The sequence below is a fragment of the Pontibacter sp. T17 genome, from assembly GCF_057219875.1.
Map to the genome: position 1 here is coordinate 977,933 of NZ_JBXVVW010000002.1, position 56,915 is coordinate 1,034,847.

The 56,915-nt window shown below is 59.8% G+C and carries 52 protein-coding genes (2 of these 52 running past the window's edge); 17 read left to right on the forward strand and 35 right to left on the reverse strand.

Annotated elements, in window-relative coordinates:
* Nucleotides 1-105 carry the 5' portion of a PP2C family protein-serine/threonine phosphatase gene (locus tag AC2D8O_RS12230; protein WP_484679112.1) on the reverse strand. Its footprint begins 1,809 nt before the window's first position, so the window shows 105 of its 1,914 coding nt (coding positions 1-105); it begins with the start codon at nt 103-105; its stop codon lies beyond the left edge, outside the window.
* 197 nt (nt 106-302) lie between these two features.
* Between AC2D8O_RS12230 and AC2D8O_RS12235 the strand changes: the two genes are divergently transcribed.
* The 3 genes from AC2D8O_RS12235 (at nt 303) to AC2D8O_RS12245 (ending at nt 2,211) form a co-directional block, all read left to right on the forward strand.
* Nucleotides 303-731, forward strand: coding sequence for an ABA4-like family protein (locus AC2D8O_RS12235; RefSeq protein ID WP_484679113.1), 429 nt, complete (start codon nt 303-305; stop codon nt 729-731).
* A gap of 20 nt (nt 732-751) precedes the next feature.
* The gene (locus AC2D8O_RS12240) at nt 752-1,435 is read left to right on the forward strand and encodes a hypothetical protein (RefSeq protein ID WP_484679114.1); all 684 of its coding nucleotides are present in this window, start codon (nt 752-754) and stop codon (nt 1,433-1,435) included.
* 104 nt (nt 1,436-1,539) lie between these two features.
* Entirely contained in the window at nt 1,540-2,211 is a 672-nt protein-coding gene (locus tag AC2D8O_RS12245; protein ID WP_484679115.1) for a sterol desaturase family protein, read from the forward strand.
* A 61-nt stretch (nt 2,212-2,272) separates the two neighbouring features.
* Here AC2D8O_RS12245 and AC2D8O_RS12250 read toward each other — a convergent pair whose 3' ends face one another.
* From AC2D8O_RS12250 to AC2D8O_RS12290, 9 genes are all read right to left on the reverse strand, one after another.
* Nucleotides 2,273-3,073 carry a hypothetical protein gene (locus tag AC2D8O_RS12250; protein WP_484679116.1) on the reverse strand — a complete coding sequence of 267 codons (801 nt, stop codon included), beginning with the start codon at nt 3,071-3,073 and terminating at the stop codon, nt 2,273-2,275.
* Between the two features lie 8 nt (nt 3,074-3,081).
* Nucleotides 3,082-3,858 carry a hypothetical protein gene (locus tag AC2D8O_RS12255; RefSeq protein WP_484679117.1) on the reverse strand — a complete coding sequence of 259 codons (777 nt, stop codon included), beginning with the start codon at nt 3,856-3,858 and terminating at the stop codon, nt 3,082-3,084.
* A 69-nt stretch (nt 3,859-3,927) separates the two neighbouring features.
* Nucleotides 3,928-4,821, reverse strand: a complete 894-nt coding sequence (locus AC2D8O_RS12260) for a phage capsid protein (RefSeq protein WP_484679118.1) — start codon at nt 4,819-4,821, stop codon at nt 3,928-3,930.
* A 41-nt stretch (nt 4,822-4,862) separates the two neighbouring features.
* Nucleotides 4,863-5,240 (reverse strand): hypothetical protein, encoded by a 378-nt coding sequence (locus AC2D8O_RS12265; RefSeq protein WP_484679119.1) that lies wholly within the window; start codon nt 5,238-5,240, stop codon nt 4,863-4,865.
* Nucleotides 5,210-5,659, reverse strand: coding sequence for an N-acetylmuramoyl-L-alanine amidase (locus AC2D8O_RS12270; protein ID WP_484679120.1), 450 nt, complete (start codon nt 5,657-5,659; stop codon nt 5,210-5,212). The genes AC2D8O_RS12265 and AC2D8O_RS12270 overlap by 31 nt, the downstream gene beginning before the upstream one ends.
* Nucleotides 5,652-6,146 carry a phage holin family protein gene (locus AC2D8O_RS12275; protein WP_484679121.1) on the reverse strand — a complete coding sequence of 165 codons (495 nt, stop codon included), beginning with the start codon at nt 6,144-6,146 and terminating at the stop codon, nt 5,652-5,654. Before AC2D8O_RS12275 ends, AC2D8O_RS12270 begins: the two co-directional genes overlap by 8 nt.
* Before the next feature lie 29 nt (nt 6,147-6,175).
* The gene (locus AC2D8O_RS12280) at nt 6,176-7,129 is read right to left on the reverse strand and encodes a head maturation protease, ClpP-related (RefSeq protein ID WP_484679122.1); all 954 of its coding nucleotides are present in this window, start codon (nt 7,127-7,129) and stop codon (nt 6,176-6,178) included.
* A 171-nt stretch (nt 7,130-7,300) separates the two neighbouring features.
* Nucleotides 7,301-8,545: a phage portal protein family protein gene (locus AC2D8O_RS12285; RefSeq protein WP_484679123.1), complete on the reverse strand. Its 1,245-nt coding sequence runs from the start codon at nt 8,543-8,545 to the stop codon at nt 7,301-7,303.
* Between the two features lie 3 nt (nt 8,546-8,548).
* Nucleotides 8,549-8,968 (reverse strand): hypothetical protein, encoded by a 420-nt coding sequence (locus tag AC2D8O_RS12290; RefSeq protein ID WP_484679124.1) that lies wholly within the window; start codon nt 8,966-8,968, stop codon nt 8,549-8,551.
* A 97-nt stretch (nt 8,969-9,065) separates the two neighbouring features.
* Here AC2D8O_RS12290 and AC2D8O_RS12295 point away from each other — a divergent pair, with 97 nt between their 5' ends.
* A complete protein-coding gene (locus AC2D8O_RS12295; RefSeq protein WP_484679125.1) occupies nt 9,066-9,737 on the forward strand; it encodes a lysoplasmalogenase in 672 nt (223 codons plus the stop codon).
* Between the two features lie 86 nt (nt 9,738-9,823).
* On the opposite strand, the gene AC2D8O_RS12300 is transcribed toward AC2D8O_RS12295, so the two are convergent.
* The 5 genes from AC2D8O_RS12300 to AC2D8O_RS12320 all read right to left on the reverse strand — a co-directional run bounded on the left by AC2D8O_RS12300 (nt 9,824) and on the right by AC2D8O_RS12320 (nt 12,841).
* Entirely contained in the window at nt 9,824-10,780 is a 957-nt protein-coding gene (locus tag AC2D8O_RS12300) for a DUF3137 domain-containing protein (protein WP_484679126.1), read from the reverse strand.
* Between the two features lie 222 nt (nt 10,781-11,002).
* Nucleotides 11,003-11,647 carry a peroxiredoxin gene (locus AC2D8O_RS12305; RefSeq protein ID WP_484679127.1) on the reverse strand — a complete coding sequence of 215 codons (645 nt, stop codon included), beginning with the start codon at nt 11,645-11,647 and terminating at the stop codon, nt 11,003-11,005.
* A 40-nt stretch (nt 11,648-11,687) separates the two neighbouring features.
* Nucleotides 11,688-12,167, reverse strand: a complete 480-nt coding sequence (locus AC2D8O_RS12310) for a Fur family transcriptional regulator (protein ID WP_484679128.1) — start codon at nt 12,165-12,167, stop codon at nt 11,688-11,690.
* A gap of 15 nt (nt 12,168-12,182) precedes the next feature.
* Nucleotides 12,183-12,422, reverse strand: a complete 240-nt coding sequence (locus AC2D8O_RS12315; RefSeq protein WP_484679129.1) for a DUF6952 family protein — start codon at nt 12,420-12,422, stop codon at nt 12,183-12,185.
* Nucleotides 12,423-12,460: 38 nt separating this feature from the next.
* Nucleotides 12,461-12,841 (reverse strand): thioredoxin family protein, encoded by a 381-nt coding sequence (locus AC2D8O_RS12320; RefSeq protein WP_484679130.1) that lies wholly within the window; start codon nt 12,839-12,841, stop codon nt 12,461-12,463.
* 141 nt (nt 12,842-12,982) lie between these two features.
* On the opposite strand from AC2D8O_RS12320, the gene hxpB reads away from it, so the two are divergent.
* Both hxpB and uvrC read left to right on the forward strand, forming a co-directional pair.
* Nucleotides 12,983-13,639, forward strand: a complete 657-nt coding sequence (gene hxpB, locus AC2D8O_RS12325; RefSeq protein WP_484679131.1) for a hexitol phosphatase HxpB — start codon at nt 12,983-12,985, stop codon at nt 13,637-13,639.
* Between the two features lie 60 nt (nt 13,640-13,699).
* Nucleotides 13,700-15,679, forward strand: a complete 1,980-nt coding sequence (gene uvrC / locus AC2D8O_RS12330) for an excinuclease ABC subunit UvrC (protein ID WP_484679132.1) — start codon at nt 13,700-13,702, stop codon at nt 15,677-15,679.
* A 452-nt stretch (nt 15,680-16,131) separates the two neighbouring features.
* Here uvrC and AC2D8O_RS12335 read toward each other — a convergent pair whose 3' ends face one another.
* From AC2D8O_RS12335 to AC2D8O_RS12365, 7 genes are all read right to left on the reverse strand, one after another.
* Nucleotides 16,132-18,315 (reverse strand): DUF349 domain-containing protein, encoded by a 2,184-nt coding sequence (locus tag AC2D8O_RS12335; RefSeq protein WP_484679133.1) that lies wholly within the window; start codon nt 18,313-18,315, stop codon nt 16,132-16,134.
* 112 nt (nt 18,316-18,427) lie between these two features.
* Nucleotides 18,428-19,942, reverse strand: a complete 1,515-nt coding sequence (gene lysS / locus AC2D8O_RS12340) for a lysine--tRNA ligase (RefSeq protein WP_484679134.1) — start codon at nt 19,940-19,942, stop codon at nt 18,428-18,430.
* 114 nt (nt 19,943-20,056) lie between these two features.
* A complete protein-coding gene (locus AC2D8O_RS12345) occupies nt 20,057-21,418 on the reverse strand; it encodes an SGNH/GDSL hydrolase family protein (protein ID WP_484679135.1) in 1,362 nt (453 codons plus the stop codon).
* A gap of 18 nt (nt 21,419-21,436) precedes the next feature.
* Entirely contained in the window at nt 21,437-22,693 is a 1,257-nt protein-coding gene (locus AC2D8O_RS12350; protein WP_484679136.1) for an OmpP1/FadL family transporter, read from the reverse strand.
* A 354-nt stretch (nt 22,694-23,047) separates the two neighbouring features.
* Entirely contained in the window at nt 23,048-25,453 is a 2,406-nt protein-coding gene (locus tag AC2D8O_RS12355) for an ABC transporter permease (protein WP_484679137.1), read from the reverse strand.
* Nucleotides 25,454-25,606: 153 nt separating this feature from the next.
* Complete coding sequence (locus tag AC2D8O_RS12360) at nt 25,607-26,743, reverse strand: CofH family radical SAM protein (RefSeq protein ID WP_484679138.1); 1,137 nt, start codon at nt 26,741-26,743, stop codon at nt 25,607-25,609.
* An 83-nt stretch (nt 26,744-26,826) separates the two neighbouring features.
* Nucleotides 26,827-28,272, reverse strand: a complete 1,446-nt coding sequence (locus tag AC2D8O_RS12365) for a hypothetical protein (RefSeq protein ID WP_484679139.1) — start codon at nt 28,270-28,272, stop codon at nt 26,827-26,829.
* A 336-nt stretch (nt 28,273-28,608) separates the two neighbouring features.
* On the opposite strand from AC2D8O_RS12365, the gene AC2D8O_RS12370 reads away from it, so the two are divergent.
* Nucleotides 28,609-29,337, forward strand: coding sequence for a hypothetical protein (locus AC2D8O_RS12370; RefSeq protein WP_484679140.1), 729 nt, complete (start codon nt 28,609-28,611; stop codon nt 29,335-29,337).
* Between the two features lie 15 nt (nt 29,338-29,352).
* Here the strand turns inward: AC2D8O_RS12370 and AC2D8O_RS12375 are convergent, their stop codons facing one another.
* From AC2D8O_RS12375 to AC2D8O_RS12405, 7 genes are all read right to left on the reverse strand, one after another.
* Nucleotides 29,353-30,309 carry an NAD(P)H-dependent flavin oxidoreductase gene (locus tag AC2D8O_RS12375; protein ID WP_484679141.1) on the reverse strand — a complete coding sequence of 319 codons (957 nt, stop codon included), beginning with the start codon at nt 30,307-30,309 and terminating at the stop codon, nt 29,353-29,355.
* A 37-nt stretch (nt 30,310-30,346) separates the two neighbouring features.
* Nucleotides 30,347-31,423, reverse strand: a complete 1,077-nt coding sequence (locus AC2D8O_RS12380; RefSeq protein WP_484679142.1) for an alkane 1-monooxygenase — start codon at nt 31,421-31,423, stop codon at nt 30,347-30,349.
* 64 nt (nt 31,424-31,487) lie between these two features.
* Entirely contained in the window at nt 31,488-32,105 is a 618-nt protein-coding gene (locus AC2D8O_RS12385) for a hypothetical protein (RefSeq protein WP_484679143.1), read from the reverse strand.
* A 42-nt stretch (nt 32,106-32,147) separates the two neighbouring features.
* Nucleotides 32,148-33,236, reverse strand: a complete 1,089-nt coding sequence (locus tag AC2D8O_RS12390; RefSeq protein WP_484679144.1) for a cyanophycinase — start codon at nt 33,234-33,236, stop codon at nt 32,148-32,150.
* A 74-nt stretch (nt 33,237-33,310) separates the two neighbouring features.
* Nucleotides 33,311-33,859, reverse strand: coding sequence for a dTDP-4-dehydrorhamnose 3,5-epimerase (gene rfbC, locus AC2D8O_RS12395; RefSeq protein ID WP_484679145.1), 549 nt, complete (start codon nt 33,857-33,859; stop codon nt 33,311-33,313).
* Entirely contained in the window at nt 33,849-34,796 is a 948-nt protein-coding gene (locus AC2D8O_RS12400) for a UDP-glucuronic acid decarboxylase family protein (RefSeq protein ID WP_484679146.1), read from the reverse strand. Before AC2D8O_RS12400 ends, rfbC begins: the two co-directional genes overlap by 11 nt.
* Before the next feature lie 48 nt (nt 34,797-34,844).
* Nucleotides 34,845-41,582 (reverse strand): PAS domain S-box protein, encoded by a 6,738-nt coding sequence (locus tag AC2D8O_RS12405; protein ID WP_484679147.1) that lies wholly within the window; start codon nt 41,580-41,582, stop codon nt 34,845-34,847.
* A gap of 174 nt (nt 41,583-41,756) precedes the next feature.
* Between AC2D8O_RS12405 and AC2D8O_RS12410 the strand changes: the two genes are divergently transcribed.
* Complete coding sequence (locus AC2D8O_RS12410) at nt 41,757-42,548, forward strand: XRE family transcriptional regulator (RefSeq protein WP_484679148.1); 792 nt, start codon at nt 41,757-41,759, stop codon at nt 42,546-42,548.
* Between the two features lie 16 nt (nt 42,549-42,564).
* Here AC2D8O_RS12410 and AC2D8O_RS12415 read toward each other — a convergent pair whose 3' ends face one another.
* Nucleotides 42,565-43,017, reverse strand: coding sequence for a MerC domain-containing protein (locus AC2D8O_RS12415; RefSeq protein WP_484679149.1), 453 nt, complete (start codon nt 43,015-43,017; stop codon nt 42,565-42,567).
* A 121-nt stretch (nt 43,018-43,138) separates the two neighbouring features.
* Here AC2D8O_RS12415 and thiD point away from each other — a divergent pair, with 121 nt between their 5' ends.
* Both thiD and AC2D8O_RS12425 read left to right on the forward strand, forming a co-directional pair.
* Nucleotides 43,139-43,972, forward strand: coding sequence for a bifunctional hydroxymethylpyrimidine kinase/phosphomethylpyrimidine kinase (gene thiD / locus AC2D8O_RS12420; RefSeq protein WP_484679150.1), 834 nt, complete (start codon nt 43,139-43,141; stop codon nt 43,970-43,972).
* Nucleotides 43,969-44,547 carry a hypothetical protein gene (locus tag AC2D8O_RS12425; RefSeq protein ID WP_484679151.1) on the forward strand — a complete coding sequence of 193 codons (579 nt, stop codon included), beginning with the start codon at nt 43,969-43,971 and terminating at the stop codon, nt 44,545-44,547. The genes thiD and AC2D8O_RS12425 overlap by 4 nt, the downstream gene beginning before the upstream one ends.
* Nucleotides 44,548-44,565: 18 nt before the next feature.
* Here AC2D8O_RS12425 and AC2D8O_RS12430 read toward each other — a convergent pair whose 3' ends face one another.
* Nucleotides 44,566-46,320, reverse strand: coding sequence for a M14 family metallopeptidase (locus AC2D8O_RS12430; RefSeq protein WP_484679152.1), 1,755 nt, complete (start codon nt 46,318-46,320; stop codon nt 44,566-44,568).
* Between the two features lie 318 nt (nt 46,321-46,638).
* Between AC2D8O_RS12430 and AC2D8O_RS12435 the strand changes: the two genes are divergently transcribed.
* The 3 genes from AC2D8O_RS12435 (at nt 46,639) to AC2D8O_RS12445 (ending at nt 50,512) form a co-directional block, all read left to right on the forward strand.
* On the forward strand, nt 46,639-47,757 hold the full coding sequence (locus AC2D8O_RS12435) for a tetratricopeptide repeat protein (RefSeq protein WP_484679153.1): 1,119 nt from the start codon (nt 46,639-46,641) through the stop codon (nt 47,755-47,757).
* Between the two features lie 109 nt (nt 47,758-47,866).
* Nucleotides 47,867-48,643 carry a Bax inhibitor-1/YccA family protein gene (locus AC2D8O_RS12440; protein WP_484679154.1) on the forward strand — a complete coding sequence of 259 codons (777 nt, stop codon included), beginning with the start codon at nt 47,867-47,869 and terminating at the stop codon, nt 48,641-48,643.
* A 111-nt stretch (nt 48,644-48,754) separates the two neighbouring features.
* The gene (locus AC2D8O_RS12445) at nt 48,755-50,512 is read left to right on the forward strand and encodes an amino acid permease (RefSeq protein WP_484679155.1); all 1,758 of its coding nucleotides are present in this window, start codon (nt 48,755-48,757) and stop codon (nt 50,510-50,512) included.
* A gap of 9 nt (nt 50,513-50,521) precedes the next feature.
* Here the strand turns inward: AC2D8O_RS12445 and AC2D8O_RS12450 are convergent, their stop codons facing one another.
* The 3 genes from AC2D8O_RS12450 to AC2D8O_RS12460 all read right to left on the reverse strand — a co-directional run bounded on the left by AC2D8O_RS12450 (nt 50,522) and on the right by AC2D8O_RS12460 (nt 53,252).
* A complete protein-coding gene (locus tag AC2D8O_RS12450; protein ID WP_484679156.1) occupies nt 50,522-51,334 on the reverse strand; it encodes a TIGR02757 family protein in 813 nt (270 codons plus the stop codon).
* Nucleotides 51,331-52,485 carry a trans-sulfuration enzyme family protein gene (locus AC2D8O_RS12455; RefSeq protein ID WP_484679157.1) on the reverse strand — a complete coding sequence of 385 codons (1,155 nt, stop codon included), beginning with the start codon at nt 52,483-52,485 and terminating at the stop codon, nt 51,331-51,333. Before AC2D8O_RS12455 ends, AC2D8O_RS12450 begins: the two co-directional genes overlap by 4 nt.
* Nucleotides 52,486-52,685: 200 nt before the next feature.
* Nucleotides 52,686-53,252, reverse strand: a complete 567-nt coding sequence (locus tag AC2D8O_RS12460) for a hypothetical protein (RefSeq protein WP_484679158.1) — start codon at nt 53,250-53,252, stop codon at nt 52,686-52,688.
* A 127-nt stretch (nt 53,253-53,379) separates the two neighbouring features.
* On the opposite strand from AC2D8O_RS12460, the gene AC2D8O_RS12465 reads away from it, so the two are divergent.
* The 4 genes from AC2D8O_RS12465 to AC2D8O_RS12480 are packed head-to-tail and all read left to right on the forward strand — an operon-like array spanning nt 53,380 to nt 56,482.
* A complete protein-coding gene (locus AC2D8O_RS12465) occupies nt 53,380-54,333 on the forward strand; it encodes a TM2 domain-containing protein (protein WP_484679159.1) in 954 nt (317 codons plus the stop codon).
* Nucleotides 54,334-54,350: 17 nt separating this feature from the next.
* Nucleotides 54,351-55,013 carry a thiaminase II gene (gene tenA / locus AC2D8O_RS12470; RefSeq protein WP_484679160.1) on the forward strand — a complete coding sequence of 221 codons (663 nt, stop codon included), beginning with the start codon at nt 54,351-54,353 and terminating at the stop codon, nt 55,011-55,013.
* 23 nt (nt 55,014-55,036) lie between these two features.
* On the forward strand, nt 55,037-55,507 hold the full coding sequence (locus AC2D8O_RS12475; RefSeq protein WP_484679161.1) for a nucleoside deaminase: 471 nt from the start codon (nt 55,037-55,039) through the stop codon (nt 55,505-55,507).
* 24 nt (nt 55,508-55,531) lie between these two features.
* The gene (locus AC2D8O_RS12480) at nt 55,532-56,482 is read left to right on the forward strand and encodes a DMT family transporter (RefSeq protein ID WP_484679162.1); all 951 of its coding nucleotides are present in this window, start codon (nt 55,532-55,534) and stop codon (nt 56,480-56,482) included.
* A 120-nt stretch (nt 56,483-56,602) separates the two neighbouring features.
* Here AC2D8O_RS12480 and rplQ read toward each other — a convergent pair whose 3' ends face one another.
* Nucleotides 56,603-56,915, reverse strand: the 3' portion of a protein-coding gene (gene rplQ / locus AC2D8O_RS12485; RefSeq protein ID WP_484679163.1) for a 50S ribosomal protein L17. 170 nt of this gene lie beyond the right edge of the window; only the last 313 of its 483 coding nucleotides appear in the window; the start codon falls outside the window, past its right edge — the gene reads right to left on this strand; it ends in the stop codon at nt 56,603-56,605.

The following is a 56,915-nucleotide window of genomic DNA, read 5'->3' on the forward strand; positions in this document are numbered from 1 at the left end:
GCGCAAGTCCCAAGCCTGCTTCAGCAGTGCGCGTATCTGCTCGTGGCTCATGGCTTTGCCATTACCAGAGCCGCTGTTGGCCGTGCGGGTAGCAGAGGGTTCCATGCGGTAGTCAGAAGGTCGTGCAGGTGCAGAAAATCAGCAGGCAGGAACGAACCGAACACTGTCGTTTATTCATTACAAGGATACTATTAAATCTGCGTATTTGGAGCCGGAAACTGTAATTTCCCTGTTACAGCGGAGGCATTTACCCGTGTCTAATTGATTAATTACAAGCGTTTTCACCTACCCCATCCTGCCCTATGTCGCCTGTCCAACTCTTCGATCTGGCCAACCTTCTGGCCCTGGTGTTCTGGCTGCCGCTGCTGGCGCTGCCCCGCTGGCGTGGCACGCAATGGCTGGCCACACGCCATGCAGGGGTGCTGGTAGTGGCGGTTTTGTACGCGTGGCAGGTGGTGCCCTTGCTGGTACAGACCTTGCCGCTGGTAGCCAATCCCAAGTTCGAGGTGCTGCAACCGCTGCTTTCCAGTCCCGAAGCCTTTGCTGTGGTGTGGCTGCACATTGTGGCCTTTGACCTTCTGGCTGGCACCTGGATGTACAACGACAGCCGCACCCGGAAGCTGAACCCATGGGCAATGGTGCCATTTCTGCTACTGACACTGATGGCCGGGCCGCTGGGCTGGGGGCTATACCGCAGCCTGCGCCAATGGCTGCCTGCTGACAGGGCCTGAGTTTCGCTATTTTTGCAGCAATGGCCACCCCCAAATCCGTCTCTACCCCTGAAACCAGCCGGCGCCGTGGGCTGCTGCCCGCCGCCGACAGCGAGCTGCGCGACGTGGCCATGCGTGTAGCTGCCGCTTGGAAAAACTCTAAGTTGAGCCTGCGCTGGATCAACCCCGAGCAGTTTGAGCAGGCGGTGGTGGAACTGGCCGTGCTCATCGACACGCGGCAAAGCCTGGGCGAGGAGCGTCGCCCCCTTACCGAAGCCCTGCACCGGCTCGACCGCGAGATCAATCGCCACCTCATCCACGTAAAGCACTATCTGGCCGAAGCATATAGCACCGAGGCGGCCCCCAGCTACTACGAGGAGTTTGGCATACAGCGGCAGGGCAAAACCTGGGCGCTGCCAATTGACCGCACCGAGCGCCTCCAGAGCCTCGACCGCCTGATTGCCGCCCTTGGCCGCCACAAACTGGGCCAGCACCGCTATGGCACAGACTTCTGGCGTGGCCTGCAACAGCAGTATCTGGAAACACTGGCCGAAGCCGAAAACACCGACCAGAACCTGGCCGCGCGCGTAGCCGACAAAAACAGCCTGCGTGGTGAAATCAGAAAAGTGCTGCATGCGCTCTATCTGCTCATCCAGGCCAACTACCCCGACACCTGGGAACAGGAGTTGAAAAACTGGGGATTTGGGGTAACGAAAAATTCCTGACGTGCGTTAGGCAACAGGCTGAGTGCCATATCATCCATATGGGTGAGAATGGTCATTTCTGCGTAACAGCATTTGTGTACTTTTGCCGCCGCAAACGCTTTTCCATGAAACCTGTAACACACGTTAAAGCTTCAACCGCCACCGCCAAGGGCGATGCACCCAAAGGAGGCGCCAGGGGCCGTCTGTTCCAGAACCCTGTACTGGAACTGCTGTCGAAGTCGTCGCCGACGATGATTTTGGGCCTTCACATACCCATTCTGCTGAGCCTGTTGGCCTACAACATACTGGGCCGTGGCGAAGGGGTATTACTGACCATGGGCCTCTATGCTGCTGGCGTGTTCACGTGGTCGCTGGCCGAGTATTTCCTCCATCGTTATGTGTTCCACTGGGTAGGCGAGAGCAAAGCCGCCCAGCGTTTTCACTATATCGCCCACGGTTTTCACCACGACTACCCCCGCGACACCGAACACCTCTTCATGCCACCGTTGGCCAGTATCATTCTTGCCAGCATGTTCTTTGGCATCTTCTTCGTAGTGATGGGCTGGAACGCCTTGGCCTTCTACCCTGGCTTCATCAGTGGCTATCTGGCCTATGCCTACATGCACTACAGCATGCACACCGTGCCCAACCCACCAAAATTCCTTCGCCCACTTTGGAAACACCACCAGCTGCACCATCACAAAACACCCGACGCCGCGTTCGGTGTCAGCAGCATGATGTGGGACCGCGTGTTTGGCACCATGCCTGAACAGAAGAAGCCTGCCGAAAGGAGTTAAACTTCTCTCAAAAACGAAAAACCCCGCCTGTAAGCGGGGTTTTCTACTTTGCGCAGTCACATCAGCCCGCATAAGGGGCCGGAATTGAGAACACGCCAGTGGCGGTATTAAAGTCCAGGTGATCCAGAAGACCAGTGGCCGTAGCCAACCACAGGTGCTGATGCAGAGTCCACTCCAAACGCAGTGCCCCACGCAGGCGGTAGGGCTCGAACACCTTTGTGATGGGGTCCTGCACGGTGAGGTTGCCATGCACGAGCAGAAACTGCAGGGCCTCGGCCTGATGGGGAGCCAACGACCGTGACTCGAAGCGCACAGAACGGTCGAGGCGAGCAATCTGTGGACGCTCGGTAGTGCTGACGGGCAGAATGGGTGTCAACTCATACTGCGGCTGTGCCAGAGCGATGGGCAGCCGCAACAGCTGCCAGTCGGTTTCGGCAGGATACTCGAAGAAAAGGTTGGGCAGCGGGTTGCGCACCCGCAGGAGGGCCGTATCGGCGGGTGCCTCAGACAGCACCTCAATGGGGTCGGAGATGGCCCGGAGTACCGCGCCTTCATACAGCACCAGTTGATAGAGGCCCAGCGGCAGGTCGGCCCAGCGGTCCAACGCTGCCGTGCCGATGCTGAGCCTCTGCACCGAGGGATTGGCCGCACACACCAGCACAGGCGCTGCCAGCACCTGTCGCTCGCCAGTGGCCAACACCCGGCTAGCCTGCAGTTTGAGTGCCCCAGCACCCAGCATCACCTCTGGCATCAGCTGAGCCAGATGGCGCAGGCCCTCATGGCCCACAACGGGTAAAGGGGGCGGCAAATCGGCGGGCAATTTGGCAGGCGCATGAAAGCGCAGAAAGGCATAGTGTACCATCAGGAAAATCAGAATTGATCGACTGCCAGAATTGCGTAGGTCCGTTGAGCTATCAGGGGCGCTTCGGCATACACATCGAGGTAGGTCCGCCCACTAAAGGTGGTGTTGAGCTTAACACCGAACTCCAGTACCTGCGGACTGAGCACGCGCATCCACATCAAGGGCCAAGGGTTGGGCATCAGGTTAATCATGAAATTGGGCATGTTTACACCGGGTGGGGTCAAAAACTGTAGGAGCCAGGAGACCTCGGAGCCGGGGGCCACGCGTTGCACTGGCTGCGGACATACCAGCCTAAGGTGGGTGTCGGTTGAAGTCCAGCAGGTGGCGGGGGGTGGCACCAAGGTTGTCTGCGGCAGCCGTTGCGTGCCAGCAAAGCGGAGGCGCAGGCCGGGCACATCATCGGGGCGGCAAGGAGGAATCAGCGCCGACGTCCAACTACATACAGCCCCAGTGCCCCACCACCCCTGCGCACTGCCTACCACCACTACCCACTGCCGATATGGCGGCAGTATGGGCATGGCATCGGCGGTGAGGTCCAGCACCAATGGCGCATTACCGGCAGCGTACTGGGCGTGCACATCCATTGCCCTGACACCGGGCACCTGCACCACTTGACCACGCCAGCGGGCCTGTTCCCAAATGTCTTTCCGGCGACTTGGCAGTTGGTTCGAGAAGCTGCTGCCATAGGCTGTCTCTATCATCGCCAGATCGTCAATCAGTCGGGAGTAGTAGGCGGCATCTACCAGCACAAGTGTATCCAGCGGACCTGTCCAAAGTGGGGGCATGGGAAGGAGAATAAAGTAAATGCCCGGGGCTCTGGGGCCGAAGCCCCTGAAAGCCCGGCGGGAACAGGATCAGGCATTGGCTGGCAAAAGGGCAAACACGCCGTTGTTGCGCATACGGATGCCTCCAGCGCGGACAAGGGCGCTGTAGACATCGCCGTAGTAGAGGGGGTCCTGACTGTTCTCGAAGAACTGGACCTCACCCAGCGCACGGCAGACAGCGAAACGGCTCCAGGCGATGGCCGCAGGGCGGTCGGTACTGCCGACAGTGGCGCCACGGGGCTTCAGGGCTTTGGAGGCATCGAACACCGGCATGGTACTGCGCATGAGTACGTTAAAGCCCAGTACACGGGCAATCACGCCTTCCGGCAGCGACTGGCGGTTCATTGCCTCGGCCTGCAGCAGCTCAGGGATGGCGAAGAGGTCGCTGTAAAGCTCGGGCGGCAGCAGCAGGTAACGTTCTTCCTGCAGCACATTGGCGCGGTCCATTGCCAGCTTCACCTTGAGCAGGTCGGCCAGGGTGAGGGCGCGCTTGCCTTCCGAAATGGCTCCCGTCGTTTCCACAATCTGAGCGGAAGGGAACGCCCCTGCGCCACCGGCAGAACCCAGCCAGTTGTAGAGCAGGTCTTCCTGCACGGCCTCGCGCAGTGCTGCCAAATGCTCCCCCAGCACCGACATCCGCTTGTCGTACGACAGCTCGAAGCGGTCGGCGTGGCGCAGATGTACGGGGTCGGTGGTGTACTCGGTCAGGGTGTAGGTCAGCTCGGTGTCGAGGCGCTGGCCCACCGAAGCCGGCAGCACTGTGCGGTTGCGGCTCACCGTAGGCGAACTGCCCGCGCGGGGCACATGCACCGTCACGCCCTCCGACACATGGCTGTCGTGGTTGACGGCAAACTGGGCAAACGAGCCCGCAGGAAAGACATTCTCAATGATGTCCTGAACCCAGATTTCGCGTTGAATCGGCATAAAAAGTGTGACAGAAAAGGAATGAAGTGAGAAGAAAAATGTCAGTGGACAAGGCGGCGCAGCAACGCCCAGGCAGCCAATACCAGCACAGCGCCCAGCACTACCCAGCGCAGCGGCGACACTGGCGTGGCTGGCGTGGGCTGCCACCGCACCACCTCGTGCACCCTTTGCACCCGAAGGGTTTCCGGGGCGCAGGCCGCCTGAATGCGGAAAGTGTCTCTGTGGCGCAGGATCTGCACCGCCAGGCGCTCGCGTGTCAGGCGGAGGGTGTCGTGCAGGCGCAGCACCCGCAGGCTGTCGAGGCGGGCACCGGTGGTCACAAGAGTCGTGTCGCGGCGCACTACCTCGCGGGTCAGCAGCACAGGGCTGCGACACCCGGCCAGCAGCATCAGCGCCGCGCAGAGACAGGTACGTAGCATACGTCAGAGGGAAACCCGTTGGCCAACAGCCAGGCAGGCACATCGAAACTGGGGCAGGCTTTGGCCGCAAGCTGGTTGTGGCCCGCCACGCGGGCCGTGGGATAACGGGTCAGCAGGTCGCGGAGCAGGGCCAACTGTGCTTTCCGCTGGGCTTCGGTACGAGTATCGGTGGGCTTGCCCTGGGCATCCACCCCACCGATGTACGACACATGGATGCTTACCTCATTGTGCCCGCGCACACCGTTGGCAATGGCCGTTTCCGGGGCCAGCAGGTGCACCCGGCCGTTGGCCGCAATCAGGTAATGATAACCGGGATTCTGCCAGCCCAGTGTGTGCTTCCAGTAGTGGCGGATGCTTTCTACCGTGGCCATAGACTGCGTGGCGGTGCAGTGCAGAACAATAAGCCGGATGTCACGCATGGGGCGTCTCCTTCCGGATGGGCTGGCCGTCGTCGTCGAACTGTTGCAGGCGGCGCAGCAGCTGCACTGGTGGTCGCCAGATGCCCAGTGCCGCGCTGTGTTCCAGTATGGACAGGAACTCGCGCACCAGCACCGCGCCATAGACCACACCATCTATCCAGGTGAGCAGTACATTGGGTTCGCCACGCACTTTGTGGGTGGCCAGGGCATGTGTGGCGATCAGCAGCAGAGCATAAAAAGCCACTTTGCGCAGCGCCTGACCGATGCCTCTGCTCGAAAGGCGTTTGTCGTGCCAGGCATGCCAGGCCCCCAGCAGGCTGTCTACTGCAATGACGATGCAGAGCGTGAGCAGAAACTGCCAGTCGTCGAACACATACTGCCGCAGCAGGGCTACCACCGGGGCCAGTGTCCAGCCAAGCAGCGCCAGCAGCCGCAGGCGGTCAAAGCCGTCGCCAGCCTGGTATAAGGAACAAAGTGAATACAGCATAGAGAAAGTGGGGGAAGAAGGTGGGGGAATCAGGCCTGGCGGTAAGTGGCCTCGAAAAGGGCGCGATAGGCATCGGGAGTGTCGTTGCGCAGGCGCGCCAGGCCTTTGGGGTCGCGCTTTTCCCAGTCGCGGAGGGTCCAGTGGGCACGGGCGTCCAGAGCAGCTGTACCGCGAGCCTTCTGAAGGTCGGCCACCAGCGACCCCACGGGCCGCACCGGCTCCAGTGTCGCCAGCCACGCTTTCAGCAGGTCAGGAGCCAGGGCACCTACTTTGCGCAGCACGTCTTCCTGTCCGGCCTGTACCCGGCCTTCGGCCTGGGCACGCACCAGCCAGGCTTCCACCAAAAGGGCCTGCGCTTCGGCTGCCAGTTGACGTGCCTGTTCGGGGGCAGTTGTTGCCTGCCACTCCTCGCAGCGGCGGCGTGGCACATGGGCGGGCACAGCGGCCATTGCCCGCACCAGCGTGGCGGGCATCAGCGTGTCCACAAAACCCTGGGCCTTGGCTTCGGTGGCGGTCAGGTACTGCTCCACGTCCATCTGGCTGGCGATGTCGGCTGCCGGACGGCCAGTGCGGCTGGCGTAGATGTCCACTAGTTGGGCTTTCAGCTGGTCCAGGTGTTCGGCATGGATACGCAGCGCCTGACTGTCGCCCTGCACCATTGTCCAGGGGTTGTGAATCATCAGTTCGGCGTTCTCCGCCATCCGGATTTCCTCACCCGCCATCGCAATGACCGAGGCCATGCTGGCGGCAAGTCCGTCAATCACCGTTACCACACGGCTGCCTTTCTGGCGCAGGCCCATCAGCAGGTTGTAGATAGCCAGGCCACTGTGTACCTCGCCGCCGGGCGAATGCAGGTGCACGTGCAGCGGCGCTCCCGCTGGATGGCTTTGCAGCTGGGCGGCTACGGCCCGCGCCTCATAGCCGTCGATATACTGATACAGCAGCAGGGTACGGGGCTGTTGGGGGGTTACGTCGTGTTCCATGCTGCAAACGTTCACCCCGGCGCCGGGAGGGACAAGGCCATTGCGGCAGGCGGGTCGGCGCGCTGGGCAACCTGCCTGCCTGGGCAGGCAACCTGCCATTCTCCCTCCTGCCCTATATGCGAACAGGCCCCGAAGGGCCTGTTGCGGTGCTTGAATACGCGGCGCAGGGGGTCATTCCTGCTCCAGAATCGGCACGCCATACTTGGCGCGGAAGTAGGCAGGGTCTATGCGGAAATGCGCCAGCAGGCCGCGGTCTATCTCCCACTGCTCGCGCAGACTCAGCACGGTGTTGTCCAGGTCGAACGCCAGCCGCCGGCCTGCTATCAGCCCGGCATACTGCGGAAAGCGCTGCCGCAGAAGGGGCAGTATCTGGTGGTTCACCACGCGCTCTACCAAACGGCAGTCGCTGCGGGTCAGGTCGTCAAACAGGTTGTCGTGAATCTCGCCCAGACTGCGGGCGCCCTTGTCGCCCTGCTCGGTGGTCAGCGTCTGCGCGTTGATGAGCTTGCTCAGTTCGGCGTTGGCGCGCTCCACTAGTCGGTCGTACACCCGGAAGGCGTCGCTCTGGCTGCTGGCCTGAAAGTCAATGCGCTCGTCGTCGTTCAGCACGGCCCAGGCGGCACTGCCCATCTGCTCCAGCACACGGGCCATCTCCTGACGGCGCTGGTCGTCGCGGGCGGGTGTTCGGCCCACGCGCAGCGGCATGCCAAACACTTCGGCAAACTCGCCCCAGCAGGCCAGGGCATTGCGCTTCAGCAACACCAGCGGCACAGCCTGCGTCAGCAGCCCCAGCTGGCGCCCCTCGCCTATCTGCACCAGCGCATGGGGCCAGTCGGCCAGCGGCTTCCAGGGGCTTTGTGGGGGCAGGGGCTCGCCCACCGGCGGCACAGGGGCAGTAGCGTCCAGCGTCAGACGCTGGGCCTCCGGGCTGCAATGTCCCCGCGGCACCAGCGATGCCCGCAGCTCGCCATCGGCCACGTGCAGTTCCACCACACTGAAGCCGTAGTACAGGCTGTCAATGATGTGGCCTACGAGGTCCGAGAACCACTGCTGGCGCAGCAGATCTTCGCTGACGGGGTCTGGCACGCCATTGGCGTCCAGCAGGTGGCAGGTAGCCCCCAGCAGACGCATGCGCCGCGTGTTCAGTATGCTGGTCAGGTGGGCATCCAGCAGAGCGTCGTGCAAGGTGTCCAGCAGCAGGCGGCGGTTGGGCCGCAGGGGGTGTTCGGCCTGGCTCACGGCATCGCGCCACTGGCGCAGGTCGCCCTGCACGCGCTGACGGGTGCGCTCTGTCAGCTGGCTCACAAACGCCGCTCGTTCGTCCAGCAGCCTGCGGGCGGCGTTCAGCAGCAGCGGGTGCGGAGCCTGGGGCGGTGTCGGGGCCGTCCGGCGAAAACGGGAAAAGAAGGTTGGCATGGGTCAGGAGAGGAAATAACGGGTACGTGGATTGGAGCCGGACAGCAGTGTCGGCACAGGGGTGTCGTCCGCCGCCTTGCGCAGCGGAAAGTCGGTGGGCAGGTCGCCCGTGGCGCAGCCCTTCAGCCAGTTGAGCGCCTCGCGGTGCCGTTCTACGCGCAGCAGCGGCATGGCTACCGTGCCTCGGCTGTAGAGGTGATACAGCACCAGGTCGGCCAGCATGGCGCACAGCTGCGGGCGGGCAGCCAACCCCTCCGCCGTAAGCAGGGCGCTGGTGTCAAAGCGGTCCTGCAGCTCCTGGGCTGCCTGTGCCAGCACGGTGGCCTCGGTAACTTCCATCAGGTCTGGTGCGCCTGCCGTCAGCAGGGCCAGCACCTCGGGCCGCACCTGCACATGGTAGTACGTAAGTGGTATGCGTAACATGCTGCAAACCTTGCCCCCAGCCCGCAGAGGGACGCCAGTAGTCGCCACCCCACTACACGCCACCCCCGCCACTTTCTCCTTTTCTCTATCTTCCTGTATGCAACTGCGAACTTTCCTCTACTTCTTCCTGCCACTGGCCGCCCTGGAACTGCTGGCCCACCTCGTGCCCGACCTTAACGGCATCCGCTTTCTCACCAAGCCACTGCTGGTGCCAGCTCTCCTGCTCCTTTACATCACCAACGCCGCACTCACCGAACGGGGCGTCTATCGCCTCTTTGTAGCGGGCCTGGTACTGGGCTGGTTTGGCGACGTTCTGTTGCTTTTCGAAGGGCCCTTGTTCTTCATGGGCGGCCTGGGCAGCTTTCTGCTGGGCCACCTCTGCTACATAGCGGCGTTTGTGCGCATGGGCCGTCAGGCCGACCCCAGCAGCCGAGGACTGCTCTCCACGGGCTTGTCGGCAGTGGCACTGGGCCTCTATGCCTTCAGTTTCTTCCAGGTGGTAGGCGCCGGCCTTGGCGAAATGAAGATACCCGTGCTGGCCTACATGGTGGTCATTCTCGGCATGGTGGTATCGGTCGTGCACTTGAGGGGCCGTATTCCCGTCAATGCCTACCGCTGGCTGCTGGCGGGGGCATTGCTCTTCGTCGTCTCCGACTCGCTCCTCGCCTGGGACCGCTTCTACCAACCTCTGCCCATGGCAGGCTTCTTCATCATGCTCACCTACATCGCGGCACAGTTCAGCCTGGTCCGCGGCATGCAGGAAGCCTGAATCATCCCCCTCACCACACTTTCTCCGAAAACGACAACGGCTCCCAGAAATGGGAGCCGTTGCTGTATCTGTTGCGAGAGCGAGCCTTACGCAGCTTTCTTGCTGCCTTGGTCAATGCGCTCTACAATGCTGATGGCCTGGTACAGGTCATCGTAGTATTCTTCAATGATGCCGAAGTCGAGAAGGGTCTTGAATACCTCAGGCTCGAAGAGGTCTTTGTCGTGCCATACGGCTACGTTGATCTTGTTGCCGATGAACGAGAAACGGACAGGGTTGGCGCGGTGGCTGCGGAACTCTACCAGGCGCTGGCGCACTTCGTCGCTCAGCAGGGTCTTGGCTTCAGCAGCGTTGGTGGTGAACACCGAGAAGAGGTTATCGAAGTTGCCGTCGCCAGTGGTCATCTGAGTAGGAGCCTGCTGCTTGGTCTGCATCAGGGTGTCAATGCCATCGCCAGCGGGCACCACGAAGGTCTGGCCACCAAATGACTTTTCTACCTGTGCTACGAAGAAGAGGCCCTTGAAGGTCTGCTCCCATTCGTTGGTGGCATGGCCTTCGGCATCGTGCTTCTTGTTACGGGCTACAACTTCGGAGAATTCGATTTTGCTGCCTCCGCCAATAGTACCGGATACGTAGTCATCACCCTTGTACTTCTTGGGCAGGTGGCGGAACAGACGACTTTCAACCAACTGAGCTGGCTGAATATGCTTGTGGCTGATGTATACAAAGCTCGGGTCAACGAACTTCACGATACGCTCGATAACCTGAAACTTGAAGTCGTTGTAGAAATCCTTGTTGTCCTTGATTTCCTTGAAGGCAATCCAACCCAGTACGCCCATCACAAAAATCCATACGGCTGCAAACACCGGTTGGTAAAAGGGCATGAGACGATAGAGGGCATAGGCCCCACCAATGGCGGCCAGCAGAATCAGCACACCGGCCAGAATAATGCGGGTTACGATGCCCTTGCGCTTATTCTCTACGGCGAGAATCTCGCTACGCAGCTCGTTGTTGAAGAAGTCCCTCAGTTGGTCTATGGTTTTCATACCGGGGTAGAACTTAGGTAAATAGGCAGTAGCAGGAATTTTCGGAGGACGCAACGGAATTCAGCGAAAATACGCAGGTATTCCGTGCACCAAAACTACACACTTTGCCCGCAACGACAAGCAATCGGAACTTTTTTTGGCCTCCTTGCACCCTGAAACACAATTAAAAACGGCCGGGTCGCCCCGGCCGTCTCATGTTGTTTCGTCTAGTTGTACCTACTATTAGTGAGCAGACAGGTACGAAGCAACGCCGTCGTGCGTGGCCTTCATCGTGTCCTTGCCTTCACTCCAGTTGGCGGGGCAGACTTCGCCTTTTTCTTCCACCAGCTGCAGGGCAGCTACGGTACGCAGGGTGTCGTCAATGTTGCGGCCCAGCGGCAGGTCGTTCACCACCTGATGACGTACGATGCCCTCCTTGTCAATCAGGAATGTGCCACGGTAAGCAACGGGCGAGCCCTTGAAGGTCGAACGCTCCATGCCGTTGTCGTCCAGCTCATAGTCGTATTCGCCGGCCAGCACGTCGTAGTTACGAGCAATGGTCTTCGCGAAGTCGGCTACCAGCGGGTAGGTTACGCCTTCGATACCACCCTTGTTCTTGGGGGTGTTCAGCCAGGCCCAGTGGCTCTGTTCGCTGTCTACGCTCACGCCAATCACTTGAACGTTGCGGGCTTCGAACTCCTTCAGCTTCTCCTGGAAGGCGAGGATTTCGGTGGGGCACACAAACGTGAAGTCCATCGGCCAGAAGAACAGTACTACGTACTTCTTGCCTTTGAACTGCGACAGCGTGAAATTCTCTACGATGTCGCCGCCGTCGATTACAGCGGTTGCGCTGAAATCAGGAGCGGGTTTGCCTACAAGTACAGCCATTGGTTGTATGAAAAAAGAAAGATGATGAAAAGTAGAAGCTTCAGTCTTGAGGAGCGACGGAGCCATCTGGCCGGCTCCGCACGTGCAGGTGTAGCTGGAACGACTCAACCGTGTAGCCTGGTATCGGGTGCTGTGCCAGATGCTGCCGGATGAGCGCTGTCAGGCGATCGTCGTCGTGGTCCAGTATCGCGCCCGAATCGCGGTCCACCAGGTGATGATGCTCGTCCAGAGTGGCATCAAACCGAAGGCCGCCCTGGCCAGTCTGGTCTTTGGCCACTGGCCGCACCAGCCCTGCCTCCGTCAGCGATTCCAGCACGCGATACACTGTTCCCAGCGATAGGCTGGCCAGTTCGGGTTTCAGTCGCTGAAACAGCTCGTCGGCCGACAGGTGCTGACGCTGGGCCAGCATGGCCGTCAGAACAGCCATACGTTGCCGCGTCACTTTCAGCCCGGCACGGTTCAGCCGTTCCAGCGCTTCTTCGCGCGGGTCGGCTGCTATGACATGGGCGGAATGGGGCATGGCAAGGGCAATAGGTTAGCCGATACTGGCGCGCACGCGCTGTGCAAATGCACGCAGCGCCGTATTGAACTCCTCACCTTCTGCCACCCGTTGCAGCACGTCCATGGCTCCCAGCAGGTGGGTAAGTTGCTCGCCTTCGTCGGCACCCTCTACCGTGAAAGGCAGTGGCTGACCATCCATCAGTGCGGTTTCGGCGGCTTTCAGCTGCTCCAGCGTATGGTCGGTAGCCAGCTGTTTGATCACAGGGAGTTTCATGGGTGTAAGTGTGGAGTTGGGGGCAGCGGGGGATACGCTTACTTGATACGGTCAATCATGGCCTGTACGGCTTCCGGCTTCGCCGTGTAGTCGCCGGCTACCAACTGACCATCTTTGAACACGGCAAAGAAAGGCAGATTGGTTACGCCAGCCAGCTTGCGGGCTTCTGGGCTTTCTTCGGCGTTCACTTCCAGAAACGCGACGCCAGAGTTGGCAGCGTCATCGCTCAGGCGGGTATACTTTGGCGCCATCAGGCGGCACGAGCCACACCAGTCGGCATAGTATTTCACAGCCACTTTGGCATTGGCCTTAAGTGCATCGGCGAAAGTGGCGTCGGTTACGTGGAGTACAGACATGGTTTGTTGGATTGCTGTGTCAGTTATGGAAGCAAAACATCCTCTCCAGGCCGAATGGTTCACCAATTGCGAATATTTTCTATTTACATGACTAAAATCAACTTATTCAATGATTTAAATAAATCATTACTCTAGCGAAATACTGCGGGTGCGGTCCGCAGGATCCCTCATCTCCGTACGCCCCTCACCCCTACCTTTGCCGCCATGATTCAGGCGGTACTCTACGACATGGACGGGCTCATCATCGACTCGGAGCCCCTGTGGCAGCAGGCCGAGATCGAGGTGTTCGCTACCGTCGGCATCCAGCTCACTCCCGACCTCTGCCGCCAGACAATGGGCAAGCGCGTGGACGAGGTAGTCCGCTACTGGCACGAACGCCAGCCCTGGCCCGCCCCGCCCGACCTCCCCACCCTCACCGAAACCATCGTGCTGCGGGTAGAAGAACTCGTGCGCACCGTCGGCAAGCCCATGCCCGGCCTGGACCACAGCATCGCCCTCTGCCAGCAGAACGGCCTGCGCTGCGCTGTGGCCAGCAGTTCTTTCATGCGGCTCATCAAAGCCGTAGTCAGCCACCTGGGGCTTACGCCCCACTTTGAGGTGCTGCACAGCGCCGAGTACGAGGCCCAGGGCAAACCTCACCCTGCCGTTTTTCTCACCGCCGCGCGTCTGCTGGGCTTTGCCCCCGAGCAGTGCGTAGTGCTGGAAGACTCGCCCAACGGCGTACGCGCCGCACTGGCCGCCGGCATGCGCTGCATCGCCGTGCCCGACCACGCCCTCATCGGCCACCCCGTCTTCGCCGAGGCACATGCCACCGTGCCCTCGCTCCAGCACCTGACCCCCGAGCTGCTGCTGGGGCAATAATCGCACAGGCATACGGCCTATCCCCTTTCCGGCGTTAGATTTGGCGCTGTTGCTCTCTCCATGTCCGACGACCTGCTCGACGCCTCCGGCCGCCCCCTCCTCGACGACCTCCGCCGGGCCCTCCCCGATGCTCCCGGCGTCTACAAGTACTTCGACGCCGACGGCCGCATCCTCTACGTAGGCAAAGCCAAGAGCCTTAAGAAGCGCGTCAACAGCTACTTCACCCGTGGCGGCAGTCTCGACTTCAAGACCCGCGTGCTCGTCCGCCAGATTGCCGACATCCAGACCGTCCGCACCAACGACGACCTGGAAGCCCTGCTACTGGAAAACAACCTCATCAAGCAGTATCAGCCCAAGTACAACATGATGCTGAAGGATGGGAAAACCTACCCCTACATCTGCATCAAGAAAGAGCCCTTCCCGCGCGTCTTTTCCACCCGAAACAAAATCAAGGACGGTTCCGAATACTTCGGCCCCTACCCCAGCGGCGCAACGATGAATGCCATTCTGCATTTCATCCGCGAGAACTACCAGCTGCGCAACTGCAACCTCGCCCTCACCGACCGCAACATCCGCGAAGGCAAGTTCCGTGTCTGCCTGGAGTACCACATGAAGAACTGCGCCGGCCCCTGTGTCGGCTACCAGAAGCAGGCCGACTACGACAACGACATCAGCCAGATTCGCCACCTACTGCGCGGCCACTACCGCGAAGTACTCAGCCAGCTGAAGGCCCAGATGGACGAGGCCGCCGCCAACCTGGAGTTCGAGCGTGCCCACTTCCTCAAAAACCGTATAGAGCATGTGCAGAAGCACAAGCGCCGCAGCACCGTAGTACCCGAAACCGTGAAGGACTGCGAGGTGCTGACCGTGCAGCAGGCAGAGGGCCTCGCCGCTGTCAACCATTTCCAAATCCGCTCGGGCACTGTCGTCGGCACACACGCTTACGTCATGCGGCCCAAGGCCGAGGAAACCGATATCGAAGTGCTGGAAGCAGCCCTGGGCCAACTCCTCACCGACGAGGAAGACCTCCACGACCGCATCCTCACCAACGTCGAGACCGAGGGCGCCGACCTCGCCACCCGCTTCGACTTCCGTATACCCCAGCGCGGCGACGAAGCCAAGCTCATCGAACTGTCACTGAAAAACTGTGCTGGCCTCATCGAGGAAAAAGCCAGCCTCACCCGCCTGCGCAACGCCGAAAGCCCCACCCTGCGCGCCCTCAAGCAGGTGCAGAAAGACCTTCGACTGACCAAGCTGCCCAACCACATCGAGTGCTTCGACAACTCCAACATCCAGGGCTATGCGCCAGTGTCGTCGTGCGTGGTGTTCAAGGAAGGCAAGCCTGCCCGCCGCGATTACCGCGTCTTCAACGTCAAGACCGTCGTCGGTATAGACGACTTCGCCAGCATGAAGGAGGCTGTCTTCCGCCGCTACCGCCGCTTTCTGGAAGAAGGCACACCCCTGCCCGACCTCATCGTCATTGACGGCGGTAAGGGCCAACTGAGCCACGCCATCGAAGCCCTCGACGAACTGGGCATCACCCACAAGGTACCCATCGTATCCATCGCCAAGCGGCTGGAAGAAATCTACTACAAAGACGACCCCGTCCCGCTCTACATCGACAAGAAGAGCGCCACCCTGCGCCTGCTCCAGCGCATCCGCAACGAGGCCCACAACACCGCCATCACGTTCCACCGCAAGAAGCGCGGCGAGAAAACCCTGCGCACCGAACTCAAGGACATCAAGGGCGTGGGGGCTGTTACAGCCAAAAAACTGCTCACCGAACTGCGCTCTGTGCGCCGCATTCAGGAAGCCACCCTCGACGAACTGGCCCAGGTAGTAGGTGCCAGCAAAGCCCAGATCGTGTACGACTTCTACCACGAAGGCGGCGCACTGGCGGCTGCCACTCCTGCCCCTGAGCCAGAGGCCCAGCTGCCCCCGCAGGAGGAACGCATACCCCGTAACCCCCGTTTGCCCCGCCTCAACAAGACATCCAAACTGGCCAAAGGCCCCAGGCATACCCCAAGTGAGGGGCCATAAAGAGTCATTTAGATACAACTTGACGCATAATGTCTAGATTGATTTTCAACAATTAATCTAGCCCATGAAAAGTCTTTTATTCTCACTGGTGCTGTGCTGTATTTCAGCAGCAGCTTTTGCCCAAGCCACTTATCAGAACGGCTATTATCGCCGAAACGGGACCTACGTTCAGCCACACTATCGAACAAAGTCCAATCGGACAAATCATGACAACTACTCTACTTATGGAAATACCAATCCATACACAGGTAGTAGAGGGTCAAGGGCAAGGGATTACTCACCCGAAGCCTCAAATTACGGGAGAGGACGAACCAGAAATACAGGACCAAGGGGTGGGCAGTATTATTATAACAGTAAGCCCTCCCGAAAAACCTACACTCCAAAGTCTTACTGAAAACAGAAAACGGGCACCCTCATCAGGTGCCCGTTGCTATTTGTAGCCCTTGCTGGCCTTATGCCTCTGTGTCAGGGGCGTCGGCTGCGGGTGCTTCTACGGCGGGTGCTTCGGCGGCAGGTGCCTCGTGCTTGGCGGCTTCGGCTTTGCGCAGCGCCTTCAGTTCGGCTTTCAGCTTGCTGATTTCGTCGCGGGCAGCAGTAATCTTGCTCTCAATGTCGTTGCGAAGGGCGTCGCCACTCTTGCCACGGCTGATGAACAGGATGTTGTTCTCGTATTGCTGGATGGTTTCGTCCAACTGGCGTACGCGACCCATGATGCGGCGCTGCTCCTTCTCCAGGTGCGTTTCGCCAGCATGGCCTCCACCGTGCTGCTGACCACCGCGGTTGCCACCGTTGCTGTGGCCTTGGCCACCAGCATGGTAGCCTTGGCGGCGCGGCCCCCGGCGATACAGTTCGCGGTAGCGGTCCTGAGCCTTGCGCATGCGGGCCAGTACCTTGTCTTTCTGCTTGATGGGCACGTGGCCTACGCTGTCTATTTCCTGAAGCAGCAGTTCGGCCTCGCCTTCACGTTCAGCAGCGTCAGCGCCTTCGTACAGGGCCTCCAGCTGATCCAGAAGCGAGTTCTTGCGCTCCAGATTCGCCTGTTCGGCCTGATGCTGATCCGCACGCTGGGCTTTGAGGCCATTGAAGAAGGTGTCGCAGATCTTGCGGAACTTCTTCTGCAGCTTACGGGCCTCTTTGTAATCGTCACTGCCAGTGGCTTTCCACTCGCGTTGCAGGTTCTTGAACTGCTCGGTCTTGTTGGGTCCTTCGGCTTCAGCGGCCAGCGCCTCGGCTTTGGCCAGCAACTCCTCTTTCTGCTTCACCAGGCCTTCGCGGGCCGAGTTCAAGCCTTGGAAAAACTGCGCGCGCTTCTTGTAAAAGGCGTTCTGGGCATCGCGGAACTGCTTGAACAGCGACTTGCCTTCAGCCGTAGCCGGGCCTATCTGCTTCCAGTTCTCCATCAGCGCCTGCAGCTCCTGGCTGGCTTTCATCCAGGCGTCCTTGCTGTCAGAGGCAAAGGCGGTGTAGCTCTGGGCTTTCTCCACCAGTGCACGCTTGGCATCGGTGTTGGCACCACGCTCCTGGTCGCGCTCGCCGAAGAAACCACGGCGCTGCTCGTAGAAGAAGTCGGTAGCCGCCTTGAATCGCGCCCACAGGGCTTCGGTCTGCTCGCGGGGCACTGGCCCCACGTGCTTCCAGGCTTCGTGCAGGGCCTTCACCTTGTCGGCAGTTTCCTGCCAGTAGCGGGCACTGTGCTCGGTAACAGGTGCAGCTTCGGCCTCGGGGGTGTCTGCGACAGGTGCTTCTGCTGCATTGGCTACATCAATGTCGGGCTGCTGGTCGGTGGTCTCGGCAGCATTGGCTACAGCAGTGCTGTGCGGCATGCCCACCAGCTCTTCCAGCTCGTGTATCAGCTTTTCCTTCTCTTCCAGGTTCACCTTGCGGTCCTGTTCCAGCAGGTCGTTGTACTTCTCACGCAGGCCATAAAACTGGTCCAGATAGGTCCGGTAGGTCTGCATGATATTGTCCACGTCGGCCTGGGGCACCTGGCCGATGTCGCGCCATTTCTTCTGCACGGCGCGCACCTTGTCTATAGCAGTCACCTCTTCGGCCATTACAATGGCTTTGAGATCTTCCAGGAGGGCTTTCTTGGTGATAAGGTTCTGTTCGCGCTCGGCGTTCTGCTGGGCTTCGTACTCAGCACGGCGCTTGTTGAACTTCACCAGTGCGCGGCTCAGGCGTGCCGAAAAGTGCGTCAGGCGCTCTTTTTCGGCTTTGGCCTCGTCCTGCAGTTCGGGGTGGGCATCGTCTTCCACCTGGGTGTTCACTTCCTTCAGGCGCGCAGCAAACAGTTCGTCCCACTGCTTCTTGATCTGGCCAACGCGGCGAATGGCGTTGCGGTCCAGCTCCCGGATGGCCAGTTCTTCCATCAGCAGCACCAACTCCTGTGGGGAGTATTGGGGCAGCACTTCGGCAAAATCGGTGGCCTCGTCGTTGAGTACTGCTGACAACACCTGCTTCAGCCGCGCTTCGTTTTCACGCTGGGCGGCATCCATTTCAGGCTCGGGGTGTTCTACCTCGGCGGTGTGCGCAGTCTCCACACTCGGGTGGGTTTCAAGCGCGTCGGCAGGCTCGGCATGCCCCTGGGTCTCGGTGGGGTTCAGCGCGTCCTGCTGGGCTTGGTTCTCGGGCAGCATTGGGCTACAGTACGGAAAGAAATGTGTAATCAGGCGTAAGCGTGTCTAAGGTACGGATTATCTGTACCGATGGGCCAGCCGCACCTCAAACACGCTGAAAAGTAAGCGAAAACTAGGGGTTCTGCTCGGGCCGCATCTGCGGGAAAAGCAGTACTTCCTGTATGCTGGGGGCGCCGGTCATGATCATGGCCAGGCGGTCGATACCGATACCCAGACCTGCCGTAGGCGGCATCCCATACTCCAGCGCACGAAGGAAGTCTTCGTCCAGCACCATGGCTTCCTCATCGCCACGGTCGCGCAGGGCCAGCTGGGCCTCGAAGCGCTCGCGCTGGTCCAGAGGGTCGTTCAGTTCGGTGAAGGCGTTGCACAATTCCTTGCCGTTGCAAATGGCCTCGAAACGCTCCACCAGCCCCGGCTTGTCGCGGTGCTTCTTCGCAAGCGGCGACATTTCCAGCGGGTAGTCGGTAATGAACGTCGGCTGTATCAGCTGCTTCTCAGCCAGCGAGAACAGTTCGTCTATCAGCTTGCCACGCGCCATGGTGGGGTCTACCGGTATCTGCTTCTCCACGCACACGCGCCGAATACCGTCTTCGTCCAGGTGCGCTACGTCCACGCCTACAAACTTCTCGATGGCCTCGTACATGGTGTAGCGGGGCCACGGGCGCTGGAAGTCAATCACGTTGTCGCCAACCTGCACCTGCGTAGTACCATTCACCTTCAGAGCGGTGTACTCCAGCATCTCCTCGATGAAGTCCATCATCCACTGGTAGTCTTTGTAGGCTACGTAGAGTTCCAGCATCGTGAACTCCGGGTTGTGAAAGCGGCTCATGCCCTCGTTGCGGAAGTCCTTCGCAAACTCGTACACGCCGTCAAAGCCGCCCACGATCAGGCGCTTCAGGTACAGTTCGTTGGCAATCCGCAAATACAGCTTCATGTCCAGCGTGTTGTGGTGCGTGGTGAAGGGGCGTGCCGAGGCACCACCATAGATCGGTTGCAGAATGGGCGTTTCCACCTCCAGCAGGCCACGGTCGTTCAGGAAGCTGCGCATGGCCGTCACCATCTTCGACCGCTTGACGAACGTCTCTTTCACATGCGGGTTTACCACCAGGTCTACGTAGCGCATGCGGTGGCGCAGTTCGGCATCGGAAAACGCATCGTGCACCACGCCGTCTTTTTCTTTCGGCACAGGCAGCGGCCGCACCGTCTTGCCCAGTATCTGGTAGTCGGTCACGTGCACGGTCGTCTCGCCGGTCTTGGTAGTGAAGACATACCCTTTGATGCCGACGTGGTCGCCCAGCGAGGTCAGCCGCTTGAACAGCTCATATTTTTCTTCGCCCAGTTCGTCTTTGGCCAGGTACATCTGTATACGGCCCGTGCTGTCCTGCAACACCGCGAAGCTGGCTTTACCCATCAGGCGCTTGGTCATTACCCGGCCTGCCAGTGCCACGTCTTTATAGTCCAGCTTCTGAAGGGGATAATGCTTCAGAATGTCTGCCGCGTGGGCGTTGACGGTGAAGGTGGCGCTGGGGAAAGGATCAATCCCCATGGTGCGCAGCTCGGCAATCTCGTCCAGACGCACCTGCATCTGGTCGTTCAGCTCGTGGGCAGCAGCCTGTTGCTCGCTCATGTGTCAGATAGGGTAAACAGGGTGCAAAGGTAAGGTTTCCAGCACACTGGCTGCGCGCAAAAACGGAAAAACCCCGGCACAGGGCCGGGGTCTTCTCGCTCAGGGGGCTGAGGGTCAGTTGGGCAGAATAACGCCGGGGTACGTAAAGGCGTCTATCAGCGGGATGCTGGTGCCAAAACCCTCGTTCATTGTCTTGATAATCTCATTGGCTACCAGTGCATAGCCACGCGGGGTCAGGTGCACTCCATCGAGAGCATGCACGCCACCCGTGATGTAGCGCAGATTGATGTCAACCGAGTATTCCCGGCTGCCGGCATTCCAGCGGTTAAACATGCTCACGGCATCCAGAATCACCAGACGCTTGCCTGCGGGGCGGGCATTTACGGCGGCAACGTAGGCGTTGATGCTCGCATTGTAGGCGTCAATAGCCGTTTTGAGGTCTGCACGCTCCAGCGAATCCAGCACGAAGCTCGAAGGCAACGGATCCAGCGGACTCAGGCCATCCGGAATACCATTGGGAGCACCGCCCGCGCCACCATCAACCCCTACACGGCCCGTCGCGGTCAGCAACAGCAGGGGGTTCAGAATGTTGTTCGGGTCAGCCAGGCGGGCTTTCGCTACGAAGAGCGTGTCGCCATCTTTGCTGCGGTAATAAATACCAGGCACAGGAAGCGTGGCGGCAGCCTGCGGGCCCACCGTACGGAAGTACGCCGCCTGCGTCAGGTCGGGAATGTTCGATACAACACCCTTGGTTACAGGCGTAGCATTCAGCAGCGAATCCACAGCCAGCTGGTACACAAAGGCAAACGTAGCAGGGTTGGAAATACTGCTGCTGGCGCCACCGGCCAGTGCATAACCCAGCACGTCGTTGAAACCCAGCGCAAACGTGAAGAACGTCGGCCGCTTGTCATAGGCATCCTTCAGCACCGATGACGTAGCGGGGTTGCCCGCAATTCGGGTGTAGTAAGGGTTGAAGTTGCCGGCACCATTGGCTGGGTTGCCAAAGCCCGGAACTGCTACTTCTATCAGTCGCATGCCGGGCACGCCCATGTTGCCGTTGGCGGCAATGGCCTGTGCGTCAGAGGGGCGCCAGCCTGGCGTTACCGGCGTAATGCTCGGCGGATTGTTCTGTACTACTACTGGCGAAGGGAACAGCGCCGTCAGGGTGAAGCGGCCATTGCCAGCCCCTCCAAAGCCTGCGCCTTCGGGCAGCAGCAACTGGGTGAAGCTGCCACCCCCTACACGGGCAAAGCGGCTGGCAAGGAAGTACGGAAAGCTGTTTTCCTGGCCCGAGCGGTACAGGGCGCCATCGCCATAACCAGCGGTCAGCGAGTTGCCCAGTGCTACATAGCGGGTCAGGTCCACCTGGCCATTGGTGGTTGGGGTCGGAGCGTCCAGCTCAGGACGGCAGCTGGACAGCGCTACCGAGAGGCCTGCAAGTGCCAGAAACTTGGCAGCAATACGGGTATATGTCATGGGAGTGTCCTCCGTTTGTTAGAATTTGTAGTTGAAACCAATGCCCGGAACAACGGCGCTGGTGGCCCAGGTGCCATTCAGACCCGTTTCGAGGTTGTTGTCCTCGCGGTCAAACACGCGGAGATACTCAAACGACGCGTCGAGCGAAAACTTCTCGCTGAACTGATAGCCGAAACCGGAGGTCAGTGCATAACGGTCGCCATCGGGGCTTTCGGGCGTAACAAAGCCATCACGAACAGGGGCAATTCCGTAATAACCACCCAAACGTACAGCAAGCTTCTCTGTCAGCTGGTATTGCCCACCCAGACGGAAGGTCATACTGTTTTTGTAATTGCGCGGCTGCTCCGAGTCGGCCACTGCTGAACTGTTCTGCTCAATGTCGATATCCAGGCTCTTATACACCTCCCAGAAGATATAGTTGTAGTCAAAGGCCAGCGTCAGTTTCTCCGTTGGCTTGAAGCCCACACCCACGCTCAGCTGTGCGGGCAGAGGCAGTTCGGCATTGAAACTTCTGCTGTTGGCAAACAGTGGAGCCACACCCCCAGGCACCGTGAACACGGCATCGCCGTTGGTTACCTTGGCACGCACCAGCGAACGGTAAGCAACACCAAACGAGAGTTTCTCTGAAGGTTTATAGTATACACCCACGTTGAAGCCCACACCCGTGGCACTGTTCGACTTCAATTGCACCAGACCATCCTGCAGGCCCTGGCTCGTGAAAGGCAGCGCCCGTTGCAGGTCCACCGCGCCCAGCGCGTAAATGAAGCCTACGCCAACCCCCAGTTTCTCCGACAGCTTGTAACTCACCGTCGGCTGGAAGTAGATCGCCTGAAGCGACAGACTCTTCAAGGCATAGCGCCCTACCCAGTTGGCACCCCAGTTGTAGGCCCCACCAAAGGGCGCGTACACCCCAAGCCCAAACTTGAACTTGCTGGCGTTGGGCCCCCATACGGCATACAGCGTTGGTGGTGGCTTAATCGGGTTCTGTGTCTCATACTTTGGAGCACTCACTGCTTTGTCCACGTAAGCCGACTGCACATCTACCAAGCTGACACCCGCTTGGATGATGTTGCCCTCCAGATGCGAAACCGCACCGGGGTTGAAGTACAATGCGGCGCCGTCCTGCAGTAAGCCGGTGCCGGTATGGCCCATGGCTGTCTGCTTTTGGCCCATCAGGTTCACCTGGTAGCCCTGTCCAAAGGCTGTTCCAGTTCCCAGCAGGCACAGCGTCGCTACCAATGCGGCCGCTGTCGAGCGTAAGGGTTTCAATTGCATACTGAACTGTAAGGGTAATTGCGATTGGTTTGCTCGCTTGAACGCGTCAGCGGCATCCCGCATTTGCGGTGCCACGCCAACGCTTTCTTGCGGGGCCATTTTAGCCATAAATAGGGCATAAAAACACGCTGTCACCCCCGTATTAAGATTTTTAATGTCTAACCGCTTAATGCATTGCCATTAACACGGCATACAAACGTTTGGCAGTAACGGAAATTCTGTAAATAGGGCCGCTTTTTTGAGGCATGGCCTGTCACAGTGCCTGAAACCAGGCAGAGCCAGGCGCTTCCCCGTCTCCCCAAAACAGCACAGCCCCTTGAAAGGGGCTGCAACAGGGTCGGCTGAAAGCCGCACTTACTCTGACCGCAGAATGTCTACTGGCTTGGCACTGATGTAGCGAAGCGCCTGCGAACCTACCGCCAATAGGCCACAGGCTACCAGAATTCCCACGGCCTCCAGATACAGGCCTACCGTCAGGTCTATGCGTTTGGCAAAGAGTTCCAGAAACCGTCCGGCCAGGAACATGGCCAGTGGCAGGGCCAGGGCTACCGCTACCGCCAGTAACACCAAAAAGCGGCTAGAAAAGCTGCGAAACAGACTCAAATGCCCAGCGCCCAGCACTTTACGCACCCCGGCTTCGCGGCGACGGGTCTGGGCCTCGTAGGCCGCCATGCCCAGCAGCCCTAACGACGCGATCGTAATGGCAAGCAGCGCTACAAAACCCAGCACTTTCTTCATGTCGATTGCCACCGCAAAGCTCTCGGCCATCTGGTGCTCATAGAGTTTCAGATCCATCGCTTCGCGTGGGTTGTGCCGTGCCCAGATGGCTTTCAATGCGGCAAGCGTCTGTGGGTCCTGTGGGTCGCGCACGGCTATCACTGCATGCCGCAGCCGTTGGCCATTGGCCCGGAACAGCACGGGCGGCATCTCCTGCATCATGCTGCCATATACAATGTCGGCCACCACGCCTATTACCTCTACTACCGAAGTGTCTTTGGCGTTGTAAATCTCAAAAGTGCGGCCCACAGCCTCTCCAGGGGTCGAAGCCCCCATACGGCGGGCAGCTGTCTCGTTCAGCAGCACATACCGGTCGCCGCCAGTGGGTACCTCCGCCGGAAAGTCTCGGCCGGCCAGCAATTCCAGCTCCATCATGCGCCGGGTATTCGGGCTCATGAACGTCTGCGACATATCCACTGGCTCGGGTTCCCCGGCCCACTTCACCCGTGTTTGATAAAAGTTGCCCCCACCCCAGGCCGGAGCCATGCCTGTTACCTCCTCTACACCTGGAGCATTGCGCAACTCTGCCTCCAGCGTGGCATAGGCTGCATTTCCAACATCCAGTATATACAGGTTCTGGGTTCTGAATCCTGGGTTCACCTGATACAGATGGTTCACCTGACGACTCAGTACCAGCGTAAACACGATGAACAGCAGCGATATCGCGAATTGCCCCACCACCAGCGCCCGACGCAGATTCAGGCGCTTCATCAGCCGGAAATTGCCGTCGCCTCTCAACACGCGCATGGGGTTAAGTCGGGCCAATGCCCAGGCGGGCAACACCCCACCCAACACGCCCACCAGCAGCGTAAAAAGCAGAAACACCAACAGCACCACAGGTGTTACTGCCAGCTCCACTTTCAGATACTGGTTCAGTTGCAGTGCTTTGAAACCTGGTATCAATTGCCGCAGCAGTATCAGCCCCAGCCCCAGCGACAGCAACGCCATCAGCGTACTTTCAGCCAGAAACTGCCAGAAGATGTCGGCGCTTCGGGCGCCAGAGGTTTTGCGGATACCGACCTCGCGGCTGCGTACCAGCATGCGGCTCAGCGACAGATTCGTGTAGTTGAAGGCTGCTGTCAGCATCACCACCATTGCCAGCACCGACAGAAACAGCAGCACCGACCCCGGCAGAAAGAAACCCAGGTCGTTGCCAAGGCCGTTGAAATCCGTCGCTACCGAGGTCAGCGGCTGCGCACGGAATGCCAGAGTCACATTCTCGCGGCGCGAGTCTTGCCGCACGCCACTGTAGCGGCCCAGCACTGCTTCCAGCTGCCCCAGTTGAGCAGTGTTGTCCAGCACCACGTACAGATAGTCGTTGTAATGGTTCACCCAGGGATCCTCTTTCAGCACGGGATCGGCAGCGAGGGCCTCCAACGTCGGCATGAGTTCATACGACAGCAGGGCCTGAGGCGTCAGATGGGTACGGCCTTCGGGTTGTTGCATTACCCCCGTCACGGTAAATGCACCCAGCTCGCCCAGTATCACGGTTTTACCTAAGGCGCTCTCACGGCCAAACAGCGCCTCGGCCTGCGGAGCAGCCAGCACCAGGCCCCGAGCTGAGGCCAGCGCCGTCCGCCGATCGCCCTCCAACAGCGGGTGGGCAAAAACCTCGAAGAAACTGGCATCAGCTACCAGCAGTTCCAGCGGAATGCTCTTGTCACCTATGCTGGCCGGGCGCCGCAACCCCCGATGCAGCCGAACCATGCCTTTCAGGCCCGGAACTTCTGACTTGAGGTGATCGGCCAAGGGCCGAGGTGAAGTCGCCAGGTCTACACCCTCCCCATTCCGGCCTTCGGTTATGATCCGGTAGGTGGTTGCCGCATAGGGGTGCTGGCGGTCAACAGTGAAAGCCTCGTTTATCAGTGTCAGCACCAGCAGACAGACTGATAAACCCATAGCAAGGCCCACAACGTTGATGAAGGAGAACAGGGGTTGGCGCTTGATGCTGCGCCAGGCCACCCAGAAATAGCTTTTCAGCATGATACAGTCGTTTTGAGTAGAGCTGTAAAGCCCTTAACAAAACGCCTGCCACTTCACATAATAGGCCCCTGCTTGTGCACAGGGGCCTATTAGCCATACCACGACTGTCCGGCAGCGCACAGTTGCTGTTCGCCTCCGCCCACTCCAGACGGGTCAGTTGCTGGCAAGCACAGGCACCATGCGCGCTACTTCCGGCACTTCCCGGAACTGATAGATCTGGTTGCGAAGACGCGGCTCAAAGCCTGCCTCGATGATACATTTCTGAATCTCCTGCGCGGTGAAGCGGTACGGCGCACCCGCTGCCGACACCACGTTTTCCTCAATCATGATGCTGCCCATGTCGTTGGCGCCGGCATGCAGGCACAGCTGCGCAACTTTGGGGCCTACTGTCAGCCACGAAGCCTGAATGTTCTCGATGTTCGGCAGCATGATGCGGCTCAGCGCTATCATCCGCACGTATTCATCCGCACCAACACTGTTCCGCACGCCTTTCTTGCGCTGCAACAGCGTGCCGTCGTCCTGGAACGGCCACGGAATAAACGCCTTGAAGCCCATGCTGCCCGCCGGCTTTTCGGCCTGCACCGCACGGATGCGCACCAGGTGGTCGAACCGCTCCTCCAGCGTCTCGATATGCCCAAACATCATCGTCGCGCTCGACGGAATATCCAGCTTGTGGGCCTGGCGCATTACCTCCAGCCACTCTTCGCCCAGACACTTTCCATTGCTGATGAGGCGACGCACACGGTCGGCCAGTATCTCGGCGCCGGCGCCGGGAAGGCTGTCAAGGCCCGCTGCCTTCAGGCGGCGCAGGGTCTCATGGTAGCTGATGCCGCTTACCTCGCTGATGTGCACTATTTCTGGCGGACCCAGCGCGTGCAGGCGCAGGTTCGGGTACCAGCTCTTCAGCTTCGAAAAGGTCGTCTCGTAAAATTCGATGCCAAGCTCGGGGTGGTGTCCCCCCTGTAACAGCAACTGGTCGCCGCCCAGGGCAAACATCTCCTCGATCTTGCGCTTGTACGTGTCGTCATCGGTGATGTACGACTCGGGGTGACCCGGCACACGGAAGAAGTTGCAGAACTTGCAGTTGGCCACGCACACGTTCGTCGTGTTCACGTTCCGGTCGATCTGCCAGGTCACGATGCCCAGCGTGTCGGCTTTCTTCACCTTCCGGATCTCATTGGCCACGTACATGAGGTCCGTCAGCGTTGCCTGCTGAAACAGGTGAATACCCTCTTCGAGCGTCAAAAACTCTAACGCAAGGGCTTTATCGAGCAGTGCCTGTGTGTTCATCGTGCTGGGATAACGCGGCAAAGATAGCCGTCGTTGCACCTGCCCCAAAAAATTTTCAATTCATATTGAAAATTGCACAGGTGCTAGAAAACCTTCTTCCGGGCTTTCCAGTCTTCCAGCATCAGGTTGTAGTAGAAGCTGGTACTTTGTTTGGCGCGCACGTACAGATCCACCCGCAGGATGTTTTCCCAGTCGGGCGGAAACACCCGGATGGGTCGCTCTTTCACACGCTTCTTCTCCACATAGCCTGCCAGCATCCCCAGCGCCTCAATAACCGCCTTAGAGTCTTTCCGCTTCTTCAGGTGGTTTTTGTGCCGCTCTATCATGAAGAGGGTTTCGTCGGGATCCTGCTTGGCGTCTATCGCTGCCATCACTTCCATCAGTGCCATCAGCGGATTTTCGGCCAGTTCGGGGGCCTGCTGGCTGTAGTAGGTAATTTCCTCACGCGCCTGCGAGGGCAGGTGGGCCGCTATCAACATGGCCAGGCGGTAGAAGATGCAGCGGGTCTGCTGGTCGTCGGTGGGCTCGCCGGTGCGAATCACCGTGTCTACCTGCTTCAGGCCCTGCGGCAGGTCGTTCTCGTAGAAGTTGAACAGCGCGCAGGTCTCCAGATACGCTGGCAGGAAAGCCTGTCGGATCTCCGGCTTCAGCATGTCCACTTCTTTGTTCAGCTTGTAGATCATGCCCGTCAGCAGCAGGAAGTCGCCGCTGCGCAACCCACTCCGCAGGTACATGTTCACCAGCTCGAAGTATCGGTCTTCGGGCAGAATGGCGCCATTGCTGGTCAGCCGCTTGTGGTATTGTGCCAGCCGCCGGTGGTATTCGTCCGGCTGGTCCATGATCTGGTAATACAGCTGCTCGGTAGCCAGCTTTTCGAGTGTCAGGGGCAGGTTGTGTTCGTCGATGGCCAGGTCTTTCAGCTGGCTCATGAACTCGGCCGCCCGCTGTTGCACGGTGTCTTCGGGCAGGTCATCGTAATTCAACCGCAGCAGCCCCAACGATTCGCGAACACGCTTCAGCCTCGACTCCGGGTCGCTCGACTGACGCACTTCGTCTATCCGCGCCTGCAGGTCTTCATATTGCTTCAGGCTGGGCTCTTTCGTCAGCAGCAGGGCCTCCTGCTGGGTCTTCAGCGCCAGTTGCAGCTGCTCGGTGTTGCCCGAAGCCTGTGCGCTCTCCAGTGCCTCCTGCGACAGCATGGCCGCCGCATCTCCCATCCGTCGTTGCAGCAGTACCTGTGCACGGCCATACAGGCGAACAAACTGGTAACCTGGGTTCTGGCTGTTTGAATATTCCAGCAGCACTACCAGAATATCGTCCAGCAGCGCCCGCTTCTGCATCGAGTAGAAGGCCCGCGATACATCCTGGAAGTGCTCGGCGTACAGATTCTGGTCCAGCGTCTTCGAGTACACCTGGGTTTTGGCATACCCTTCGTAAATGCGCTGGAAACGATTTTCCCTCTTATGCAGCTGATACAGCCGCTTTTCTTCTTTGGCCAGCGAATGAATAAGGTCGAAGAGGATCTGCATGACGATGGGGAGGCTGCACGCGTGGTGATTCTTCGGTTCGCTGGTTCAGGTCAGGTCTGAATCGGGTGAAAAAGAGAGCGTTGGTCGGGATGTCTCTGCTTTTGCACCGTTAAATTACTGCTTTCACAGTTCTTAAGAAAAAAAGCCGCTACAATCCATCACCCATTTTGGGTAAGTATGGGAATGACAAGGCCATGTGTACAATAAGCAAAATGCATGCCGCAGTGCCGTTTGTCTCATTTTACCCAATTCTGGCGATTGCTTACCGCACAAGGAAACGCCTGCAATTGTGGAAAAATTCTTAGCTTAAGGCTAAGCATCTTAACTGTTCAGTGCATGAAAACCCTCAGCACTTCCTGGTTTGTAGAGGGCTCGCTCGACTTCGAGTACAAGCAGTATGTCCTCCTGGCTTACCTGCAGGAGGTTGACCTGTCCTACCGCCAGAACTGCCTGTATCCGCCATTGGCCGATCTCATCGCTCATTACCGTGCGCTGTCCTCTTTTCTGGAGGAAAAACAGCGACTGGCCGATACCTTCCCTCATCGTATCGTCGGCATGGATGCCGAGGCACTCCGCTGGATATTTGAGCGCACCGAAGACGACGATACCATCCTGGCCGAACTGGAAGCCATCGTCAGCTTTGCCTTGCCACGCATCTCGGCCCGCATGGAGCAGGGGCGCGAACTCTACGAAACTGTAGATGGCCGCCTGGGGCTGCTGCCCGTTGGTGTCATGCCACTGTACCGCAACGAAGGCTACATCCTCCTGCGCCGTGCCACCCTGCCCGATGTCCCTGCCTATCGCTTCACCATCAGCACCTTTGTGCCGCCACCTGGCGATGCCCGCGAGCGCATGATCGGCATTCATCTGGCGCCCGTTACCGTGTTCACCTACAGTCTCACCATGCCCTACGAGCAGATGAAGCGCGAGCTCATCCACGCCCAACCCGATCTGCCAAACCCAGCCACCTACGCCGTCGAATCCGAGCTCGCCGTACCCCTCGACGCCACCCTGCTGCCCATTGCCAAGCGCCGCCTCCTCCGCGAGGTCGTCCGCGCAGCCTGAGCGCAGCCAGCCGCTTCACCACTTTCCGCCGGCCGCAATTGCAGCCTTCAGAAGGGCATACTCGGCCAGCATTTCCCGCACCACTTCGGCGGCGGGCGTCAGTTGGTCTATGAGGCCAGCCACCTGACCTATTTCCAGTTCGCCCTCGGTCATATCGCCTTCAAACATGCCCTGTCTGGCGCGGCCCTTGCCCAGCAATGCCATCAACTCTTCCCGACTGGCGCCACGGGCTTCGGCGGCCGCCACTGCATCGGCAAAGGCATTGCGCAGCAGCCGCACCGGCACCAGTTGTTTCATTTGCAGCCGGGTAGCGTCTTCGCCAGCGGCTACCACCGCCTCCTTGAAGTTCGGGTGACTGCTGGCCTCGGGCGTTGCCACAAACCGCGTACCCACCTGCACCCCATCGGCCCCCAGCGCCATCGCTGCCAGCATGCCAGCCCCAGTAGCTATGCCGCCCGCCGCTATGATGGGCAGGTCGATGGCTTTGCGCACCATCGGTATCAGCACCATCGTCGTCAGCTCGGCGGCACCATTGTGCCCACCTGCCTCAAAGCCCTCGGCCACTACGGCATCGCAGCCCGCAGCCTGGGCTTTCTCGGCAAACTTCACTCCCGGCACCACATGCACCACCGTGCAGCCGGCGGCTTTCAGCCGCGGCACCACCAGTTTGGGATTGCCCGCGCTGGTGAAGAATATGCGCACGCCACCGGCCAGCGCCACCTGTATCTGCTCTTCCACCCGATGATACAGCAGCGGCAGGTTCACGCCAAAAGGCCAGTCAGTGGCGGCTTTGCATTTGGCTATGTGCTCGGCCAGCAGTTCGGGGCTCATGCTGCCTGCACCCAGCAGGCCCAGCCCGCCCGCATTGCTCACGGCGCTGGCCAGCCGCCAGCCGCTGGCCCACACCATTCCCGCCTGCACGATGGGCACAGATACACCCAGCAGGTTACATACCCGGTTTGCTTCAAACATCCTTCAAGTTGCGCAGGCGCTGCGCCAACTGCAAGCGTCAGGCTTTTGCCTGGGCGGCACGCCGGGCCAGGTGCTCCTCCAGCCGCTTGTCCACAACATGGAAGAACAGCGGCGGCACCATCGCCAGCAGCAGCATACCCGAATAACCCGTAGGCAGCACGGGGCTGCTCTCGTGGTGTTTCAACTCGTGGAAATGGCGGGCACCGTGGGCATGGTGGTCGCTGTGGCGGGTCAGGTCTACCATGAAGAAGCGCGTGCCGTGCTCACTGATCCACGCATGACCCGGGTCTACCCGCGTGATTTTGTCGCGGCGCAGGCCGTAATGCTGTATGTAGTTCACAAACTCCAGCAGGAAGTTGGCCAGCACGGCCTGTCCCAGCCAGGCTATCACGCCCGCCCAGCCCAGCCAGTAGTACAATGCGGCGCATAGCAGCACCGCCAGCACCACCGATACCACACCGTAGTTGGTGGGCCCCCAGGCCCATTTGCCTTCTTTGCGCAGCCGCTCGGCCTCCAGAACAAACGTGTCTTTTACCTGCCCATAGATAGACCGCAGCAGAAAGCCGTACAGGGTCTCGCCTTTGCGGGCGCTGGTGCTGTCGTCGTCGGTGCCAACCAGCTTGTGGTGTACCCGCACGTGGGCTACATAGAAATAGATGTTGCCTGCCGAGAACAGCAGAAACTTGCTGCCCCAGATCCAGAAAGCCTCTTTGCGGTGGCACAGTTCGTGCCCCACTACAATGGCGCCCGAACCCGAATACGCGCCCGTGCTCAGTATGGCGGCAAACAGGCCCCAGCCCGTCAGCACACCCGTATGTATCCCCCAGAACAGCGAGCCCAAACACGCGGCCTGTGCCAGTAGATGCAGAAACAGTACGATGTTGGGCACCGTCTCGTCGTCACCGGTATGGGCATTGTCATCTACCTGTGGCGCCAGGCGTTCCAGCAGCGCCAGCCCTATGAACGAGAAAGCGTAGTTGGTGAAGGCCCACCAGCCGCCTGTCAGGTTGCCGAACACCACCAGCACGGCAGGGGTCAGGCCCAGAAAGTACAGGGCATTGCGCAGCGCAGGCCGCAGCAAAACACGGGGTGAAGGCGAGACAACGGTTTGCATGGCAGGGAAAATGAGTCTCTACAAGATAACATGCAGAGACCCAATTGTGCCAGCGCCATTGTAGTTATTCGCCTTCGCCTGCGTAGGGCGCCGTTGTATCCAGCTGCTCTGGCTCGGGGGCACGCTGCGTCCGGAAACCCACAATGGTACGGTCGCTCGGCAGAGTGTCGCGCGAGTACAGGGCGCTGGAGTGCACACCCATGTCAAACGCCTTGATCAGCAGTTGATCTATTGCCGGGCGGTCCATCAGACTGGGATGGCTGAACACGCGCAGTTCCTGAGTAGGGGGCTCATTACCCTGCACGGCATGGCCTACGATGCTCACCACAATCTCCCCATTCAGGGCAGGGGCAAAGTACAGCTGAAAGCCCGCTTCTATCAGCCCACAGTATTGCTTGCTTTCAGGATGATGAAACGTTGCCACGGGGCGCGGCTGGCTGTACAACAGCACCGTCATCAGCTGATGGTTCTCGTAAACCACCCCTTCGCTCTCCATGCGCGCATACATCGTCTCCACCGTCAGGTTGTCACGGAAATAAGGTACCCGTTCCTGTACGGCCTTCACCACCTCGGTCAGGTAGGCCAGGAGCTCCTGGCTCTTGTCGCGCCAGGCCAGAAAACGGTTTTCCACTTCGGATATCTCGCGCGTATACAGCGCGGCAGCTTCCAATACGGCTTTCATACTGGCAAGATAGAAAAAGCCGATGGCCTGCTGGTGCTGGGGCTACCAGTCGCTGGGCTCCACTTCCTGCTGCCGTGTACTTGACACCAGCGTCAGTTTGCCTTCGGTCACCGTCAGATCGTACCACCTGAAGGTTTTACCCCTGTTTCCGCCATACCAGTGTGCTACGTCAAACCACTGTTCCATCTTCCGGTCGGCCTTCACCTCCAGCACACGGATAGGCCGTGCGGCCGTACCCCATGTCAGGGGCTTGCCAGCTGACAGTTGAACGGGGGCACCTGCGATGTCCGGCTGAATGAACCAGGCGCTCCTCTTGCCCAACACCCGCGCTTCTCCAACGCCGTTCACAATCACGGCTGTCTCCTCGTCCACCCCGATACCATACACCGGGCCGTTGTGCATTTCCCGGGCCCGGGCAATAAAAGCCAGATGCCGCCCCATACGGTTGCGGGCCATGTAATGCTGGTCTACTACTACCCTGCCCAGAAAAGGCAGACCCAGAAAATCCTGCCGCCCGATGGTCACCCGATGCCCATAGGGGTCGGCCAGCACTTCTTCTGTCGCAAGGTTCTCTTCATCAGGCCGCAGGGCCGTTGCGTCAAAATAATAGCCCGACAGAATTGCAGCCCCGGCGCTTGTCCCGCTCACGATTCCCTGCTTCTCAGCGTGTACAAACCGAATGGCGTCGGCCAGTGGCGTCCCCTTCCAGTAGCGGGCATACAGCGCCTGATCCCCACCAGCGATAAACACCACCTCAGCCAGCTGCACGCGGCGGGCTACCGCCGAGTCCATCGCATCTTCCCGGCTGTCTATCAGCAACGTCTCTACCGAGTTCAGCTTGCCTTTGGCCAGCTTCCAGAGGTAAGACGTGTAAGCGTTGCCGCCCGCTGCACGCAACACCACCATATCGCCACCATCGGCCTGCTCTATCATCCAGCGGAAGGCCGGGTCAAAGTCGCGCCCACCACCCATAATGACAATCGCCTGTGTTGGGGAGGATTCCACGTCCGTGCTGCTGCCCAGCCGACCAAAGCTTTGAGGCAGCCGCGACAATTCAGCGGCCTGGTTGTCGTCCTGCCCAAAAACGGGGACATTCAGCAGCAGAGCCGCCAGCAGCAGTAGATAATGCATACGGTAAGATAGCGCACCCAACCCTATTGTCCATCGCTGGGGGTAGGGTGTAAGAGTAGGCCTGCGCAATTCTCTCAAAACTCCGACACCAGCTCGGCCAGCGTGGGGTTCTCGAGGTCTTTGTCAGAGAGAATGGGGTCGGTCACGCGCCAGTCAATACCCAACGCGGGGTCGTTCCACAGCAGGCCGCCTTCGCTGGGGCGGTTGTAGGGCGCTGTGCATTTGTAGAAGAACAGCGCAGTGTCGCTCAGCACCGAGAAGCCGTGCGCAAAGCCTGGGGGCACATACAGCATCGTCCGGTTGGCCTCCGTCAGTTCTATCGTGAAGGCTTTGCCATACGTGGGGCTGCCCCGGCGGATGTCCACCACTACGTCCAGCACCACTCCCTGTAGGGCGCACACCAATTTGCCCTGCGCATGCGGTGGCCGCTGAAAATGCAGCCCGCGCAGTGTGCCTTTGGTGCTGAATGAAAGATTGTCCTGCTCAAAGCGCGCCGTCAGCCCCTGTTCGGCAAGGGCGGCTTCAGCATGCAGTTCCAGAAAGTAGCCACGGCTGTCGCCAAAAACTTGGGGCTGCACTATCAGCAGCCCCTCCATATCGGTCTGGCTTACCTTAAACGGCATTCACCTTCTTTTTGAAGTAGTCCAGTGTCAGCTTCAGGCCTTCGGCGCGGCCAACTTTGGGCTCCCAGCCCAGTACGGTGCGGGCGCGGGTAATGTCGGGGCGGCGCTGTTTGGGGTCGTCCTGTGGCAGTGGGTTGTGCACGATGCGGCTGCTGCTCTCGGGCAGGTTGGTCAGCACCTCCTTGGCAAAGTCCAGGATGGTAATCTCATCCGGATTGCCCACGTTTACTGGCCGCGTCTCGTCCGACAGCAGCAGGCGGTAGATGCCTTCAATCAGGTCCGACACGTAGCAGAAGCTGCGGGTCTGGCTGCCGTCACCAAACACAGTGATGTCCTCGCCACGCAGCGCCTGGCCTACGAAAGCGGGCAGTGCGCGGCCATCATCGAGGCGCATGCGCGGGCCATAGGTATTGAAAATGCGTACGATACGGGTTTCTACACCGTGAGCACGGTGGTAAGCCATGGTCATAGCTTCCATGAAACGCTTGGCTTCGTCGTAGCAGCCGCGCGGGCCAATGGGGTTCACATGGCCCCAGTATTCTTCGTCCTGCGGGTGCACCTGCGGGTCGCCATACACTTCGCTGGTGCTGGCAACCAGTACACGGGCCCCCTTGGCACGGGCCAGGCCCAGCACACGGTGCGTGCCCAGTGCCCCTACCTTCAGCGTCTGGATGGGAATTTTCAGATAATCGATCGGGCTGGCAGGCGACGCAAAGTGTAGGATGTAGTGCAGTTCGCCTGGCACGTGGATGTAGTTCGTCACGTCCACATGCTGGAACACGAAGTCCGGATGGCCGAAAAGGTGCTCGATATTCGACATGCTGCCTGTCACCAGATTGTCCATGACAATCACACGATAGCCTTCGGCAATCATACGGTCGGCCAGATGGGAGCCCAGAAACCCGGCCCCACCGGTAATCAATACGGTCTTCTTCATGCGTTACCAGAACTAATGGTGGGCAAAACTAGCCAAAAAACCCCGCCCTCAGGACTCCATCGGTATCTCTACCCGGGGCTGCGGGGTGTCGGTTTTGCCAAAATGCAGCTCAAACTGGCTCCCCTTCTCGTCGGTATGCACCACTAGTTTCGCCTGTAACTGGCGCGTAATCATGGTCACCAGGCGCAGACCCAATGATGTTGCCTGTTCAATCTTGAAATCGGCAGGCAGGCCAATCCCGTTGTCCGAAATGCGCAGCGATACCAGTTGGCCCTCCACCGACTCGGCTTCTACCCGGATTGTACCGGGCTGGTTGTTCGGGAAGGCATACTTCAGCGCATTCGATATCAGTTCATTGATGATGAGTCCCAGCCGCATGGCCTTGTCCAGGTCCATCAACACGGGTTGCACATCAACCTGAAACGCCACTGGCTGGTCATTGCCAAAGGTCTGCGAGATGTACGCCAGCAGGTTCGACACATACTCGTCGAACTCGATGTTATGCAGGTCACGGCTCTGGTAAAGCTTCTCGTGCACCAACGCTATCGAGTAGATACGCGCCTGCGACTCGCGCAGCAGCGCCACCACCCGCTCGTCCTCGGTGCTGTCGCTCTGAAACTCCAGCAGACTCGACACCACCTGCAGGTTGTTCTTCACTCGGTGGTAAATCTCCTGCAACAGCACTTCCTTCTCTCGCACAGAAGCCCGCAGGCGGTCTTCCGCGCTCTTGCGGTCTGCAATGTCGCGCAGGTTCGCTACGATGGCCCCCACCCCTTCGTTCGACAAAAGGTTGGTGCCCTGCGCCTCAAAGTAGGCCCAGTTACCATCCTTCTTCCGCATCCTGAATTCTACTGCAATGGTCTCGGCAGGATTTAACAGCGCCCGGGTCATCGCCTGCTCAAACGTCGGAAGCTCAGACGGATGGATGAGCGACAGCAGATCGCTGCCTACCAGTTCCACTGGCTCGTATTGCAAAATCCGCTGCACCGCAGGCGTCACATACCGACAGATGCCTTTCTCATCAAAGGTCATGATGATGTCAGACGAGTTTTGCAGCAGCGCCCTGAAGCGCTCTTCACTCGAACGCAACGCCTGCTCGGCAGCTACCCGCTCGGTAATGTCTTCCAGCAGCGCAAGGCCGCGTATCAGGCCAGTCGGCTGATCGGTCAGGTGTGTTACCGTCATTTTTACCCAAATGAGCCCGCCATCCCGTCGCACACAGCGCTTCTCCAGTTGGTAAGAGGCAATCTCACCGTTCATCAGCTGTTGCAATGACCGCTCTTCCAGGCTCACATCTTCCAGGTACGAAATCTCCCGGATGTTCATCGTCAGCAGGTCGTCTTCGCTGTAGCCCAGCAGTTGACACAGCGCCGAGTTTACCTGCTTCAGCGCTCCGTCGCGCGACCAGATGCCGATACCTATCGGTGCCGACTCAAAAATGGCCCGGAAGCGCACCTCACTCTCGGCCAACGCATTCAGTGCCTTCCGAAGGTCGGTTACATCCTGCAGCATCAGCACACCGGCAAACACCACCCCCTCCGAGTTTTTCACCGGCACTGTGTGCACGCGGTAAAAGCGGCCATTCAAGGCCAGTTCATTTACTGCGGGCTCGCGCAGCAGGGCAATGTCGAAATACCGCGCCAAAGGCCGGTACAACTCTGGCGTAAGTACACGCTCCACTGGGCGGCCTTCCATGTCGCGGCGATCCAGCCCCAGTTCTTCCAGCAGCTGCCCCCCTGCCACCAGAAAACGCTTGTTCAGGTCAAACAGGAACACCGACCCTCCCGGGAAGTGCTGCACCAGCGTTCTATACAGGCTCTCAGAGCGGCGCAGGGCTTCGTCTTTCTGCTTACGCTCGGTAATGACCGTTACGTTGGCCAACAGTTCTTTCACCCGGCCATCCGTGCCAATCCGCAGCGGGGTCTCGCGGCTGTGCAGCCACTCCCACTTGCCTGCCGCGTTGCGGTAGCGCAATTCCATTTCCATATGGGCACCATGCGGCTTGCGCAACAGGGCCCGGCGTCGTTCCAGCATCACAACCAGATCATCTGGGTGTGTATGGCCCAGAAACACATCGCCTTGCATGTTTACCCCTACATCATGCCCACACAGCTCGGCACGGTTGCAGTACGTTACCTCCCAGGTTTCCGCATTGGCAATGATGATGAAGTCGGGCGAGTTCTCGGCAAGCGATCGGAAGCGCGACTCGCTCTCCGCCAGCGATATCTCCGCCAGTTTGCGCTGGGTTATGTCCACAATCGACCCCTCCAGAAATGCCACCTCCCCCGAAACCGAATCCGGCACCGCCCGGATCTGCTGCTCCACCCACACCGACTCCCCGTCTTTATAGCGCGTCAGAAGGTATTCATACGTATGCACCTTGTTGTCATGCAACAGGTCGCTCACTACGCGGTTGCGGATGGCCGGGTCGGGATACAACTTCACGATACGGCCCTCTGTCACCTGCATCAGCTGCTCAGGGCTGTCATATCCCAGTATCTCAGCGAATGTCTGGTTGATATTCAGTATCAGCCCGTCGGTCGACGTCTGGAACATTCCCTCTACGGCGTTTTCGAAGATGGTCCGGTACAGCTCTTCGGCATTCCGCAAGGCGGCCTCTGCACGCTTGCGGGCAGTGATATCCTGCACGGTCCCTTCGATAAACAGGGGCTTGCCGTCTATGTCACGCACCAGCCGCGCATTCTCCGACACCCAGATTCGCTCTTTGTCCTTCCGGATGATTTCAAATTCATAGCCCTGCACGCGTCCCTCGGTCATCAGGGTGTCAATCAGCAACGTACGGGCTGCCGGATCAGCATATACCTGGGTGGCCAGGTTGTTGATGTCGGCCAGAAACGCCTCGGCAGTGTCATAGCCATGCAGGCGAGCCATCGTCGGGTTCAGCATCAGCACTTGGCCCTCCAGCGACGACCGGAAAATACCCTCCACCGAGTTCTGGTAGATACTGCGGTAACGTTCTTCTGCTTCGGCCAGTGCCGACTGTGCCCGCCGCCGCTCTGTGATGTCGGTAATGCGCACCAGCAGAAAACTGCGCGTTACTACTGTGATGCGCTTTACCGCAAGCGAGCCCCAGAACACCTCGCCCGTCACGGTCGAAAACTCCTCTTCTTCATCCAGTATTGTTTCCAACTGCCCCCGGAGGTTGTTGCTTTCGGCCAGGCGTTCCACCAGAGGCCTCAGCACAATGCGCCGCAGGAGCGCGGCATCCCGATTGCCCCGCACCCCAAACATCTCCATTGCACGGGTGTTGAAGTCTTCCAGCACCATCGTCCGGTCATCAACCAGGAACAGTGCATCGGCCGAACCATTGAAGATGGCTTGGAACAGGCGTTCGGTTTCAACCCGGGCATTCACAATCTCGCGCTGCGCCGTGATATCGTTCACCCGCACGATCTGCAGTTGCTCTTTTCCGAAGTGGATGTTCTTGACCGCCAGCGCCCCCCAGAAGTAATTGCCCTTGAACGTCCGGTAATGAACTTCCATCTGGAACACACCGCCCTCGTTCACGATTTCTTCAGCCGCGGATATCTCCGCGGGCGACATCGGTTCGGCGTGCATCGATACGCCCCACTTACCTTTCAGCTCGGCCTTAGAGTCGGCCTCAAACATCTGCACCGCCCGTTGGTTGCAGTCTACAATGAGGCGGGTCTGCTGGTTCACGATGAACAATGCGTCAGCCCCATCTTCATAAATCACCCGCATCATCTCCTGGCTCTCCCGCAGAGCCTGCTCCACCTGCTTCTGTGCCGTGATGTCCTGCACTGTGCCCACCAAACGCGTAGCCCCACTTTCAGTGCGCCCCGCTACCCGCATACGGCCCTGTAGCCACACTACCTGGCCATCACCATCGGGCTGGGCCAGCCGAAACTCCGCCACACCCTCCTCCGACGCTTTGCCACGATACACCTGCCGAATGGCTTTCCGCAGTGTATCAATGTCATCCGGATGTATCAACAGGAAGAACTGGTCCCCAGTCAGAGGCGCACGCCCAAAGGGATAGCGAAACACCCGGTACATTTCCTCTGACCAGTATACCGACCCCGTTTCCGGCAATATCTCATAGTTGCCAATCTTCGACAGCTGTTGTGCTTCGGCCAGAATCGTCTCCTGCTTCCGCAGCGCGTCTTCATACCGCTTCCGGTCAGTGATATCGCGGTTGTTCAGCACCAATCCCTGTATCGACGGGTTCCCCAGTTGGTTGGTCGCAATGGTTTCAACAGCCAGATAATGCCCTGCGCTGTGCCGCAGGCGGTACTCCACTGTATCCACGCCGTTGGCATTGCTGCCCAGTTGCGTAAACCGCAGCCGTACCCACGTACGGTCGTCAGGATGCACAAACTCCAGCAGCGGCCGCCCCAGTAGTTCGCTCTCTCCACAGCCCAGAAAATGCCAGGTCACAGGGCTCACATACGTGATTACCCCATCAGCGTCCAGCACAAGTATGAGGTCGTAGGAATGCGCCACGAGCCCCTGAAACCGCTCTCGGCTTTCGATGAGGCTGCGCTCCACTTCTATGCGCTCGGTCACCAACTGGGCCACGCCAATTACACCTGAAATCTGCCCCTGCACATCGCGTCGCACCTGAGCCCGAGCCTCTATCCACTCGCCCCGGAACGGGAACAGCCAGTGGGTGTCTTCCACCTTCCCATCCAGCAGTTGCCGTATCGGCTCCACCAACGAGGGATCGCCTACCATTTCTTCCATTCGCTGACCAATCACCTGCGCTCCTGTCTGCAATACCTGCATCAACTGCCCGGTCATCAGCCGCACACAGCCATCACTGTCCAGCTCAAAAATCGCTACTGGCAGCTGCTGTACCAGACTGCCAATGCCCGCTCCCAGTAAGCCCTCGGCCACATCGCCTTGAAAGTCGGGCCGCTTCAGTTGAAACCGCAGCGACCACCCCGGCATGCCCGTCACCCCACGTATCGGCTCCAGGTGCACAAAGTAATCGGCCTCGTTCACTGGCGACCGGAAACTCATTGTCCGTCGGCCCGCTTCTCGGTTACGCAGCCATTGAAAGTCGTGGAGGTCCGGCACCAGTTGTCCGATTGGCTCCCCGGCTATCTCCTCCGACACCGTACCCAGTATACGGGCCGCCGCACGGTTTGCCAGACTGATGTTTCCTGCCGAGTCCAGCCACATCAGCGGAATACTCAGCTGGTCCAGAAGGCTCAATAGCCCCTGCTCCTGCATACGGGCACTTATGTCAGTGCCGCCCATCGTCACCCGCTGCACATAGCCGGTCAGGCCTTCCACCATGCCGTTCATCAGTATCGGCGAGCACCCGATACGTACTGGCACCGAAAGATCATCGCCCAACAGCACCTCAACTTCCACCGACACTGGCCCTTCGCCTCGCAGGGCTCTACCAAGACGCTCGCGCAGCAGGTCCTGATACTGCTCCTCCATTACGCCAATCAAGTCCTCAATCCGCTCTGGCATCTGGCTGTTGTCCAGCGCCAGCACCCGCAGCGCCTCCTGGCTCCAGACAATCCGGTCGTAGGTCAGGCTGTAGTCCCACGAGCCAATACCTGCCAGCACCGAAGCCTTCTGCAGCTGTTGCAGTTCGGTACGCAGCTGTCCTTCCCGCTGCCGCAGTGAGCTTTCCTGCGCCCGGCGCTCCGACACATCCTGCAACGTCACAAATGCGCCCCGCAGCTTTTGCGAGGTATCATAGGCTGGCTGCGCCGACATCTGAAGACAGCGCACTACGGTATCGCCCTGCGTCTGGGTCAGTAGCTGAACAAACGGCAGGCCTTTCTCCACCAGTCGCAGCGCATGCCGCTTCAGCTGCTCCAGTTCCTCAAACGGCAGATACTTCACAAGCTCGCGCGGCGCAAAGTACCGCTGGGTGCCCAGTATGTTCAGCAGCCGGCACACTTCGTCCGACAGATGCACCATGCCGGTGCCGTGGTCATATTCGGCCCAGCCCAGCCGCGCACTGCGCAGGGCTTTGCCATGCAGCATCACCTGCTGTCGAAGATTGCTGGCCGCTTCTCGGTCTTCGTGCTTGGAAAGAAAAATGCAAGCCACCTCACCGGGGGCGGTGCTGACAATCCGGCATGTATATACCCCCTGCCCCATCACGCCGCCAGCCAGCGTCACGGGCACTTCCACCATCTCGCCCGTCTCCCCAGCCTGCAACAGGCCTTGCCGCAGCCGCGACACCGATGTAGAGGCGAAAATCGACTCTGCCAGCTCGCCAAACCAGTTTTCCAGTGGCGGTATGTCTTCGCCCTGGCGCTGCGCCAGCGCGCCCATGCACCGCCCATCCTGACGGAACAGAACCGTAAAATAGGGTGTCTGATTGGCCAAGGCACGTATCTGCGCCTGGGCCACCATGTCGCCCGCCGACTCCTGTGTAGGCTTGGGCAGCAGCAATACCACTGTTCCGGGTGCCAGTTGCATCAGCCGGCCCCGCAACTGACGGCCTTTCGGCGTCATCAGCGCGACGTCAAGCGGATCGGCAAATGGGGTCATCAGAGCTATTTTCTCCAACACCGAGGCCACAGAGTCCGGCAACAGCGTCTCCAGACTTCTGGGTGGGCGCCCCCCGCGCTTGGCGTCTGTCAGCAGCGTACGCGCCAACGCATTGTATCGCAGGAATGTCCCCTCTGCATCCATCAGCACTATCCCATTCCCGGCGGCGGCGGCCATGGCCGTTGCCAACATCCACAGACGGTCAAGCTCTACCTGTGGCAGGGCCTCGCCCGTCAGTCCTGGGTCGGTAGGTTCGTACGTGGTGTTTGTTTCCTCTGCCATGCAGCGCGTGCGGGGGCCGTCACCCTTGCTTATCCTCGAAATTTACCGCTTTACCCAACATCTCGGTTGCTCACATACAGCCTCAAAGGCGTTTTATTCCCTGTGCCCAATTATCAAACCCACCTATAAGATTACCGCACCCTTTTCGCGTTATTCGCACTGACAATATTCTACATGAGCGACCTCGACCAGCTCGGCACACGCATCCGCGAACTCCGAAAGGCCCGCAACCTCAACCAGCAGGAGTTTGCAGCATCCATCGGCATCGCACAGTCCAGCCTCTCACAGATTGAGCAGGGCCAGATTAAGCCATCTTTCGAAACCCTCGAGCTCATCGTAGTCCGATACGGCACCTCTTTCGATGCCCTACTCCGCGGCCATAACCCCAGCCCACCTCCCACCACCTTGGCGCGCCCAGTCCGGCAGCTTATCGAAAACCCCACCGAGGAACGCATCCCCCTGCTCGACCAGAACGTTCTCGCAGGCGTCCTCTCCGGCTTCGTCGATGACAACCCCACCGAAGAGCACCCCGCCATTCTCTTCCCAGGCATCCGGGGCGGCGTAGCCCTGCGCGTCATGGGCAACAGCATGGAGCCCACCCTCAAGCCCGGCGACATCCTGCTCTGCACCCCTGTCGACGCCGAAGGCTTCCGCGACAACCGCGTCTATGTCGTCGTCACCCGCGACGGCGCTCTTGTCAAGCGCGTTATCGACCGTTCCCGCACCGAGAACGCCCTCATCCTCAAGTCCGACAACCGCGACTACGGCACACAGCTCGTTGCTCTGGCTGATGTCCTTCAGATTTTCCAGGTGCGGCGTCGCATCACCGCCGACCTCTCTGGCCCGGATGCGCTTTTCGAACGCCTCAATCAGCTGGAACAGGGGCTCTACGACCTGCGACAGGCGCAACAACAACTGGAGGAAAAGATGGCAGGCGGCAAGCTGCAGTCGCCTTCGGCGCGATAAGTACTGCCGATTCTGCTTAGGCCGCCTGCGCAGCTGGGGAAGAAGCAGGCCCCAGCCTCCGCACTTTTTTACTGGGGATGGCACATTTGGCCGCACGAAGGTTGCGCCAGTGGCCTACAATAATCAGCACACTGCCCAGCAGGTGTATTTCGCCAAAGCCTAATAAAGAGCGTATCTCTGTCTCGAACAGCATACCGCTGCCAAACAGCACCAGCCCGCCCCACAGCAGCAGTTGTGTACCCACATTGCGGGTGCGCGGACTCACCATCAGCACGGCAAACAGCGCCAACCCAAAAAAACCGGCATCAAGCCAATGGTTGTGCAACAACGGGTTCACACTGTAAAGGCCCACCGCAAATGGCATGGCCATGCAGTGAATCATGCACGCTACCGACCCCCAAAGGCCAATACGGTCCAGCCACGAGCGACTGGGCGTTGCGTTCTTTTCAGGGGCAGACTTGGCACACATACGGCAACAAAGGTAACACTGTTGCAAAAACCAAAGCAACAGTGTTGCACAAAGATACCCACCCTTCCTGTTTTCGCAACATAGTTGCAAAAATATTCCTGAAACCTCCCCAACTTGCAGTATGCTCCATACCCGCAAGCTGCCCCCCGTTGTGCTCTCCATCGCCGGAAGCGACTCGGGTGGCGGCGCTGGCATTCAGGCCGACCTCAAGACCTTTGAGGCACACGGCGTCTTCGGCACTACCGCCATCACCGCCATCACCGCCCAGAACACCCTTGGCGTCACTGCCATACAGCCCGTTGACCTCGCCGTCATCGACGCCCAGATCGCCGCTGTCTGTCAGGACTTTCCCGTCGCCGCCATTAAAATCGGTATGCTCGCCGACGCTGCCATTGTACGTCAGGTGGCACAGAGTATCCGACAGCATGCGCCCGGCACCCCCGTTGTGCTCGACCCCGTCATGGTAGCCAGTTCAGGCGCCATCCTCCTCCAGCCCGAGGCCATTCAGGCACTCATCGCCGACCTCTTTCCACTGGCTACCCTCATCACACCTAATATACCCGAAGCCGCTCACCTGCTGGGTCGCCCCATTCACTCGCTCGAGGAAGCCCTCAAGGCCGCCCGCGAGCTGGAGCCCCTCCTCTCTCCCGACGGCTGGGTACTCCTTAAGGGAGCCCACCTCGAACCCAATCCCGAGGCGCCCATGTCTGTCGACATCCTCGTGCATCAGGGCAAAACCACTCGCTACGAACTGCCGTTTTTGCCCACCCGCAATACCCACGGCACCGGTTGCACACTGTCGTCAGCTCTGGCAGCCCGCCTGGCGATGGGCGAATCCGTCCGTGAAGCCGTGCGCCTGGCCAAAGCCTACGTCCACGAAGCCATCTGGGAAGCACCTTCCGGCCTCGGCAAAGGCCATGGACCCCTGCGCCACAAGGTTCAGATTCCGCAATGAGACTGCCGCTATTGGTACTAGGCTTTCTCCTGCCCCTCACTATCCATGCGCAGGATGACTGCCGCATGCGTCGGCAGGACCTCCGGCCACTCATAGCCCCTGACAATCGCTGGTTCTCACATCATCTCTGGGACGACAGTCTCAAGACAGAATCAGCGCGCATGGGCCCCGGCCGTGTCCTTATCCTGGAACAGCAGGCCTGTCTGCGCCACTCCATCACGCTCACGCTACAGGTAGACGCAGACCAGCTGCCCCGCGATCCCATCATCGACGGTCCCTGGTTCATCCGCGAAACCCTCCTACTGCTCGACCGCCTCTGGCCCCTCGACCCCGCCTACTGGGAGTTCCGTGCCGAACTGCGTCAGGCGCTCACCCAGCACTACGACGCCCTCCGCGGCCCCGGTGTCAAGCTGCCACGCATCAACTTCCCCATTGCAGACCGCAGTTTCATCACAGCCTTCCGCCACACGGCTACGGGCGTCACACTGGAGTTGCAGATTGTCAAGCTGCTGCACACCGAGGCCATCCGCCGCCCCGGCATACCCGACTACCGCGACGACGCCTGGCGGAAGTAACGCTGCGCTTTACCGCTCTCACCACCCCTTGGGCAGGGCATTCAGCCGGTACACCGGGTAACGGTTGTGCGTGGGCTCGTAATAGGCGCTGCGTTTGTACACGAAGTCCAGCTGCTGGTTGGCGCTCCGCGCAAAAGTGCTGTCCTGCGCACGCTTGGCTTCCAGCTCCTGACGCAGGGCGGGGTTCTCGGCCAGCAGTTTGGCCGCCACATCCTCAAACACATACGCAGAGAAGTATTCTTTCTGCCCCAGCACGCCGTCAAAGAAATTCCAGTTGAAGAAACTGTCATAGGCCCGCGGCTCCAGTGTCTCCACTATGTAGCGGGCGGCGGGCTGCGCAACGGGCACCACCCAGTCACCCTTGAACACCTGCACCGCCATGCGCTGGCTGCGGGTGCGGGTCTGATTGTGCATGTAGTGGCCTTCGTAGGCACGTTGCAGGGTGTTGTATCGGTCCAGATAGTACACCTCGGTCTCGATGCTGCCATCGGCAGGCACCTGGCGCATCTGCACGCCGCTCAGCTTCAGCAGTTCCACCACCTGATGCCATGCCTGGGGCACTACGTAGTAGGCAGGCGCAGTGGCGCTGTCCGTCGGCACCGACCGTGTGTAGTACTTGATGTCGCGTACCCATGGGCGGGTGCGGTCATAATACAGCCGCTCCAGCCCCGACACCGCGCTGGGCTTGTAGCGCGCCTCATATCCACTGAACCGGAATGGCTCCCAGTAGGTCATGTCGTTCTGCCACCCCAGGTAATGCACACGCTGCTGTGCTACCTGAACATCGGCTGCCTTCTTGTTGGCTACCAGAAGGCTGGCATCCTCGCGGGCCACTTCCAGCACGGCCTGCATCATACGGTAAGTCGCCATTACACGCTGCGGAAACGGCTTCAGCATATGTGTTTCAGTCACCAGCCCCACGCAGTTGAACAGCGCCGCGTAGCCCGACGAATACCGTGGCGAGTCGTAAAACTCTACCAGCCCGCTGTCGGGTATTTCGCCCACAGTGTTCATGTAAGGGCACGCCGGAAAGCCAGCCGCCGCCACACGGTTGTATACACCCGGCCGGAAGCGTGTGTTCAGCCACTGGCCCAGCACGGGCGTCAGCTTGTCGCGCTGGGTAAACAGCAGCGTCAGCACATGGGCATAGTCGGCTCCATTGCTGGTGTGGTTGTCGATAAACAGATGAGGCTTCCACTGCTGAAACAGCGTGATAAACGCACGCGCATTTCGGCTGTCGGCTTTGATGAAGTCGCGATTGAGGTCCAGGTTGCGGGCGTTGCCACGGAAGCCATGCACCTCAGGCCCATTCTGGTTGGCACGGTAGGTACGACTTTGGTTCAAAGCCCCGCTCACGTTGTACATCGGTATGAAAACCAGTACCGTACGCTCAGCCAAGGACTTCAGTGCAGGCTGGGTCAGGATGTCGCGTACCAGCATCATACTGGCATCCACGCCCTCGGGCTCACCAGGGTGTATCGCATTGTTGATCAGCACCACTGGCATACCCGCTTTTTGGGCGGCCTCAGGCGTCAGTGCGCCGCCCGTGCTCAAAACAAAGGCATGAATGGGGCGGCCGGCGTCGTCATGCCCTGTTTCATACAGACGTGCTTGTTTAGGGTAGGTTTTAGCCAGTTTCTGGTACCAGACCACCACTTCGTCGTGGGTGGCCGTGCGCAGGCTGTCGCTCTGCTCAAAAGGGGTTTGCTGCGCCTGCACTCCGGCGGCACACAGCAGCAGGGCGGCACACAGTGTCAGCAGATGGGTTCTCATGGCTGCCAAAACTAGTAAAAGCTGCGCATCCCCTTTCGTGGCCTGCAAAACACCCCGTATGCGGGATTTACCTGCGCCTTCCTGCGTACTAGTTTTGAATCAGTCAGTTGGTTAGTTCTCTCCTCTGTGAACAAACCCAACCGAAAAGGGCTGGCAACAGCCATGATGAAAAGACTGTGTAAGGATAGGTGACCAAAGCCTGAAGGCCGCTCGAAAGGGCGGCTTTCGTTTTTCAGCAACTATTCAAGCCCCCTCGCCACCTTTAGCCAGTCTTATCCTGCCTCCGGCTGCTACCTTTCGCTTCCTTTTCTCCTTGCCATGCGTCTGCTTCTGCTTCTCTGCTGCCTGCTGCCTCTATGCCTCATGGCGCAATCGCCCTGCGCTTCCTTCGACGACTGCTACAGCCGTGCCACTGGCCCAGACGTCCAAGTCCTTGAGCGCCGCCAGTACGTCACACGTGCCCTCGACATGATGCCGAAAGGCACCCTCAGCGCCGAACAGACCGAACGCGCCTGCACCCTTCTCGGCATGCGCGCCGCAACCTATCTCGAACTCAACGAGAACGACCGCGCACGCGCCGACCTCGAGCGGATCAACCAGCTGCAACCCCGCCACCCACGCTACCTCATGGGAATGGCTACCTTCTCGGTCATGCGCGCCAAGCCCGATGAAGCCATTCGCCTCCTCAACGAAGCCATAGACACCGACCCCAACCTTGTCGAGGCCTATGAGCAACTCGTAGCCCTCCACACCAAACGCCAGGAGTATCGCCCCGCCGCCGACCTTATGACGCGACTTACCCGCCGCTTTGCCGGCAATTGGTACGAGAGCCTCGACAGTGAGGCAACCCTGCATAGCGGCATCACTCGCCTGGGCACTCTTCGCGAAGCCGAACTCTACTACCAGCAGGCCCTGCTGGCCATGTATGCCAGCCGTGCCGATACCGCCCTTCTCGCGTTTCGCAATGCGCTCCTTCACAAGCCTGACTGGCCCGACGCCTACTACGAGCGCGCACGCCTGCTCCGCGCACTGGGTAAACGCGACCTTGCCCTCGTCGACCTCACCCAGTTGAAGAAACTCCAGCCCCGCGACTGCCTGGCCCTCTCACTCCTCGGGAAAGTCCTTGCCGAACTGGGACGAACCACCGAAGGCCTTCAGGAATGCCTCTCCGCCAGCCGCCTTCCCGAATGCCCCACCGGCTATGCCTGGGCCGCCGAGCTCATGGCCGATGCCCGCAACTGGCAGGGTGCCCAAGAAGCTGCCACCCAGGCGCTCCAAGACCCCACCCTGTTGGCCCCCGACGAAGAAGCCGCTGCTCAGTACGCCCTCGGCGCAGCCCTCCTGGCCAACAACGACAAGGCCAAGGCCCGCACTGCCCTCCGCCGTGCCGCCGACCTTGGCCACACCAATGCCGCTAAGCTCCTCGCTTCTCTCTGACACCAAGCCTACTGCTGCGTACCGCATACGTCGTCCGTTTTTTCTACGTTATGCATGCAGTAACCTTTCGTTACTTTACGCTTCAAGACCAATATCACTCTCCCTACGTATGAACAACTACTATGGCGGCAATTGGGCACCTGATGCCCGCCCCTCAGAAGTTCTGCCGGTTAATGTCATCAATGCCTACCTCACCCGGGTATTCTCCATCATGGGCCTGGGGTTGGCCATCACGGGCACCATGGCTTGGCTGTTCTTCTCAATGGCCTTCTCCACTACAGCGGTAGACGGCTACCAGATTGCCTCGGATCTCTATCTCCGTCAGGAGTATGCCTTCCTCTTCACCGGCATCATGCGCTGGGTCATCATGCTGGCGCCTCTGGCATTCATGCTTGTGTTGTCCTTTGGCATCAACAGTTTCAGCTATTCTGTCGCCACACTCATTTTTGCCGCTTTCGCTGCCGTAATGGGTGTTAGCCTCAGTGCCATTTTCGCTATCTACACCATTGGCAGCATCGCCGCTACGTTCTTTATCGCAGCGGGCATGTTTGGTGCACTGGCACTCTATGGGGCCACCACCAAGAAAGACCTGTCGTCGCTGGGCAGCATTGCCATCATGGGCCTCGTAGGCCTCATCATCGCAGGCATTGTCAACTGGTTCCTTAAGTCCGACACCATGGGCTTCATTATCAGCATCATTGGTGTGCTGGTGTTCTGTGCCCTCACTGCCTACGACATGCAGAAGATTCTGCGCGAAGGCCTCACCATGGACGCCGACTCGGAAGTAGCCAAGAAAGCCAGCATCATGGGTGCTCTTACCCTGTATCTGGACTTCATCAACCTCTTCCTGTACCTGCTGCGTCTGCTGGGTTCGCGCCGCGACTAACCCCACCACACCGCACAAGCTGTAAGCCCCTCCCTACCCGGAGGGGCTTTTTTGTAGCCCTTTCCAACCAGTTGTTAGCACCGCCCGCCGAATTCCGTATTTTCGGGCGCAATGCAGTTGTTCCGTAGGAAAGATGTCAGCGCCATTCTCGCCGAAGGAGGCGATGGCCACGAAACCGGGGGTGCGTCCCTCAGCAAATCGCTCACCGTCCGCGACCTCACCGCACTGGGTATCGCCGCCGTCGTCGGCGCAGGTATCTTCAGCACCATTGGCAATGCTGCTGCGGCAGGTGGCCCGGCGGTTTCGCTGCTCTTCGTGTTCACTGCGGTGGCCTGCGGCTTCTCGGCCCTCTGTTACGCCGAGTTTGCCAGCGCCCTCCCGATCAGTGGCAGCGCCTATACCTACGCCTACGCCTCCTTCGGCGAAATCATCGCCTGGATGCTCGGCTGGTCGCTGCTGATGGAGTACGCCATCGGCAACATCGCCGTCGCCATCTCGTGGTCCGGCTACTTCACCGAGCTCTTACACGGCTTCGGCTGGCATATCCCTGAATACCTGACCATGGACTACCTCAGTGCCTCACGTGGCTATGACGAGGTGTCCAAGGCGCTGGCCAGTGGCACCCCCTTAGCCTCAATGAAGCCGGCCCTGCAGGAAGCCTATGCCGCCTGGGTAAACGCGCCGCAGCTTGGCAGCCTCCGTATCATCGCCGACATCCCCGCCTTGCTTATCGTCATTGCCATTACCTGGCTGGTCTTCATCGGCATCAAGGAAAGCAAGAACGCGGGCAATGTCATGGTAGCCATCAAAGTAGCGGTGGTACTGGGCGTCATAATCCTTGGCGTATTCTTCATCGACGTAGACAACTGGTCGCCCTTTGCCCCCAACGGCTTCACAGGGGTGATGTCGGGCGTGTCGGCTGTGTTCTTCGCATACATTGGCTTCGATGCCATCTCCACCACAGCCGAGGAGTGCAAGAACCCCCAGCGCGACCTCCCCCGCGCCATGATCTACGCCCTTATTATCTGCACGCTCCTCTACGTGCTGGTTGCATTGGTACTTACTGGCATCGCTCCTTACCACACCCTCGGCGTAGACGATCCGCTGGCTTTTGTCTTCAGCAACATCAACATCGATCCCTCCATCCGTCGTATCATCATCGTCGTCATTGCCGTGTCGGCCGTGGTGGCCATGAGCTCTGTGCTGCTGGTATTCCAGATGGGTCAGCCCCGCATCTGGATGTCCATGAGCCGCGACGGCCTGCTGCCCCCCATCTTTGGCCGCATACACCCCAAGTACCAGACACCCTGGTTCTCAACGCTGGTCACTGGCTTCATCGTGGCCATCCCCAGCCTGTTCATGAACCTCACCGAGGTCACGGACCTCACCAGCATCGGTACGCTCTTTGCCTTCGTGCTCGTTTGTGGCGGTGTCCTCAAAATGCAGCAGGACCCCAAGGGTGGCATGCCCAGCAAGTTCCGTGTGCCCTACGTCAATGGTGCCATCTGGCTGCCACTGGGCTATGTAGCCACCATCGTCCTGGTGTGGTTCAACGCGCCCGACCTTATCCGCAACCTCTGGTGCTACGACGCCACCAAATCAATTGGCGCTGAGTTCTGGGCCCGATTCCCCCGCTACCTTTTCATCATCGTCGCCACCTGGATCACCCTTCAGGCTGTCCGCAAGCGCTACTCCCTCATACCTGTCCTGGGCATGCTCTCCTGCCTCTACCTCATGACCGAGATGAGTGTCCTCAACTGGGAGCGGTTCTTCGGCTGGCTGTTGCTGGGCATCATCGTTTACTTCGTCTACGGCTACCGCAACAGCCGTCTGGCTAAGAAGGCCGCCGAGGCAGCCAGGCAGGGCTGAGTTTCCGGTTCAGGCGTCCAGCCACTTGCTGGCCCCCAGCCCAAAGAGCGCAAAGTCATACTTCACAGGGTCTTCGTCATCGAAGACCCTGAGTGTTTCTGTCAGTTCCAGCACGGCCCGCAGGTCGTCCTGTGGGCGCTTCAGCAGGCCCAGTCGTCGGGCAATGCGGCCGCTGTGCAGGTCCAGCGGTATCAGCAGCTGGCGTGGCTGTATGCGCCGCCACAGGCCAAAGTCTACCCCGGCCGTGTCCTGCCGCACCATCCAGCGCAGGTACATGTTCAGCCGCTTGGCAGCCGCACCACGCGTCACATCCGACAGGTGTTTGCGCGTACGCGCAGGGGCCTCGGGCAGCGAGAAAAACACCCGGTGCAGTGCCGCCAGCCCCTGCTGTACGTCGGCATCTGTGGGCCGCACGGCCCCAGCCAGCACCTGTTCCAGCCCGCCGTAGTCGCGGTAAATCGTCTGTAGCGCCCGGAAGAAATACACGGCATCGGTGCTGTTGAACGTCCGGTGCACAAAGCCCTCGGCCCGCGCCCACTCCCCCGGCCCTGCATGGCGAATGAAGTCGGCCGGGGCATCATCCATCAGCGCCATCAGTTTTCGCGACGACGCCAGCATCGTGGGCCGCTGACCCCAAGCCAGTGTGGCCGTCAGAAAGCCCGCTATCTCTATGTCCTCCTTTCCGCTGAACTGATGCGGTACCGAAATCGGGTCCGGTGGAATGAAGCTCGGCTGGTTGAACACCGCCACCAGTTCGTCCAGCAGGTCTTTCTGCTCGGTGGGTGTCAGCCGTTCGGGGTGCTGCGGCAGCTTCTCTTTCACAGCGGACGGATAGCAGCAGTAAGCGCCTGCTTCAGGTCAGCAATCAGGTCGTCGGCATGTTCCAGCCCAATGCTCATGCGCAGCAGACCAGGAGCCGTCACAGTGTCGGGCCCCTCCATACTGGCCCGGTGCTCGATCAGGCTTTCCGTCCCGCCCAGACTCGTGGCCCGGGTGAATACCCGCGTGTGTGCTGCCACAGCCAGCGCCACTTCCGCGCCCCCTTCCACCTCAAACGACACCATGCCCCCAAAGCCGCCATGCAGCTGGGTCAGCGCCAGTGCGCGCTGTGGGTGACGGTCCAGTCCGGGGTAATGCACAGCCGTCACCCGCGGATCAGCAGCCAGCGCTTCGGCCACGTGCTGGGCGTTGGCACAGTGCACTTTCAGCCGTGCACCCAAGCTGCGAAGGCCCCGCAGCGTCTGGTAGCAGTCGAACGGCGAGGGCACTCCACCCATCAGCTGTTGCAGCTGGCGCATGCGCTCGAACAGGCCCGTGGCATTCTTCGCTACCACCACCCCGCCCAGCACATCGCTGTGGCCCGAGAGGTACTTCGTGGTGCTGTGCATCACAAAGTCGGCCCCCATGTCCAGCGGACTCTGCAACGGCGGCGGGGCCAGCGTGGCGTCCACCAGCAGCAGAATGCCGCGCGCGTGCAGCACTTCGGCCAGCCGGGCGATGTCGGTCAGCTCCAGCGTGGGGTTGTTGGGCGTCTCTATCCACACCAGCCGGGTTTCGGGGCGCAGCATGGCGTGCACCGCGTCCAGATCGGTCATGTCCACGCGGTCGTATTGCAGGCCCCAGGGGGCCATCACGTCCTTCAGCAGGGTGCGGGTGCCGGTGTATACGCGCAGGGGTGCCAACACGTGGTCGCCGGGTTGCAGCGCCATAAACACCGCCGATGTCGCCGCCTGCCCCGACGCAAAGCACGCCGCCGCCTCGCCCCCGTGCAGCTGCGCCAGCGTGCGTTCCAGCAGGGCGCGGGTGGGGTTGTCGTAGCGGGTGTAGTAGTAGCCGCGCGGATACTCGCCGTTGGCATCCCGCTGATAGGTGGTAGCCAGATGCAGCGGCGCCAGCACGGCACCGGTGGCAGCGTCTATCTCAGCGCCGGCATGCGCCAGCAGCGAGTCGAGGTGGTCGAAGGAGGTGGGCATAGGTCGGGTGGACAAAGTACGGCTTCCAAACTTACAACGGCCAGTGATACCCGGCAGTGCGAGTGTGCCAGAGCACGGTAAACAGCCAGTGGAGTTTACTGTTGGAAGGGGATAGCATGATCTTCTTCAAACCTAAACCGCCCAGCAGTAACGCCGGGCGGTGCAGAGCAGGGGTTGGTATCCCTGTGAGAGAACAGGAATCAGTTGTTACCGCCCTGGGGCTGCTGATTGCTGGGGGCGGGCTCGTTATTGCCACGGCGGCCGCGGGCAGGCGCATTGCCAGTGCCTGTACCATTCTCCTGGCGGCGCTCCTGCATGCGGTCCTGCATGTTCTGGCGCATTTCCTCGCGGGCGGCGCGGTACTTCGTCAGCTGCTCAGCCGTCAGCATCGCTTCTATCTGCATCTCCCGCTCCTGGTTGATCTTCTGGAACTCGGCCACCCGCGCCATCATGCCGGCACGGTCGGTTGCCTGCGCACGCAGGGCCTGCATGCGGGTAGTGGCATCGATGTTGATGGCCAGAATGTGCTCTTTCTGCTCGGGCAGCAGACCCACCTTCTGGTCAATAAAGTCGGTCATGCGGGCAGCCTGTTCTTCGGGCGTCATCGTGGGGCGCTGACCGGCAGGGCCGCCTTGGCCGCCTTGCCAGCCACCTTGCGCGGGAGCTTGGCCTTGGGGTTGGCTGGCAGCACGGGTGCTGTCCTGGGCGTAGACGCCAACAGCCAGCAGTACAAGCGCCGCCAGCAGAGATAGGGTTTTGCGTGTCATAGTGGGTTTGTGTGAAGGGGTCAGGATTGTAACGCCGAAACTAGGAAAAGGTTTAATCCTCTCGGAAAAGGGTGCATCTCTCCGCCGCCAGAGGCTATCTTTAAGGCTGTTACCCTTTCGTCAGTCCATGCCCCGATACGTCCCCGAACGCCGCCGCAACGGCAACAACCGCCTCCCCGACCGCGTAGCTTCCGGGCTGCTGGGCATCTTTGGAGGCAGCATCGGCCTCCAGCACTTCTACATGGGCAAGACCTCGCTCGGGCTCCTCTCGCTCGCCTTCTCCTGGACGGGCATTCCTGCTTTGGTCAACTTCATCCACGGCGTTGTCATACTGGCTCAGGACGACGACACCTATGTTCGCAACAATTACCCCGAACGGCTTCGGGAACTGGGCATCGGCGATGACGATGCCGAAACATACGAGGAAGTGCCCCGTTTTCAGAGCAACACCCCACGGCCCCAACTTGAGCCACAACCGTCCATCTCCCTCCAGAGCGACTACACCTACCAGGACGTACAGGCATTTCAGAACGTCGTCCGCGAAGCCGAGAAATTGGCCGCCCTGCCACACGTCTGGATGGTACGTTTCAAAAACGGCAAACTGGCCCAGCGCCTCGATCTCACCTACTTCTACGACCAGATTGCCACTACTAATGGGCGAATGCCCACCTGCACCTTTCAGGCCGGGCCACTGAGTATTATGTTCACCCCGGTGCAGGTCGTCATCAAGGACGAAGCCCAGATTCGCACCTGGAGCTATCGCGACCTCCACACCCAGATTGGGGTCGACTATTTCGACGAAGACCCCCGCTGGTTCCTCCCCCAGCCCCCTGCTGGCGCACGTGTCCTTCAGCAAAAATGGCTCTACGCCCTCCCCGACGGCAGCCCTGACCCCGAGAAAATCGACAACCGCCAGATTCCAGTTGTAGAATATGGCCGTCTCGTCATCGGCAACCAGTCAGGTCCGCTCGTCACCTTCTGGGCCGCCGATGCCCCCGCACTCACCGAGCTGGGGCTGGAACTCGAAAAGTACTTCGAGCGTAAACAGGGCTTGGGCGACCGCACCAACGCCGCTTTCTGATTTTCCCTCCCTTCCCCATGAGCTTCACCCAGGACCTCTGGCAAACCGCCTCGCCCGTTTACGAGCGCATTCTGCACCACCCCTTCCTGCAAGGCCTTACCACGGGCACCCTGCCCGAGCAGGCGTTCCGCTTCTACGTCATACAGGACTCGCACTACCTCCGCGACTTCGCCCGGGGCCTGGCCATCCTCGGCGCCAAAGCCCCCGAAGACGACACCCTCAGCATGTTCTGCCACCACGCCGCAAACGCCATTGCCGTGGAGCGCGCCCTGCACGAGAGTTTCTACAGCACCTGGCAGATGCCCGCGCACGAGGTGTGGCAGACGCCCGTGGCCCCCAACTGCCTGCTCTACACCAGCTACCTCATGCGCGTGGCCTACGAGCGCCCCTGGGCCGAGGGCCTCGCCGCATTCCTGCCCTGCTACTGGGTATATATGGAAGTAGGCAAGGAACTGGAGAAAAAGGGTAGCCCGCACCCACTCTTCCAGCAATGGATCAACACCTATGCCTCCGCCGAGTTCGAAGCCGTGGTGCGCCAGGTGCTGGACGTAACGGACGCCGCCGCCCTCCGCGCCTCCGACGCCGAACGCAAGGCCATGCACCACCACTTCCTCATGTCCACCCGCTTCGAATACCTCTTCTGGGACATGGGCTGGAACCAGCAGGTGTGGGAGGTGTAGCTTCCGCGTACCTTTGCGGAGACATGACACCCGCCGACCTCTCCCCCGACGACTTCCAGCGCCAGCTCGACGAGCGGTTCATGCGCGAAGCCCTCAAGCAGGCGCAGATGGCCGCCGACGCCGACGAGGTGCCAGTAGGTGCAGTGGTCGTGGCTGGGGGTAAAATCATCGGGCGCGGCCACAACCAGGTGGAGAAACTCTTCGACGCCACCGCCCACGCCGAGATGATTGCCATCACCGCCGCCGCGGGTGCACTCAACTCCAAGTACCTCACAGACTGCACGCTCTACGTCACCCTTGAGCCCTGCCCCATGTGTGCCGGGGCGCTTCGCTGGGCACAGATGGGCCGTGTGGTCTTCGGCGCCAGCGATGTAAAGAACGGCTATAAGCGCTTCGGCGACATGCTCCACCCCAAAACCGAACGCAGTGAGGGTGTGTTACATACAGAATGTGCCGCTCTCATGGTAGACTTCTTTCGGGCCAAACGGCGTTAAGGTGGCAACTCACGCCTCATTCCTTTGAAAACTGCGCTTAAGAATGCCGCCCGCGCCGCCGAGCGCGACGGCTGGCTCTCCTGGTTCATCTTCATCGTCCTCATTTTCATTTGGGGGTCGTCCTTCATCCTCATCAAGAAGGGCATTCGGGCCTTCTCTCCCATGCAGGTGGGTGGTATCCGCATGATGGCCGCTGGCCTCTCCCTCCTCCCTCTGGCTATCTACTACGCAAGATCAGGCAAAAAGTACCCTTGGGCACTGCTCATTCTGGTAGGCATCACGGGCAACATACTACCTTCGGTCCTCTTTCCGCTTGCTACAACAGTGCTGCCCAGTGGCATCGTAGGCACCCTCAACTCGCTCACACCCCTCTGCGTACTCATTATCGGCGCGCTGTTCTTTGGCGTCCGCTTTCAGTCAGACCGCATTCTGGGCGTTCTTATCGGCCTTTCTGGCTCTCTGGCGCTCATCATCTTCCGCCCTAACAATGCAGAACTATCGTGGGCTACCGTCGGCGCTGGCCTCATCGTAATGTTCTGTACGCTCTGTTATGGCTTTAACCTTAACATCATCCGCCACCGCCTCAGCGGCCTCAACTCACTCGAGATCACCAGTCTCTCGCTCCAGATGGCCTGGATACTCGGTATCGGCACACTCATCGCTTCTGGCGACTTCACCACCCGGCTCACCCAGCACCCCGAAGGTTGGCAGGCTTTCGGCTTCGTGGTCCTGCTGGGCATGATGAGTACCTCGCTTGCCCTGCTGCTTTTCTATAAACTGGTGAAGATGGTGGGGCCTGTCTTCGCCGCCTCCAATACCTACTTTGTGCCTTTTGTGGCACTGCTCTGGGGCCTTCTTGACAACGAGCCTTTGGGCTGGATTCAGGCAGTATGCCTGGGCGTCATTCTGTTGGGCGTATGGCTGGTGAATCGTCCCCAGCCTACTCCTCCTGTTATGGACACCCCGGAGAGCTGAGCCCCGTACCAACTTGCACCAGGAAAAACCTCGGCATACAATATCGCTACTGCACCCAAACGACAAAGCCCGGCAATGCCGGGCTTTGTACAGATGCGGATCGTATCCCGAATCGTGCGTTTAGGCTTCTGCCGAGGTTTCGCCAGCATCTGCTGCCTTAGGGGCGGCATCAGCTTTTTTCTTCGGCGAACCAGCACGACGACCACGACGGGTAGCCTTCTTCTCACCACCGGTAGGCAGGAACTCGTTGTAATCAACCAGTTCGATCAGTGCCATTTCGGCAGCATCGCCAGGACGGATGCCCAGCTTGAGAATCCGGGTGTAACCACCGGGACGGTTCATGATGCGGGGGGCAACTTCCGTGAAAAGGGTCTTCACGGCGTCCTTGTTTTGGAGGTACGAGAAAACGATACGACGGCTGTGCGTGGTGTCG

Coding starts and splice junctions, on each gene's coding strand:
- AC2D8O_RS12235 (WP_484679113.1), top strand. CDS start 303: ATGTCGCCTGTCCAACTCTTCGATCTGGCCAACCTTCTGGCCCTGGTG.
- AC2D8O_RS12240 (WP_484679114.1), top strand. CDS start 752: ATGGCCACCCCCAAATCCGTCTCTACCCCTGAAACCAGCCGGCGCCGT.
- AC2D8O_RS12245 (WP_484679115.1), top strand. CDS start 1,540: ATGAAACCTGTAACACACGTTAAAGCTTCAACCGCCACCGCCAAGGGC.
- AC2D8O_RS12250 (WP_484679116.1), bottom strand. CDS start 3,073: ATGGTACACTATGCCTTTCTGCGCTTTCATGCGCCTGCCAAATTGCCC.
- AC2D8O_RS12255 (WP_484679117.1), bottom strand. CDS start 3,858: ATGCCCCCACTTTGGACAGGTCCGCTGGATACACTTGTGCTGGTAGAT.
- AC2D8O_RS12260 (WP_484679118.1), bottom strand. CDS start 4,821: ATGCCGATTCAACGCGAAATCTGGGTTCAGGACATCATTGAGAATGTC.
- AC2D8O_RS12265 (WP_484679119.1), bottom strand. CDS start 5,240: ATGCTACGTACCTGTCTCTGCGCGGCGCTGATGCTGCTGGCCGGGTGT.
- AC2D8O_RS12270 (WP_484679120.1), bottom strand. CDS start 5,659: ATGCGTGACATCCGGCTTATTGTTCTGCACTGCACCGCCACGCAGTCT.
- AC2D8O_RS12275 (WP_484679121.1), bottom strand. CDS start 6,146: ATGCTGTATTCACTTTGTTCCTTATACCAGGCTGGCGACGGCTTTGAC.
- AC2D8O_RS12280 (WP_484679122.1), bottom strand. CDS start 7,129: ATGGAACACGACGTAACCCCCCAACAGCCCCGTACCCTGCTGCTGTAT.
- AC2D8O_RS12285 (WP_484679123.1), bottom strand. CDS start 8,545: ATGCCAACCTTCTTTTCCCGTTTTCGCCGGACGGCCCCGACACCGCCC.
- AC2D8O_RS12290 (WP_484679124.1), bottom strand. CDS start 8,968: ATGTTACGCATACCACTTACGTACTACCATGTGCAGGTGCGGCCCGAG.
- AC2D8O_RS12295 (WP_484679125.1), top strand. CDS start 9,066: ATGCAACTGCGAACTTTCCTCTACTTCTTCCTGCCACTGGCCGCCCTG.
- AC2D8O_RS12300 (WP_484679126.1), bottom strand. CDS start 10,780: ATGAAAACCATAGACCAACTGAGGGACTTCTTCAACAACGAGCTGCGT.
- AC2D8O_RS12305 (WP_484679127.1), bottom strand. CDS start 11,647: ATGGCTGTACTTGTAGGCAAACCCGCTCCTGATTTCAGCGCAACCGCT.
- AC2D8O_RS12310 (WP_484679128.1), bottom strand. CDS start 12,167: ATGCCCCATTCCGCCCATGTCATAGCAGCCGACCCGCGCGAAGAAGCG.
- AC2D8O_RS12315 (WP_484679129.1), bottom strand. CDS start 12,422: ATGAAACTCCCTGTGATCAAACAGCTGGCTACCGACCATACGCTGGAG.
- hxpB (WP_484679131.1), top strand. CDS start 12,983: ATGATTCAGGCGGTACTCTACGACATGGACGGGCTCATCATCGACTCG.
- uvrC (WP_484679132.1), top strand. CDS start 13,700: ATGTCCGACGACCTGCTCGACGCCTCCGGCCGCCCCCTCCTCGACGAC.
- AC2D8O_RS12335 (WP_484679133.1), bottom strand. CDS start 18,315: ATGCTGCCCGAGAACCAAGCCCAGCAGGACGCGCTGAACCCCACCGAG.
- lysS (WP_484679134.1), bottom strand. CDS start 19,942: ATGAGCGAGCAACAGGCTGCTGCCCACGAGCTGAACGACCAGATGCAG.
- AC2D8O_RS12345 (WP_484679135.1), bottom strand. CDS start 21,418: ATGACATATACCCGTATTGCTGCCAAGTTTCTGGCACTTGCAGGCCTC.
- AC2D8O_RS12350 (WP_484679136.1), bottom strand. CDS start 22,693: ATGCAATTGAAACCCTTACGCTCGACAGCGGCCGCATTGGTAGCGACG.
- AC2D8O_RS12355 (WP_484679137.1), bottom strand. CDS start 25,453: ATGCTGAAAAGCTATTTCTGGGTGGCCTGGCGCAGCATCAAGCGCCAA.
- AC2D8O_RS12360 (WP_484679138.1), bottom strand. CDS start 26,743: ATGAACACACAGGCACTGCTCGATAAAGCCCTTGCGTTAGAGTTTTTG.
- AC2D8O_RS12365 (WP_484679139.1), bottom strand. CDS start 28,272: ATGCAGATCCTCTTCGACCTTATTCATTCGCTGGCCAAAGAAGAAAAG.
- AC2D8O_RS12370 (WP_484679140.1), top strand. CDS start 28,609: ATGAAAACCCTCAGCACTTCCTGGTTTGTAGAGGGCTCGCTCGACTTC.
- AC2D8O_RS12375 (WP_484679141.1), bottom strand. CDS start 30,309: ATGTTTGAAGCAAACCGGGTATGTAACCTGCTGGGTGTATCTGTGCCC.
- AC2D8O_RS12380 (WP_484679142.1), bottom strand. CDS start 31,423: ATGCAAACCGTTGTCTCGCCTTCACCCCGTGTTTTGCTGCGGCCTGCG.
- AC2D8O_RS12385 (WP_484679143.1), bottom strand. CDS start 32,105: ATGAAAGCCGTATTGGAAGCTGCCGCGCTGTATACGCGCGAGATATCC.
- AC2D8O_RS12390 (WP_484679144.1), bottom strand. CDS start 33,236: ATGCATTATCTACTGCTGCTGGCGGCTCTGCTGCTGAATGTCCCCGTT.
- rfbC (WP_484679145.1), bottom strand. CDS start 33,859: ATGCCGTTTAAGGTAAGCCAGACCGATATGGAGGGGCTGCTGATAGTG.
- AC2D8O_RS12400 (WP_484679146.1), bottom strand. CDS start 34,796: ATGAAGAAGACCGTATTGATTACCGGTGGGGCCGGGTTTCTGGGCTCC.
- AC2D8O_RS12405 (WP_484679147.1), bottom strand. CDS start 41,582: ATGGCAGAGGAAACAAACACCACGTACGAACCTACCGACCCAGGACTG.
- AC2D8O_RS12410 (WP_484679148.1), top strand. CDS start 41,757: ATGAGCGACCTCGACCAGCTCGGCACACGCATCCGCGAACTCCGAAAG.
- AC2D8O_RS12415 (WP_484679149.1), bottom strand. CDS start 43,017: ATGTGTGCCAAGTCTGCCCCTGAAAAGAACGCAACGCCCAGTCGCTCG.
- thiD (WP_484679150.1), top strand. CDS start 43,139: ATGCTCCATACCCGCAAGCTGCCCCCCGTTGTGCTCTCCATCGCCGGA.
- AC2D8O_RS12425 (WP_484679151.1), top strand. CDS start 43,969: ATGAGACTGCCGCTATTGGTACTAGGCTTTCTCCTGCCCCTCACTATC.
- AC2D8O_RS12430 (WP_484679152.1), bottom strand. CDS start 46,320: ATGAGAACCCATCTGCTGACACTGTGTGCCGCCCTGCTGCTGTGTGCC.
- AC2D8O_RS12435 (WP_484679153.1), top strand. CDS start 46,639: ATGCGTCTGCTTCTGCTTCTCTGCTGCCTGCTGCCTCTATGCCTCATG.
- AC2D8O_RS12440 (WP_484679154.1), top strand. CDS start 47,867: ATGAACAACTACTATGGCGGCAATTGGGCACCTGATGCCCGCCCCTCA.
- AC2D8O_RS12445 (WP_484679155.1), top strand. CDS start 48,755: ATGCAGTTGTTCCGTAGGAAAGATGTCAGCGCCATTCTCGCCGAAGGA.
- AC2D8O_RS12455 (WP_484679157.1), bottom strand. CDS start 52,485: ATGCCCACCTCCTTCGACCACCTCGACTCGCTGCTGGCGCATGCCGGC.
- AC2D8O_RS12460 (WP_484679158.1), bottom strand. CDS start 53,252: ATGACACGCAAAACCCTATCTCTGCTGGCGGCGCTTGTACTGCTGGCT.
- AC2D8O_RS12465 (WP_484679159.1), top strand. CDS start 53,380: ATGCCCCGATACGTCCCCGAACGCCGCCGCAACGGCAACAACCGCCTC.
- tenA (WP_484679160.1), top strand. CDS start 54,351: ATGAGCTTCACCCAGGACCTCTGGCAAACCGCCTCGCCCGTTTACGAG.
- AC2D8O_RS12475 (WP_484679161.1), top strand. CDS start 55,037: ATGACACCCGCCGACCTCTCCCCCGACGACTTCCAGCGCCAGCTCGAC.